Here is a 46,578-nt window from a genome sequence, read left to right on the forward strand (position 1 = left end):
AACCGTAAAATTCGTAATGACCTGGTAAGAACGAAAGTATCATTGCCAGCAGATGTAAAAGTAGTCCAAGGGCAATTGCGATAAGTGAGAAAATAAACGGTTTATCAAGCTTTTTCTTTAATCGAACCTTTATGATTGTAAACATGTGATAGGCGAATAATCCAAAACCGAAAAACAGGATCCCCATACCGGCTTGGAACAGCGCTGTTACATCACTACTAAAACTAGCAATAGTAGTGATTAGTCCAAGTCCGTAGACAATAAACACCCATTTCGCAAGCTTCATTGAAAAGCCGTGTGCCAACGAAAACATCGGTACCATTTTATAAGAAAAACCGAAGATTAAGAAAGTAAACCACCCGGCAACGCCTAACAAGATATGGCTCTTTAACACAGCTAGATGGTTAAAGTTCGCTAACCCCATTCCCATGTTTGTGATCATGAGTATACCTAGCGTAATTGTGATGAACAAGCACAACAGAGCACTTCCAACGAAAAGTGTTAATACATTTTTCGTTGCTTGTTTCTTCATTGTCATGAACATTTGGAAGACGAAAAGCAGAATCCCTAAAACAGCAAGAGCCCCTGTAAAAATGGACACGGTTGGTGAAAAAGATAGAGTAATGGCAAATCCACCAAATCCAACTGCTGTTACCCAAAACTGTAAAAAGCCGAATTTTTCACTCCAAATTGGTGTTAGAAATGCAACTGGAACAAGCTGATACATAGCACCCATGGCAACCATTAGTGCCCAACCAAGAATTAATAAATGAGCTGCTGATAGAACAGAAGGGGTTCTAAAATTCCCTTCGATTACCATATGTCCATTGAACAGTAGGATCACTTGAGAAGTGATAAAAGCAATAACACTAAAAATAATAAATGAAAGTGGCAACCTTATATCTGTTTCATTCGATAATTGAGGTATCATATTACATGCAGCTCCTTACTTTGTAATCGTAATGGTAAAGCTGCCATCGTCATTTGGTGAAGTTGTATGTGCATAGCCTAATTCCTCAAGCTGCTCATACAAAAACATTGGACGTCTATCATTAATTATGGTTAATGTGTCACCTTTATTTAACTTCTCAAGTGCTGTTAATGTTCTCATCATCGGTTGGGGAGGTTCAAGCCCACGATTATCTAGTTTCATAACTGAACACCACTTTTTGTAAAGGTAACCTTCCAATGCTTTTTGTCAATTTGCTCAGCTTCATTAGTAAATCCTTTGGCCTTTAAAACCGTAAATAATGGAGTTGGTTTAAAAGGTGCATGTAAAATAAATACATCACCGGATTCTAATGTTTTTATTGCCTCCATAATTTTTTGGAAGGGCTCCAGTTTGTTTTTTATATCTTCTCTAACATCCAACTCAACAACCTTATATTCTAAATGTCCCATCATATAACCTCCTAATGAACTTTTTATAACTTAATGATAATCATTTTCATCGGTAAAGAATGTGACATGAATCACAAGTGTTAAAAAATCTCATCATGAAGTCGCATATGATCTAGCAAATAGTAGCCATCTTCGGTTAGTTCTACAATATCTTTTTTCTTTAAAACACTAATTGTTCGGCTAACAGATTCACGTGTAGTGCCAATCATGTTCGCTAATTCTCGATTTGTAAATTGTGTTGTTAGCTTAAATCGATTATTTATCTTTTCACCATTTGAGCGACATAAACGTAGCAATAACATAATGATTTGTTCTTGGGTATTAAGTAATATTTGCTCTTCAAGTCTCTTTTGAAGGTCAATAATTTTTTCTCCAAGTACCCGGAAAATTTTTATACTTAACTCAGGATTAGAGATTAAGATTTCTTCAAATTTATCAATAGGAGTTACAATTAGTGTAGTCTCCTCCATAACCTCAGCATGTGCAGGATATCCGCCTTTTCTGAAAAAACCTGCATGAGGAAACATTTCGCCAGCCTCTAAAACAGACACAATTTGCTCCTTACCGTGCATATCCGATTTATAAATTTTAATTTTTCCTGATTGAATGAAAAACACTCGATCAAGGGGATCATCCTGCATAAAAACAAACATCTTCGATTTATATGAACGTGGTTGTGAAATTTCAACAATTGGTTCGAGTTCTTCAGGAGTTAATTCTCTAAAAATAGGTACTTCCTTTAGTTGTGTTCGGATTGCATGTACTCCCATATCTATCACTCCTCGTAATATTCAAAGCTATTCAAAACATCATTTAAACTATGTAAATTGTAACAATCTGAGATTTTGAGACTGTGATTTATATCATAAGTAGGGAGAAATGAACTTATTGTTCATGAATTAGACAAATTTGTCTATCTGTCTTTAAAATTTGTTAAACCTCAAATATGATAAAAATATATAAAATTCACAACTTTTATTTGTTTCATCCGTCTAAATAGAGAATTTATTTTATTTGTAGGAGGATTATACAGTTTGTCTAATTACAGAGAGAATGAGATAGAGGAATGGTATACCTTGTACCATCAAACGATTTTTAAATTTGTCATATTAATGGTAAAAGATTATCAACAAGCAGAAGATCTAACCCATGAAACTTTTGTAAGAGCTTATAAATTTCATCATACCTTTAAGCGGGATTCCAGTCCGAAAACCTGGCTGTTTAGTGTTGCTCATAATGTGACGGTAGATTATATGAGAAAGCATAAGCCCATTCGCCTTTTTAAAGAAGTATTTACTCTGAAAAAGGAAATCGTACCATCACCAGAGCATTTTTTACGAATAAAAGAGAACTCGAACGAACTATATAGCGCCTTAGGGAGGTTAAAGGAAACGTATCGTGAAGTAATTATATTGAGAAAAATAAAAGGCTTTTCAATCGCCGAAACCTCAGTAATACTCAATTGGTCAGAGAGTAAAGTCAAGTCTACACTTAATCGTGCAATGCCAGCTCTTGAAGAAGAGTTATTGAAGGAGGGGTACATACATGAGCAAACAAAATAATAGTTCATTAGATCGTTCACTTCAAAAATTAGAATTTGAAATGGAATGGAGTACGATAAGATCACAGGTTATCCGCGAAAAAGTTAAGCGAGATATAGAAATATCTAATAGAAGACAAAAGGTTCAAAAGGCTTTTATATACTCTGCTAGTTCTTTTTTATTGGCTGGTTTCTTATTTTTTCTAGCTGTTCAAACTAATGTAATAGAATATACCTCTTTAAGTGAACTTATTAAATCAACAGATGGAAAGGAAGCAGTTGGGGATTTAATTCAGTATAAGCAGCTTGAGACGGGCATTGAAATACCAGTATTAACAGAAAAAGGTGAGAAGTATATCGTTTTCCCTACCGAGCCAGAAAAAAGTATAGATTCATTATTAGGGAAAACAGAAGGAATTTATGTGAGCCATTATGATAATACCCATTTAAATATGTCTGTCACCTATGCAACAACTACTCCCGGAAGATTTGTATCAATAGATACTCAAAGTAACGAGAGTGGTTCCATTGAGGAAGCAATTAGGTTGCAACTGAATCATGATAAATACCCTACTGAAACATATAAAACAAAAGAAATAAGAATTGGAAACAAACGAGCTGTTCTACAAGAACCTGCAACTGAAAAAGAATACGGGGGAGTTAAACTTTCAATAGTAACTGAAAAATATATATATAGACTTTATAGCAATCAAATGGAGTGGGTTACTTTTAATGATAATGAAGCTATTAAAAAAGAAATTATCGAACTAGCAAAGCTGTTTAATTTCGATGCCGAATATTAAAAATAAGTAGGAGAAATCCTACTTATTTTTGGTTTCACTATCTGCGCACACAAAGCACCGAAGCTCTTTTTTATCATCAGAAACAACACCGTTAATAAAGCCTTCTAAACAATAAATCTCCTTTCCACAATCAGAACAGTTTCCCACTAGTTCTTTCAATAGATCCACCTCGATTTATGATTTACTAACATTATCTCATAGATTTTTAAGCGTATGATAAAAAACATATGTACATAGTGATAAGTTTCACAACAAATTGAATTAAACCTTTGTACAATTAACACATAAAACATTAGGAGGAATGCAAAATGGTATTTGCAGCAAAAGTAAACGCACCTGATTTCGCACCAAAGGATAAGCACCCAACAATCTTTAGAACATTCGATAGCCTTCAATCAGGTGAAATAATGGAATTAACAAATGACCATGATCCAAGACCATTACAATATCAATTTATGATGGAGCGTAGTGACTCATTCACTTGGGAGTACCTTGAAGAAGGACCTGAGGTATGGCGAGTTGCAATTGGTAAGAAATAATAATGCATTCTAAGAGGCTACCGATTTGGTAGTCTCTTTTTTTACGTGCTACTATAGAGAAAAAACTAAAGGATGTTTGAGATTGGAACAAAAACGAATTGGTATCATTCTCGCTGGTGGAGAGTCGAGAAGATTTGGTACTCACAAGGCATTTGCTCAACTTAAAAATAAGTACTTTTTTGAACATGCACAAGGGGCTCTGGAAGGAATTGTGGAAGACATTATTATTGTAAGTCACCCAGCCACAATCGAAAAGTTTAAAGAAAACACTTCTTTTACTATTATAGAGGATTTGCCTGAATATAAGGGGAATGGACCTTTGGCTGGTATTCTCACTGCTATGTCACAAAAAAAGGGAAACTGGTATGTTGTTTTACCATGTGATACACCTTTTGTAACTAATCAACTTATTGAACAAATGCTTTCTTTTACATTAGAGAAAAATATAGATGCAGTAATACCAGTAATTGACGGAAGAACACAACCATTAATTGGACTCTACCATTATCGGGTAAAAGAAAAAATTGAAAAATTATTAAACCAGGGGCAGTATAAAATGGGTTTCTTATTAGATTCTTGTAGTGTCCGGTATGTTACAAATAGCGATCTAAGTATGAATGGAAAAGAATTCGATAATATTAATCATCAAAGTGAGTACGAAAAAGCAAAACAAAATGAAATGTGATATCCCTCACAACATGAAAATACGACACCGAATATAATAAAGCTACAACCAAGTTAGAGGGGAGGATAGCCTTTTCCGTTTCTATCCTCATTTTACTCGAATAAGGTTGGAAACGTTTCCTCACTATCTAAACGTATGCACATGCATACACGCCTGTAGATTTGTTCTACAGGTTTTTTCTTTATAAGTAATACCTAATTAAACCAAGCTAATTGCTCATAATTTGCTGAAAAAACCTATAGAATAACAATACACGATACTTTTGGAGGGAGGGATGTCATCTGAGGGTAGGCTTCGTAGTAGGGATTTTTATTGCTGGGGCTTTGCTCATCATGGGATTTACCACTCAAGAATTTGAACCGTATTCCGTTATTTCTGGGACAATTGGAATCATTTGCTTCCTACTCGCAGGTATCGTATCTGATTCATTTGTCAGTAGGGACCGAATGAGAACTAACTTTTATAGTGAAAATAAAATAGAAAGAACAAAACGTAATCGCTATGCGTTTGCTCTTTTCCTCTTAGGAGCTCCTAATCTTTTTGTAGCATTAGTGCTAACCTTCATTCATGTGTAGTTTCTTCTAGCAACATACCCTTGCAAATTTGAACAATTTTTGAATTCCTCCTATACCTGTGATATGCCTCACATTTCTCACTCAGTAATAGTGTTAAAATGTGGACATTATCAAAGGAGGTTTGCCTCATGTTTGAAAGAGACTTTCATAAAGATCCATTTATAGTAATTTGGGAACTTACAAGAGCTTGCCAATTAAAATGTTTACATTGCCGTGCAGAAGCTCAATATACAAGGGATCCAAGAGAATTATCATTTGAAGAAGGCAAGAACTTAATAGATCAAATTTACGAAATGAACAATCCAATGCTCGTATTCACAGGTGGAGATCCACTGATGAGACCTGATGTATATGATATTGCAGACTATGCAATTAAAAAAGGCGTTCGTGTATCTATGACGCCAAGTGCAACACCAAACGTTACTAAAGAAGCAATTGAAAAAGCGAAGGAAGTTGGGTTAGCACGTTGGGCATTCAGTTTAGATGGTCCGACTGCAGAAATACATGACCACTTCCGTGGAACAAAAGGCTCATTTGAACTAACAATGAATGCAATTAGATATTTACACGAGCTTGAAATTCCTATTCAAATCAATACTGTTATTTCACGCTATAATATTCATGTATTAGAAGAAATGGAAAAATTAGTTGAAGACTTAGATTGTGTGTTATGGAGTGTATTTTTCCTAGTACCAACAGGTAGAGGAAAAGACTCTGATATGATTTCACCAGTGGAACATGAGCAAGTATTCCGTTGGTTATACGACTTAAGTAAACGTGTGAAATTTGATATAAAAACAACGGCTGCTCAACATTACCGCCGAGTTGTTATTCAATCAAAAATGCGTGAAACAAAAGAGAAAGAAAAACAAATTCAATATCAAGATGCTCTAATGCAAGGGAAGACTGGCCAATTTGATGGTTTAGGAAGAGCACCAAAAGGTGTTAATGATGGCAACGGGTTTGTGTTCATCTCTCATATCGGTGACGTGTATCCAAGTGGATTACTGCCTATCAAGGCTGGGAATGTAAGAGACACTCCATTAGCAGAAATATACCGAGAGTCACCTATTTTTAAAGACCTTCGTAATCCCGATAAATATAAAGGGAAATGCGGAGTTTGTGAGTTCAGACATGTTTGTGGTGGATCACGTTCACGTGCATATGCAATGACTGGAGACTATATGGAGAGTGAACCATTCTGTGTTTACATTCCGGAGGCGCTTCGTAAAAAAGAAAAGACATTATCATAAAAGAAAGGAGCTACCAGAATGATTGGTAGCTCCTTTTACTTGAGACAGAAATATGAATTTATTCAATACTACAGTATTTTACCGGGCAATCTTCGCAATGAATCTCATTTTTAATATATTGGAGGTCATGAATCGTAATATATCCTCTTGAGACGGAAAGTATTTTTTTGCTTCTAAGTTCATTCAACATCCTATTTACACTTTCTCTGGTGGTCGCACAAAAGTTAGCAAGCTCTTGATTTGTTAAATGAAGGTTAATCAAGATTCCATTGTCTGTATTTACACCGTAGCTATTCGTCATTCGAACAAGTGTTGAATACAATGCACCTTTTTTCCCTAAAAGTACGAGGTCGCGAAACTTCGTTTGTGTTTTTCTAAAATGATCACTCATCCACTTCATAAATTCAAAAGCAAGCTTTGTATTTTCAAAAAGCTTTTTCTCCAGTGCATCTTTTTGAATAACAGCAACCTCACTATCTTCTAAAACAGAACAATTAAACAAGTATTTTGGGCTATCAGTAAATAACGTAAGTTCCCCGACAATTTCACTTTGGCTACAAATACGTAGAGACAACTCATTACCGTCAGATGTTACCTTACTTACCCGTACCTTACCAGATAAAATAAGATAGAGCTCTGTCGCTTCCATACCCTCTTGAAATAAATAAGAACCTTTTTTTATCTTAATGACTTGATTGGCCGATTTCAAAAGTTCATTCAATTCAGTAGAAAGAGTTGGCTTTTGATATGTTTTAACCTGGTTCATAAGTACCACCCTTCTGAGCAGTTCATGCTATACTTTGATTTAAATTGATAATATAATGTTAGTCAATGAACTGAAAATGAGAAAAATCACTGCGAATCTAGTAGAAACTGAATTTTCCTTTGGTACATAAGGTCTGAAGGGTATTTTGAACAATTTCTAACAATTGAGGTCTATATATGGAACAATTATTCTGGTCACCTATAAAACTTTCAATAACCGTCGCAATTTCTGCAGGCATCATTGTTTTATTACTTGGCCTTGTAGTAGGAAGATGGATGTCACGTAAAAGGTTCAACGGAAAACTATTCGTTGAAACAATTCTAATGCTGCCACTTGTATTGCCACCATCCGTTGTAGGCTTCTTCTTAATCGTGTTTTTTGGTAGAAACAGCGCAGTTGGTAAAGGGATAGAAGCAATATTTGGGCAACCAATTATGTTCACCTGGTGGGCGGCTGTAATCGCATCAACCGTCGTTGCATTCCCTCTTATGTATCAATCAGTAAAAACAGGATTTCAATCAGTCGACATAGACATCGAAGGAGCAGCAAGAGTAGACGGAGCCAATGAGTGGAAAGTGTTTTTACTCATATCCATACCACTTTCAATAAAAGCAATAATTACCGGATTTATCCTAAGCTTTACGCGTGCACTAGGGGAATTTGGCGCAACCCTCATGTTCGCCGGAAACATACCAGGAAAAACTCAAACCCTGCCTACCGCTATCTACGTAGCCATCGACAGCGGCAACATGAATCTTGCATGGATGTGGGTAATTACAACAGTTGTTATCTCGTTTTTAATGCTGGCGAGTACTTATTTGATAAAATAGCTTGGAGTTTGTTTTTACTTGTGGCACCCTTTGGGGTGTTTTTTTGCAGATAGGAAAGCATAAAATAGTGAAAACTGGCCTCTGCTGAGCCTATAGGCTCGGCAAATCGCCGAGTTTTTCTAATTTTGGTGACGTCAAAAATGGGAGAAAAAATAAATGTTATTTTAGTGATTGTAATTAAAGTCATATAGGAATAAAATAAAGTTCAGTTATTATTAAAGTTTTCAGTTGGGTGGAATTTTTATGGGTAACCTAGGCATGGGAGAGATAATATTAATCGTATTTTTTGCATTACTTATTTTTGGTCCAAAAAAACTTCCTGAGCTTGGTAAAGCTGCTGGAAATACACTTCGAGAGTTTAAACGTGCTACAAAAGGCATCATGGAAGATGATGAAATAGAGAAGAAAGCAAACGATATAAAGTAATGAGGGTGAGGGTATGATATACCCTCTTCTTTATATCCTAAAATATATTGCAAAATCTAGTCTACATCCTTTTTCGCAGTAAGATTATTCCTTGCATATTTTACAACACCTGGGTAAAAGAATACCCCAGTCAAAAGAAGTCCCATACCCAACGTAAAAGTAATTATGTCTGCCGTTCCTGCAATAATGACGCATATTGAATAAATCGTTGAAATAAAAGCGATTACCCCATCAGTTTTTCTACCACTATTATTAAGGTCGTATGTTTCGCCAGTAATAACTAATTTAATTTGAAAAATTGAAGAAATGAAATAAGGTATTAAGTATGCCAAAGTTGCAATATATATGACAAAATCAAAGGCTGCAGAGATGGTGCTAAAGATTGTTGAAAAAATAAAAATTTGACCTAATATGTTGGACAATAGCAAGGAAAAAGTCGGGATACCATTTTTATTTTCTTTTAAAAAGGCCGGCAAAAACAAGCCTTGTTTTGCAGCTTGATAGGGTACCTCTGCACTAAGCATAATCCACCCAATTGTCGAACCAAGAAGACTAATTAGTCCTAATCCCGCAAGTAGCTTAGCTCCTATTGGACCGAGAACTGCCTCAAACGCATCAATTAAAGGCTTTTCGGAGGAAATGAGCTGTTCCTGGCTCAACATTCCCATAACTAAAAGACTAATTGCAAGATAAATTGCAAGGGCCAGTAAAAGTCCAAGTATCGTAGCTTTTTTTACATCAATTTCCCGTTTAGCCCTTGATGCAAAGACCATAGCAGATTCGACCCCGATAAATGCCCATAATGTACTAACTGCAGCATTATTAACTTGGCTTAGAAACCCAATAGGTTGACCTGCTTCATTAAACCTAGGTGCAACAAATGGACCAATATTACTTCTTTCAAAGGCAAACAAACCAATAATAATAAATAGTAAAAACCCAATAACTTTTGCTGCCGTTGCTATAAAGTTTAGTTTTCCCGCACTCCCAATTCCTTGAAGTATAATGTAATGAGTCCCCCAGAGTAAAAGAGTACAGACAATGAAAATCAGGGTGTTACCCACTTTTAAGGAAAAATTTCCTACAGTAAACAGATTTCTTTGACTTGTTAGGATAGGGAAGAAAGTCGACAAATAACTTGCAAATGTTGTGACGATTGCAACATTACCCGAAAAGTTCCCGATCCAATATCCCCAAGAAGAAATAAAACCAGAAAAAATAGAAGCATGTGACCCTGTTTTAAAAAGCTCTTTTGCATAGATTTGTGGTCCCCCTGTTAAATTAGGTTTCCGAATAATTAAATTTCCAAATACTAAGGCAGTTGCCAAAACACCTGCCCCGGTTAATCCCCATGCAAGTAAAACCCCTGCAGGGCTTGCAACTTCTGCTAATGTACGTGGGAGCATAAAGATCCCTGACCCCACCATATTTCCAACTACTAACGCAGTCAATAACCATATACCTAAACTTTTTGTTTGATTCATGTAAATAGTCCTCTCTAAAAAACACTGTACCTTATGTGTTCCTTTGAAAATTCTAAGGTGCCAAAGTTTGCCATAGCTTTATTATGCTAGGAGAGAATTGGGGTTATTCATCTATAGAACAGAATAGTGTAGGTAGCTTAGTACATCGAGTAGATACGGGTGGCGCTCGAGGGAATAATAGACACGAAGCATCACCCGAAAGAGGAGGATGCGAGTGGTGCTCTAAGGAAAATTAGTGGAAGCACCACCCGAAAGAGAGAGAAGCGGGTGGTGCTCTAGGCAAATACAGTGGAAGCACCGCCCGGAAGAGCAAGATACGAGAGGTGCTCCAGGTAAAAGAAGACTATGCACCACCCGAAAGAGTAAGAATCGAGTGGTGCTCAAGGCAAAAGTAGTTGAAGCGCCACCTGAAAGAGCAGACCCGAGTTTTTATAAATACTTTAATCTGCAAACCTCACAAAATAGGATTTTTTGCCTTCTTGTTTAAGGTGATAGTTTTTTGAAAGTACCTTTAAAATAGTTCTTTTATAATCAAAAACCCTACAAAACACAAATACATCAGTTGTTGTTATTTTCCTACCTGGAAATAGTAGGCGCAACTCTTCCACGGTTCTCAAAAGATAAGATTCATTACTTTCGAAAGCCCCACACTTCCTACACACCAATTTATATTGATTATATTTCTCCATAAATCCCCCACACCCACACAAAATGCCTTTTTCTAACGCCTCAAACGTATACTCAGGCAATTGTAAAAAAGGTGATTTTCAATATGCAAAGGCAGTAGTTGCTCGGCCAACCGTTGGTGCTTACCTGATAGTTTCGAAGGCCGCATATTTAGATTGTCCAAAAAGCGTTTTATTTGAGATGGAAAAATAACTGGAAGGTCTAATGGTGCTTGATAGAGATAGAAATCGGGATTTACGAAAACGAGCGATCCATCGACTTGAAAGTTCACATTAAGCTGCTGTAGTAGTTGTCTAAAAAGGGATTGACTATGCTGTAACTGAAGCAAGGGGTTCTAAATTTCTGTACCGGAACTGGTAAAAAGCTTGTCACCTTCTAAGTAATAGTCGCCTTCAAAATTCTTTACATCGTAGAGGTGAATTTTATTTTGTCTAATGAGAAGGGAGTCAATCTGAAAGTGAGTGTTGCCGACTTCGAGTAATAGGTCATTTAAAATGAGGTGTTCAATTGAGAGGCTTTGCATCATTTGATCAAACAGCACTTCACCTTGATAGCCTTTTTCAGCAGTCACATATTTTCTTGGGTATTTCTCAGATAATACCATTCGAGAACGAAGAGAGCGAAGTAGCACTTATTCTGGAGGTTCAAATCGGGGTTTAATAATCAAAACAACACATCCTTTGTGAAATTAAAATTGGTCATGCAAACTGCCAACCTTTGGAACTTTCAAAACAACACATCCTTTGTCAAATTAATTGGTCATGCAAACTGCAACCTTTGGAACTTTCAAAATATCACATCCTTATTCCAACTCAAATTACTAATCTTTTATTCACATAAACAGAAACTTCCTTTCCACCATAACATAAAAAAGCAACCCCAATTTCCGAACTTTTTATAAAAATGTGACCAACTTAACAGATTTGATTTCCAGGAATATGACAAGCTTAGAGAGGAAATATTTCATTGTTATTTAGGAGGGATTTCTTTGTACCAAACAGCTGCTTGGTATGTGTCATTGATATTAATGGTATTTATTTTATTTGTTTTTCTATTTGTTGTTTTGAATACAGGGAGAAGGAAGGAATATGAAGGGATTCAGAAGAAATGGTACCGTTTTCGAAATGTTTATTTTGCGGTACTTTTGCTATCAATGGGGACAGTTACTTATTTTACATTGTCTGATCTACCATTTGAGAGACCGGTATATGGTGAGGATGAAAATCCAGTTATCGTTGATGTTTCAGCGATTCAGTTTGGTTGGAATATGAGTCAAAGAGAGTTCAAGGTTGGAGAGCCGGTAGAATTTCATATTACGAGTAATGACGTGAATCATGGATTTGGCATTTATGACAAGGATATGAATCTATTAGCTCAAACACAAGCGATGCCTGAGTATACAAATAATGTTTATTATACATTTACAGAGCCAGGTACCTATCAGATTCTTTGCATGGAATACTGCGGGTTAGGCCATCATTTAATGATTGGTGAAATAACGGTGACTAATTAAGTGAGGGGGAATTTTTAAATGTCTGTAATTAATTCAAAGGGAGCAATTAATTCCTCCCAAAATCGGACGATTGTGCTGTATCTTTTAACAGGAAGTCTTTTCATTTTATTGATGATGGTGTTCGGAGTACTCATGCTGCTGGCACAAGGTAAGATGATTAATATTGATCCAGGTCTATTTTATGAAGTGTTAACTGTCCACGGAACAGGGATGGTAGGTGCCTCAGCGTTGGCAGCTGCGGCAGTTATGTGGTACTTCCTAAGTAAGTATGTTCAGTTAAGTAAGAGCATCTTTATTGCTAACTTTCTCTTTTTCATTGTTGGCGTAATATTGGTATTAATCGGGATATTTGTTTTTGGTTTCGCTGGAGGATGGACTTTCCTATATCCATTACCTGCTATCTCTGCTGGTGGGTGGGCAGTTGAAGGTGCTGTTCTTTATTTATTCGGAATGCTATTAATAGGTGTTGGCTTTTTATTACTATATTTAGATGTTGCTAGAGCTATTATTAAACAATATGGCAGTTTAGGCGGAGGTTTAGGTTGGTCGATTGTTTTTGGAAAGGAAAAAGGCTATGGGCCGCCAGCTGCAGTTGTTGCAAGTACAATGGTGTCAATTGTTAATATTACAGCATTATTAGCTGGAGCAACTGTTCTAGTGATGAGTTTAATTAATATCTTTATTCCAACGATTACGATAGATCCCTTGTTGGCAAAAAACCTAACATATGCATTTGGACATATATTTGCTAATTCAATTATATATATGGGAGTTATCGCAGTTTACGAGATTCTATCCAAATATACAAATCGTCCTTGGAAAGCCAATCGTCCATTCTTAATTGCATGGAATTGTTCTACGTTATTTACAATTATAATCTATCCTCATCATTTATTAATGGACTTTGCAATGCCTAAGTGGATGATCATTTTGGGACAGGCATTATCATATGCAAATGGATTACCGGTATTAGTGGTAACTGCATACGGCGCACTTATGATTGTTTACCGTTCAGGTATTAAATGGGATATCGCTTCATCATTTATCTTTCTATCAATGTTTGGTTGGGTTCTTGGAGTTGTACCGGCAATTGTTGATGCAACCATTGTAATCAACCATGTTATGCACAATACAAAATGGGTACCGGGTCATTTTCATATGTATATGGGGCTGGGGGCAACAGCGATGTTATTTGGATTTATGTATTACTTAGCTAAAGAAAGCGGTAAGGAAAAAGAAACAGCATTAGATGGAATTAGCTTCTGGGTTTATGTCATGTTCTTCTTAGGACTATGTGGATCATTCCTTTTCTCAGGAAAAGTAAGTGCACCGCGAAGGTGGGCGGAGCATTTCCCCGAGTGGATTCAATATGACCGTATGGGTGCTGTATTTGGTATCTTCGTAATTTTAGCAGTTACAACATTTGTGGTTCGTTTTTGGAATTATTCAAGATCATTAGGTAGTCGGTTCGAAGAGAAGATTGGTCCGAGTCACCGTGCGTAATATCATTGGAATCATTTCTGCAATTGTGGCAGGTGTTAGTTTGCTTTGGGGAGGGACGGATGGTTTTCGTGCATTTACAGCAGAGGCTGCACGTATACTTGAGTTGGAGGATGAACAGCCTCAACTTCCGCAAGCAACTCTTATAGATTCAAATGGTGAAAGTTTAAATTTGAACGATTTCAAGGGAAAATACTTACTTTTAACCTTTATGTATACGTCCTGTGGAGATGTATGTCCGGTCTTGGAAAGTAATTTTGCACAAATCTATGAGGCTTTGCCTAAAAATGTACTAGGGAAAGAGGTAGTTTTGCTAAGTATTAGTTTTGATCCTGAAAAAGACACTCCGACAACATTAAAGACATATTCAAATCACTTTGGAGCAGATGGTGAACTGTGGAGAATGACAACAATCCAAGACCAGATTGAACTCGAAAAAGTGTTAGATGCACTCGAAGTGATTGTGATTCCTAATGAATTTGGTGGATATGAACACAATTCTGCTTTTTATGTAATTAACCCTGACGGAAAACTTACTAATATTTTCGACTATCAAACACCTCAGAAGGTAGTTGAATATCTTGATTCTTTCTTATTCTAAGTAGGTGACTTTCATGTATCAACTTCGACATCTCATAATAGGTATTGTGGTCATTCTTATTGTTATATTTCCGTATACGAAATCACTTTTAGAGTCGAGTATGATTGGAACAATGTTGGTTCAAATCCCACTTTTAGTTTGTAGTGGATATTTCATAGGTAAGGGACTTCCAAGTAAATGGAAAAATACTGTCCTCTATTTTAATGAAAATGGTATTGCCGGGATACTAGTTACTTTATCTGTAGTAACGTTCTGGATCCTTCCCAGGTCGATTGATGCAGCAGTCAATTCACCTTTCATGGAAGTTTTGAAATATACCACTCTACCATTAATTGCTGGTGTAACTTTGTTTTATAGCTGGAAGTTGCTTGGCTCCATAAGCAAAGCGTTTATATGGGGGAATGGTATTTCCATGATTTTTGTGATGAGCTGGCTCTATACAGCTTCTCCTGTAAGACTATGTAACAATTATTTAGTAACTGCTCAGCAACAATTGGGAAGTGCTTTGTTCATTGTGGGATTGGTGCTATGTTTATCTCTAGTAGTGCGTGTTTTCATACCGTTGCAAACCGTACCTGTAATAAAAAATAAATCATCTTGAGACAAAATTTACTGACCTTACAATCAAATTAAGTTTGACGTCAAGTGAAATCTGATAACGTAAATATTCAGTCAAAAAGTTTTGACGAAAATTTGAAATGAAGAAAAAGTGTGATAAACATCACAAAATTTAATCTGGCCACCTCCTAATATAGTGATAACAAATTAAACTTCACTATGAGGTGGAACATATGAATAAACAAAAATTAGTGTTACCTATTACAACATTTGGGATGGCTTTTGCGTTTGCGGTTTGGTCGGTTATTTCTCCGCTTGCAAGTACCTTTCAAGAATTGTATGGACTAACTTCAACGCAAAAAAGTATTTTAGTAGCGATTCCAGTATTATTGGGATCTGTCATGCGAATTCCGCTTGGAATCCTTACGGATCGTTACGGTGGAAGAAAGATGTTTACGATGCTTTTCGCATTTTTAATTATTCCGTTAATAGGTGCAGGCTTTGCTAACAGTATTGGATCGTTAATGTTTTGGGCATTCTTTATCGGAATGGCGGGAACTTCATTTGCAATATCAATTGCATTTGTTTCAAAGTTAACACCTCCTGAAAAGCAGGGGACAGCACTAGGAATTAACGGAATGGGTAATATCGGAACAGCCATTGCAGGTTTTTCAATCCCGACGATTGCAGCTTCATTTGGTGTACAATGGGCATTCTGGGGATTAATAATTCCAGTTGTCATTATGATGGTAATGATTTGGTTCTTTACACCGGAAACACCAAAACCAACTGAGCAAAAAACAATGTTAAGTGCGCTATCAGTTTTAAAATACAAAAATACGTGGACACTCTCACTGTTTTACTTTTTAACATTTGGATCATTTGTAGCATTAGGTATTTATTTACCTTCTTTATTAACTGACTTATATGGTCTTACACCAGTTGATGCTGGACTGCGTGCAGCTGGATTTGTTGTAGTCGCAACTTTCATACGACCAGTTGGCGGTATTTTAGCTGATAAAATCGGTGCTGGGAAAATCCTAACCTTTGTCTATATCGGCTTTGCAATTGGTGCAACTACTATTGTCATCGGTATGAACAGTATAATCATTATGACAATTGCCTGTCTGTTTATTGCGGTGATGGCTGGTTTAGGTAATGGTTCGGTTTTCAAGCTTGTTCCGCAGTTATTTCCAAAAGAAACTGGTGCTGTGACTGGTATAGTTGGAGCATGGGGTGGCCTGGGTGGTTTCTTCCCACCGATCCTAATGGGAATTGTAAAAGACATGACTGGCAACTATATTTTAGGATTTATCTTATTAGCAGTGTTGGCTGTTGTATGCCTATTAATAAACAAGGTAATCTTTGATAATAAGCAAAAACAAAAAGCATATGAATTGGACCTTGCGTAAGAAAATAGAGGAGAGTTTTCTCCACTAATTTTGGTTTCTCACAAATAAAGAGCTGAATCCAATTCAGCTCTTTTTCAGCATTCATTAATTTCCAGCAGCTGCTCGAGGGAACAGGATGTTGTTTTCTAAATGTATGTGTTGGAATAGGTCTGCTTCTAATGCTTCTAAACGTTGGTATACTAAGCGATACGTTCCACATGCTCCTAGTGGTGGTTGGAAGTCATTTGTAATTTCTCTGATTTCTTTAATGATTGCTCCAGCTCCATCATGGTCATCTTCTAATTCTGAAACGTGTTTTTTTACTAGGTCATGATTTTCTTCAGACGGATCTTTTTCAAACTGAAGAATCAATGGAAATGAATCTGTTTCTTCCTTGATTGTATGTTGTTCAAGCTCTGTTCGTAATTGGCTAAATAATGAATGAACTCTTACTAAATGAGGATGCTGTGCACCGTGAACACGTAAAACCTTTGTTACATACGGGCTAAGTTGTGGTAATTCCTCATTTAAATAACGGTGATGCTTATTAATAATATGGTCGATTAACTCTGAATAGCTAGCAGCTTTCCAGTCAATGCCTGTTTCATTTAATGCCTTCATTTCATCATAAAGGGTATTAAGCTTTGAAAGTATCTCATCCTTTGAAAGGTTTCTTTCTTCAATAGCTTCTAGTAAAGGACGATTTCCTCCGCAACAGAAATCAATACGATATGATTTGAAAAGGTCACCAGCTTTAGGGAATTCAGTAACAATTTCACCAATTATATGTTCTTCAGTAAATGTTTGTACCATTTTTTCTACCTCCTAAAATTGCTTAAATATCACTATACGTAAAGGATATCTTGTTCCAGTCTAAAATGTGGTGATTCGTATCACACATAACAAGAAAATTACTGTTGCAATAGTGATATTGTTCACACTGTCTATTAATCGTTGTTTGGTACCATTACATTATGAACAGGTCAGACAAGTTGGGGTTATATGTTTGGTAATACAAGACTTGGTTTATAAAGGCTAATAAAAGATAGATTCAAGTTTCAAAAGTAGAAAATATAGTACAGATTCGAAGGGTTGTTAAAGATCATATTAGTAGAATGAATTATTCAAATTGAATGGGATGTCAGCAAGAAAGTAGTCCTTTTATGGCAAATATACTACAATAGGAAAAAAGTAGATAAAGTGAGTTGAATAGTATGGTTGAAAGACGAACGCCGATTCCAGTTTCAGAGGCAGTTTCGAGAGTAATGAAATATGCAAGTCATGGAGAAAAGGAAATAATCTCGATAGATGACTGTTTTGGCAGGTTTTTAGCAGAAGATTTAATTGCTGATCATGATGTACCTCATTTTAACCGTTCTCCATATGATGGTTTTGCCGTTCGAGCTATTGACACCGAGCAGGCAGGTCTGGATAATTCAGTTGAATTTGAAGTGATAGAAGGAATTGGTGCAGGGGCAGTGGCCACCAAAAAGGTAGAAGCTTTCCAGACAGTCAGAATTATGACTGGAGCTCAAATGCCTACTGAGTGTGATGCTGTGGTTATGTTAGAATTAACAACAGAATATGAGCGAGATGGAAAAAAATATATGTCAATCAAGCGTCCGTTTAAATCGGGAGATAATGTTTCGTTTCAAGGTGAAGACACTGCAAAAGGTACTGTTTTAGTGAAAAAAGGTACTCATATTAATCCCGGTGTAAAAGCCTTACTTGCCACTTTTGGCTATCATCAGGTACCTGTTGCAAGAAAACCTGTAATCGGTATTTATGCAACGGGAACGGAGCTACTGGATGTAAGTGAGGAGCTTGTTCCCGGTAAAATTAGAAATAGCAATGCATATATGGTAAGTGCACAAATAGAAAGAGCGGGTGGAGAACCAAAATATCTTGGCAAGCTCACAGATGATTTTGATTTGTGCTTTGAAGCGATTAAAAGCGCAATTGACCAGGTTGATATACTAATTACGACAGGTGGAGTATCTGTTGGGGATTATGATTATCTCCCGGCAATTTATGAAAAGTTAGGTGCAGAAGTACTTTTTAATAAAATCGCAATGAGACCGGGCAGTGTTACAACCGTTGCACAATTAAATGGCAAGCTTCTATTTGGTTTATCTGGTAATCCTTCTGCATGCTATGTAGGTTTTGAGTTGCTAGTAAGACCAGTAGTTCGGACAAGCTTATTTGCAACGAATCCACATTTATTAAAAGTAAAGGCAACTCTCAATGCTGACTTTCCAAAACCAAATCCATTCTCACGTTTTGTTAGAAGTAAACTTGGATTTGAGGCAGGTAAGGTTACGGTAACACCTAGTGGATTGGATAAATCAAATGTCGTGTCCTCTCTTGCTGGTGCGAACGCATTGATGATTTTACCAGGGGGCACACGAGGGTTTGAAAAAGGTATGGAAGTTGATGCGCTATTTTTAGAGGATCAGGAAGGAAGTACATGGCCTTGGACATAATGTATCCGATTTTACAAATAGTCGGTTTTCAAAACAGCGGGAAAACCACACTTGTAGAAAAGTTAGTCCAAACAGGTACTGCAAATGGGTTAAAGGTTGCAACTCTAAAGCATCATGGTCACAATACAGGGCTTGATTCATTACATATAATGAAAGATTCAGTTCGACATAGAAAAGCTGGCGCTGTGTTGTCAGGTGTTGAAGGTGGAGGATCTCTTCAAATTGAAGCGATAACGACTGATTGGAGACTTGATAAGCTTATAAAGCTGTATAGCTTCTTCGAACATGATATGATACTTGTTGAAGGTTATAAAAATGAAGACTATCCAAAAGTCATAATGATTCGAGAAGAAAAGGATGTAGAATTACTTTCTTCATTGAAAAACATCGTGGCAGTCATCTCTTGGATCCAAATCGAGAGTCAATATCCTTTATTTAACATAAAAGATGAAAAAACGTATCTAAATTGGTTAGTTAGAAGTAGTGAGGTAAATGAATGAACAAGAATGAATTTTTTAAGATTACAAAAGAACCTATTAACATAGAAGAGGTAACGAATAAGGTTATTAGAAGGGAAGCCGGTGCGGTTACAACTTTTACAGGAACTGTACGTGAATTTACAAAAGGTAAGAAGACTCTCTATCTCGAGTATGATGCGTATGTCCCGATGGCGGAAAAAAAACTTGCCCAAATAGGTGATGAGATTTCCGAAAAATGGCCAGATGCCAGAACTGCGATTACGCATCGAATTGGTAGACTTGATATCTCAGAAATAGCTGTAGTAATTGCTGTATCCACGCCACACCGGAAAGATGCATACGAAGCAAATGAATATGCAATTGAAAGAATCAAACAAATTGTACCGATTTGGAAAAAAGAGCACTGGGAAGATGGGGAAATGTGGATTGGTGATCAGCTAGAAACGAAGCAATATCCAACCGGCCAACCGGAAAAGGAGGACTTGGTATGATTACAGTACTGTTTTTCGCTCATTTACAGGAAATGGCGGGTACGGAACGAATAACAATCGAGGCTAATGAAATGACAATTTCTACATTGAAGAAGAAACTTGCCGAGGAGTACCAGTTAAAAAACCTTGACCAAATTATGTTTGCAATTAATGAAGAATATGCGAATGAAGACGATGCAATAAAAGCAGGAGATATCGTTGCCCTCATTCCTCCGGTAAGTGGAGGATAAACGGGGAATTATTAGCCACCTATATAGGTGGTTTTTTTATGTCTAGTTCCAGCGCCTAGCCAGTTTTTCAACCTGAATTAGCTTCTTCGAGTATCTTGCGCAAAAGCTCTGCTTTTAAGCAGCTCGAGGTCGCTTCACCCCTCCTGCGGCGGCAACACTAAGGAATGCTTCGTGAGGTTAATCCTCACAGGAAAAAAGCTTTGCTTTTTTTCGAGCCTCCTCACTGAAATGCTGAAGCGGCTTGGTCAGAAACGAGGAAATTGGAGACTCCGACAAAAGAGGCGTCTTTTGCCTCTGACGGAGGAGTTGAAATTTCTCGAGTTTCTAGCCGCTGAAGCTGGACAAGTCAGGGTTCCGACGCACAGGACGTGTTAGTGCCGGCGAAGACATAAGGACGTGGCGACATTAGCCGGCCAGCGCTTGTCGGACTTGCACAGGACAAGGAAGACTACGACAGCATAGACATCGCACGAAGAAAATGCGTAGCATTTTCGAGGATGTGCTGACATCGACGTTCGCCACAGGACGTGGCGGATTTTAGTCGATGTCCCTTTTTTCAAGGCGCTTGCACTTTTCTTGTTTTTGACTATTTTTTGACGAAAGTGTGACATAGTTGTGATATCTATCACAGTGTGAAGATTCTTCAAACATTACAATATAAATATCGGTTAAGGATTTAATTCCTACTTAAAATATCTGTAATGAATAAGGGTGAACAATAATGAAGTTAATTGATATGATACTTTGGATGATAATTCCATATACAGTAGTGCTGCTCATTATAATGGGAATGATTTGGAGAGATAGAAGTAAAGATAAAAATCGTTCAAAACGAATAAATCATCTCTTCTTATTCTTTTTATTATTATTTGCAGGGACTGGAACGGTCATACTGCTTACATTACACAATGACTTGACAGTTATCCTTTCGTGGACGAAAGGACTTCTTACCATGAATCCTCAGATTGAGATGATGTATACTATATCACCTTTAGCACTACTTCATATCCTTTCATTATTTGCTATTCTACTATTGCTACCATTTACGGGATTTCCCTTCAATAAGCAAGTCGTATTAGAAATAGAAGAAAATGAGGAGAACCTTGTTGTAAGATGGTAAGGTAACAAAAAGTACATTGGCAGTTAAGAAAGACTAAAGAATACATTTTTTAAAAAAGAGAACCCCAAATAAATACAATTAGAAAACTCCTTGGATAAACATCCTGGAGTTTTTCGGTATAAAAGGAATTTTGTCTACCCTAACTATAACTCTCGTAATCTCCCATCACACAAGCGTTTGTCCAACTAAACACTTGATATTTTTATAAAAATGCAATTGATTTTATTTTTATACGGACTTATAATGATACATATTTCTAAAATTAATTTACAAGGAGGCCGCAATGAAGGCAGCTATTATTGGAGTAACCGGCTACAGTGGAATTGAATTACTACGATTATTGGCTAATCATCCCAATATACACGTTCACTCTGTGCATTCTTCATCTCAGACAGGTATGAAGCTTTCAGAGGTCTATCCACATATAACTAGTCTAGCAAACTATTCATTAGAAAGCATTGATATTCCGAAACTCGCTAGCGAGGTTGACATCGTATTTATCGCAACTCCCTCAGGGGTTTCAACAACGATTGTACCAGAGTTACTTAAGCATGATGTGAAAATTGTTGACTTGTCTGGTGATTATCGAATCAAGGATCCTGCTACTTTTGAAGAGTGGTATAAGCATCCTGCGCCAAAGCAAGTGGATATAAACCAGGCTATATATGGCTTATCTGAATGGAATAAAGAAGATATTAAGAATAGCAAATTTATCTCGAACCCGGGTTGCTATCCGACAGCTACCCTATTGGGTCTAGCACCGTTGGTTCAAAATAAACTAATTGATGAGAAATCAATCGTCATTGATGCAAAATCTGGTATCTCCGGGGCTGGCAAAAGCCCATCAAGAACTACACATTATGCAGAATCGAATGACAACTTTTCCATTTACAAAGTGAATCGTCATCAGCATATACCCGAAATTGAACAGGCGTTGAAAGGATGGGATGATGAAGTTCCTTTTGTTACCTTCAGCACACATCTTGTTCCGATGACTAGAGGTATCATGTCAACTATTTATGTAAATAGTAATTCAGCAAATACTACTACATTAGAAAGTTTGCATGAATTATATAAAACAAGTTATGAAGATTCACCATTTGTTCGAATCAGGGAAATAGGAAACTTTCCATCCACAAAAGAAGTGTACGGAACGAATTTCTGTGATATAGGTCTAGCGTTCGACCCTCGAACGCAACGAATTACGATTGTTTCTGTTATTGATAATCTTGTAAAAGGAGCAGCAGGTCAGGCAATTCAAAATGCGAACCTGATGTTTGGATTAGATGAAATGACAGGATTACAACTAGTCCCGCTATTTCCATAAGGTGAGATTATGTTATAAATCTTGTTCTTAGATCGCTTTTCTATTAAAAAGGAGTGACTTTGCTTGTTAGATACGAAAGATATTGAAATTGTAAAAATAGAAGAAGGTTCAATTATTACTCCAAAGGGATTCAAGACGGCTGGTGTTCATGCGGGGTTACGTTATGCAAAGAAAGATTTAGGTGTAGTTATTTGTGATGTTCCGGCAAGCTGTGCGGCAGTGTATACGCAAAGTCACTTTCAAGCACCACCTATTAAGGTAACAAAGGCAAGTATTGCGGTGGAGAATAAATTACAAGCCGTTGTTATTAATAGTGCATGCGCGAATGCTTGTACAGGTGAACAAGGCTTGTTGGATGCCTATGAAATGAGGTCTGAAACTGCAGCGCATTTCGGAATCGAGGATCATCTGGTGGCGGTTTCTTCAACTGGAGTAATTGGTGAACTATTACAAATGGATAAAATAAAAAGCGGGATTAAAATGCTTCAACCTACTTCTAGCAATGAAGCAGCAGAGGCATTCCAAACGGCTATTTTAACCACAGATCTTGTTATGAAGAAGACATGTTATCAAACAGAGATTGATGGGAAAACAATAACTGTTGCTGGAGCTGCAAAGGGTTCAGGTATGATCCATCCGAATATGGCGACAATGCTTGGATTTGTAACTACAGATGCAAATATTGATTCAGAAACATTACAAACTGCTATGAAATCTGTTACTGATGTAACATTTAATCAAATAACGGTAGATGGTGAAACATCTACGAATGATATGGTGTTAGTGATGGCAAGTGGCTTAGCTGGAAATGAAACACTCACACCTGAGCATCCAGAATGGGACCAATTTATAACTGCTCTGCAATCAACCTTTGAAGACTTAGCAAAGCAAATTGCGAGAGATGGTGAAGGTGCTACTAAACTAGTAGAAGTGAATGTTGCTGGTGCTGCTTCAAATGACGAGGCAAGGATTATTGCAAAGAAAATTGTTGGATCCAGCCTTGTGAAAACAGCGATTTACGGTGCAGATGCAAACTGGGGAAGAATTATAGGAGCAATCGGACATAGTTCCGCTACTGTAAATCCAGATAGTGTTGATATTTCAATCGGATCGATTCAAATGCTAAAAGGAAGTCAGCCAGTTGCATTTTCGGAAGAGCTTGCAAAGGAGTATCTACAAAGTCCTGATATCGTCATATCTGTTGACCTTCATTTGGGAGAAGGCTTCGGAACTGCATGGGGCTGTGACTTAACCTATGATTATGTCAAAATCAATGCAAGCTATCGTACGTAAGGAGGATCTTATGGACACCATAGTAATTAAATGTGGAGGCAGCATCCTCTCAGAGCTTTCAGATTCCTTTTTCACAAGTATTAAAGAGTTGAAGAATAATGGTTATAAAGTAGTTATCGTTCATGGCGGAGGCCCTGAAATTGGTCAAATGCTTGCTTCTCTTTCTATTGAAAGTGAATTTGTAAATGGATTGCGGAAGACAACGTCTGAAGTGCTGGATGTTGCTGAGATGAAATTATCCGGGACAGTTAATAAAAAGCTTGTTTCCCTACTTGGAAAGGCGGGAATTCAAGCTGTTGGGCTCTCAGGCTGCGATGGATCACTATTACAGGTGAAACCAATTGACCTTGAATCCCTCGGATATGTTGGGGAAGTAACAAAGGTAAATACACAGTTTTTACAACAAATGTTAGAGTTGGATTATGTTCCGGTTATTTCTCCAATTGGGATTGATGAGAACTTTTCAAAGTTTAATATAAATGCAGACACAGCAGCGGCCAGCGTTGCAATTGCATTGGAAGCCAAACACTTACTGTTTGTTACAGATGTAGACGGAATTATGAAAAATGGTGAAGTGTTACCTGCCCTTTCGACAACTACTGTTCGTGAATTAATAGAAGAAGGCACGATATATGGGGGCATGATTCCAAAGGTCAAAGCAGCACTCTCAGCCCTTGAGACCGGAAGTCTACACGAAATTACAATTATCAATGGAAAAGATTCCTTAGTAGCAATGGACGGTAGCTTAAAAGGAACAAAAATTGTTAAGGAACTTGAGGTGGTATAATGGATGCGCTTTTTCCAACCTATGCTAGATGGGATGTTACTGTTGAATCTGCAGAGGGTGCAATCATTATTGATAAGAACGGAAAATCATATTTAGATTTTGTATCAGGGATTGCTGTGTGTAATCTTGGACATCGACATCCTGCTGTTGTTGAATCAGTTCAGAAACAGTTAGAAAAATTTTGGCATGTGTCCAATTTGTTTCACACAGATATTCAGCAGGAAGTTGCACAGAAGTTAGTAAGTAACTCTGATTTAGATGCTGTTTTTTTCTGCAATAGTGGGGCTGAGGCAAATGAAGCTGCTTTAAAACTAGCGCGAAAGTATACACAAAAATCGAAGGTGATTACCTTTAAGCAATCATTCCATGGGAGAACCTTTGGAACAATGGCTGCAACTGGTCAAGAAAAAATTCACAAGGGGTTTGGCCCTCTTTTACATGAGTTTGTCTACCTTCCTTTTAATGATTGTGAAACCTTAGAACAAACAATGGATGATTCAGTTGCTGCAATTATGGTTGAGGTTGTGCAAGGTGAGGGTGGAGTTGTTCCAGCGACTGCTGGTTTTCTAAAAACAATTGAAAAGCTTTGCCAGGATTATGAGGCATTATTCATCATTGATGAAGTTCAAACAGGTATTGGTAGAACAGGGAAAGCCTTTGGATATCAGCATTTTGAAGTATCACCTGATATTGTAACGGTTGCAAAAGGGTTAGGTAGTGGCTTGCCTGTTGGAGCAATGTTGGGCAAGGCAAAACTTAAGGAAACTTTTGGACCGGGTTCCCATGGATCAACCTTCGGAGGAAATCCTATTTCACTTGCTGCAGCTAAAGCAACATTAGCAACCATTTTTACAGATAGCTTTTTAGAAGAAGTAGTAGAAAAAGGTGCATACCTGAAACAAGAACTAAGTAAGGCATTAGAAAATCAAGAATGGGTAACAGAGATCCGAGGTATGGGATTAATGCTGGGAATTGTCTGTAAAACTGATGCAGGAGAGGCAATTGCTGCCCTAAGAAACGATGGACTACTCGTTTTACCGGCAGGACCAAATGTTATTCGATTATTACCTCCATTGACTGTTTCTTATGAACAGTTAGATCAGGCAGTCAATATAATAAAAAGTACACTTGTTACTGAGTATATTGTATAAAACTCAGTTATGAGTGTTGAATGCTGGCAGGTTTATTAATATAGACCTGCCAGGAAAAATGAATTTTTTTTACTTATTAATGCATAAAAATACATTTGTGTAAATAAAAATACGAGGTGGAGCAATGAAAGGCTACTTACATTTAGAAAATGGTGAAAGCTTTGAAGGGACACTATTTACGACAAATCAAACGACTTTTATAAATGGAGAGGTCGTGTTTTTTACAGGAATGACGGGGTATCAAGAGGTATTAACCGACCCTTCCTATAAAAATCAAATAATAGTGTTTACGTATCCACTCATAGGAAACTATGGAATAAATGAATTTGATTTTGAAAGTAAAAAACCACATGTTGCGGGTGTTATTGTGTATGAAACAAAAGATACCTTCTCACATTATAAAGCAAAATATTCTTTGAAGCAGTATCTTGAAAAATGGAATATCCCTTTACTTACACATATCGACACCCGTGGCGTTGTGAAAAGAATTCGCACTGAAGGAACTATGCAAGCCGTTATTTCGCAACAAACCGAAACTAATGAGGAACTATATAGTCCTTTTACTAATCCAGTTAGTGAAGTAACAAGTCAACAAATTCAAACGTTTGGTACTGGTGAAAATCACATCGTGCTTGTTGATTTTGGTTTTAAAAAATCAATCTTGGATGCTTTCTTAAACAGAGGCTGTAAAGTAACTGTTGTCCCGTATGGAACTTCATACGAAGTAATTAAAGAGCTTTCTCCCGATGGAATCGTTCTATCAAATGGACCAGGGGATCCTAAAACTCTACAAAATTATATACCTACGATTAAAAAAGTGATTGAGAAATACCCTACACTTGCGATTTGTTTAGGTCATCAATTAGTAGCGTTAAGCTTAGGGGGAGATACGAAAAAGCTGAAATTTGGTCATAGAGGTGCAAATCAACCTGTTTCCGATTTGTTAAATAAGAAAGTTTACATTACTTCACAAAACCATAGTTATGTGGTAGATGAAGAAAGCTTGAAAAACACAGGTTTAAAAGCACGTTTTAAAAATTGCAATGATGGTTCCATTGAAGGAATGTCTCATATAAGTCTTCCAATATTAACAGTCCAATTCCATCCCGAAGCTCACCCAGGTCCTGTAGAAAGCAGCTGGATTTTTGACGAATTTATACAAAATCACTGTGAAATTAGGAGAGAAAAATTATATGCCTAAAGATTCTACAATACAATCAATACTAGTCATTGGATCAGGACCCATTGTTATCGGGCAGGCTGCGGAATTTGATTATTCAGGTACTCAGGGCTGTCGTGCACTGCGAGAAGAAGGGTATAAGGTTATTTTAGTAAACAATAATCCAGCAACCATAATGACAGATGAAGTAAATGCAGATCTGGTTTATTTTGAGCCATTAACAATAGAAAGTCTTGAGAAAATAATTGAAAAAGAACGTCCAGATGGAATACTCGCTACACTTGGCGGCCAAACAGGATTAAACTTAGCCTTTGGCCTTTATGAAAAGGGAATTTTAGATAAATACAATGTAAAGGTATTAGGGACTCCGATTGCTTCTATTAAAAAAGGAGAGGACAGAGAGGCTTTCCGAAGCTTAATGAATGAGCTGAAAGAACCAGTTCCTGATAGTGAAATTGTTACAACAGTTGAGGAAGCAGTATCATTTGTAAAACAAGTAGGTTTTCCAGTCATTATTCGACCTGCATACACATTGGGGGGAACAGGAGGAGGCATTGCTCACGATACACAGCAGCTACTTCAGTTAACAACGAATGGTTTGTCCGAAAGCCCGATTACTCAATGTTTAATTGAAAAGAGTATTGCAGGATATAAGGAAATAGAATACGAGGTTATGAGAGACAAAAAGGGTACGTGTATTACGATCTGTAACATGGAAAATATAGATCCGGTAGGTATTCATACTGGTGATTCAATTGTAGTTGCGCCATCTCAAACGCTTACGGATGAAGAATACCAAATGCTACGTACAGCTTCTATTACAATCATTTCAGCATTAGGAATTGTGGGCGGGTGTAATATCCAATTTGCATTAGATCCAAATAGTAAACAGTATTATTTAATTGAAGTTAATCCACGTGTAAGTCGTTCATCGGCGTTAGCATCAAAAGCAACAGGATATCCAATTGCTAAAATGGCAGCAAAGCTTGCAGTGGGGTATACGCTTGATGAGTTGATTAATCCAGTTACAGGTAAAACATTTGCGAGTTTTGAACCAGCGTTAGACTATGTGGTTGTAAAGTTCCCGCGCTTTCCATTTGATAAATTTAGTGACGTTCCTAATGTATTAGGTACACAAATGAAAGCAACTGGTGAGGTCATGGCTATTGATCGAAACTTAGAAAGCGCCATACAAAAAGCTGTACATTCTTTAGAAGGCGAGAATGAAAGCTTATATCTACAGACTATTGTTGGCAAAAAGACCGAAGAGTTAGTTGAATTAGTTCAAGTAGGACACCAAGAGAGGTTCTTTGCTATTTTAGAACTTTTAAGAAGAGGAGTTAACACTACAGAAATTCATTCCCTATCAAACATCGATTACTATTTTCTACAAGCCTTTGAAAATTTAATACAAACTGAAAAAGAAATTCGAAATAAGACATTAGATGAAATGACAGTTGACTTTTTAAAGGAAGTAAAAGAAGTAGGATTTTCCGATGAATATATAGGGTTTTTATGCGATATCGAAGAGAAGGAGATTCGTCAAAAACGTAAAGAAATGGGAGTTCTCCCAAGCTATAAATGTGTTGATACCTGTGCTGGTGAGTTTACAGCACAAACTGCTTATTATTATTCCAGCTACTATGGAGAAAGTGAACTTGATGTTTCGGATAAACCAAAGGTACTGATTTTAGGTTCAGGGCCAATTCGAATCGGTCAGGGCATTGAATTTGATTATAGCTCAGTTCATGGGATACTTGCGCTTCAGGATGAAGGCTATGAAACATTGTTGATGAATAATAATCCTGAAACCGTAAGTACTGATTTTGAAATTGCAGATAAGTTATTTTTTGAGCCTCTAACAATTGAGTATGTGTTAAATGTTATTGATGCGGAAAATGTAGACAAAGTAATTGTCCAGTACGGTGGTCAGACAGCGATTAATTTAGCAAAAGGGCTAGAAGAGGCTGGCGTTTCGATTGTTGGAATTAGCCATGATGTGATAGATCAATTAGAAGACAGAGATCGCTTTTATCAGTTACTAGAAAAAGCAAACATACCCCATTTGCCAGGTGAAATTGCTTCCAATGGAGCTGAATTAGTGCAAAAAGCTGCCCTATTAGGTTACCCACTATTACTAAGACCGTCCTATGTAATTGGAGGCAAAGGAATGCATGTGATGAACAATGAAGAGCAACTGACAGCCTTTGTTAAAAATATACCGACTCATTCGTTTCCACTTTTACTAGACGCTTATGTCCCGGGGTTAGAGATTGAAATAGATTTACTATCTGATGGAGAAGAAGTTCTTATCCCAGTTATTATTGAACATGTTGAAAAAGCGGGTGTGCATTCTGGAGATAGCCATGCGATCATCCCAGCTATTTCGTTAGCTGAAAAAGATAAACAATCGATTTATTTTTATGCAAAAACAATCGCACAGGAACTACAGTTTAAAGGAATTATGAATATCCAATTTGTAGTAGATAACAACAATATCTATGTGCTAGAGGTAAATCCACGTGCAAGTCGTACAGTTCCAGTAGTAAGTAAGATAACAGGAATCCAGATGATACAAATTGCAACAAAGCTTATATTAGGAAAAAAACTAACAGACTTCTCAGCAAAATTTGGGTTGATGACAGACTTGCCGTACTTTACTGTTAAATACCCTGTGTTTTCAACCTACAAACTAATGGGGGACCCAACAGTTGGGCCAGAAATGAAATCTACAGGAGAAGGAATATGCATTGCTGAAACTATTGATGAGGCGTTAACAAAGGTCTTTCATAGTTATCTTTTATCAAAGCCCAAAGCAACTGAGATATTTATTGATGTAGACGTAGTACCTGAAGGCCTCCAAGCTTCCATAGAGGAGGTTGGCTTATCTTTACAACATAGAGCTACCTTTTCCGAATGGGTAAAAAGTGAAAGTGCACTGGCACTTGTTAGCCTGAAAAATGATTCCCAAGCAAAAAGAGACAAAATACAAGCTAATCAAAAAAGAATTCAAGTATTTACGCAATTAGAGACTTTATATGCATTTATAAGGGCGTATCGAAACTCATCATTTTCGGTCATGTCTATTCAAGAACGAAGAAGTACTTATACCCAAAAGAAAGAAGTGGTTACCAAATGACAGCAGTTTGGAAACAGAGCAAAAAGAATACGTTAAAGGGGAAGGATTTTATAACACTCATAGATTTGTCTCAGGATGAAATCTTTGACCTATTAGACCTAGCATTGGAATTAAAGCAAGCCCATCAAAAAAGGGAAGAAACCTCTTGTTTAAAAGGGAAAACACTTGCCATGATTTTTGAAAAGCCTTCAACACGTACAAGAGTTTCTTTTGAAGCCGGTATGCTTCAACTTGGAGGCAATGCTTTATTTTTAAATAGCAATGACCTTCAGTTAGGAAGAGGAGAGACGATTGCCGATACAGCAAAGGTGCTATCCCAGTATGTGGATGCAATCATGATCCGTACTTTTGAACATGAAAAAATAGAAGAATTGGCTAAACATGCAAGTATTCCTGTTATAAACGGATTAACAGAGGATTATCATCCTTGCCAAGCACTAGCGGATTTGCTAACAATATATGAGCTGAAGAAAACCTTTAAAGGTAATAAGCTTGTATACATCGGGGATGGAAATAATGTTGCTCACTCACTTTTAATTGGTGCTGCAAAAGTAGGGCTAAATTGTACAGTTGTTTGTCCAGAGCAGTATGAACCAAAGATGGAAATCGTTCAAACAGCTAAAGAAATAGCCAAAAAAACAAGTGCGAAAATCGAGGTTAGTCATAACCCGGAGATTGCCATGAAAGATGCTGACTTTATTTATACCGATGTATGGGCAAGTATGGGGCAAGAAAAGGAACAACAAGAGAGAGTTAAGGTATTTATGCAGTATCAAGTTAACGCAGAGCTTGTCTCAATAGCAAAAAATTCATATACTTTTATGCATTGTTTACCTGCACATCGTGGAGAAGAGGTAACCGAAGAAATTATCGACGGATCTCATTCAGTTGTTTTTGAGCAAGCTGCAAACCGTTTACATGTTCAAAAAGCAGTATTAAAGACATTATTAGCTTAAAAAGAGCAAAGTATGTGCGAACCGATTCTCTAATGTCCCAATTAGCCTCTCATGTTTTGAATCAATAGTGGGAATAGTAAGGATGTACTATTAACCAAAAGGAGGCTAATCATGGGGCAAAGTCATGAATTTCGCTCAGGTCATAAAGCACCTAATAACGGGATTTATGTGGAAATTGGAGAGCAAGGCGATATGGTGAAGAATCCAAAGAGTGTTAAGTTAAATGCTGGTGATCCATTTCCAGAGACTTCGAATCATAACCGCAAATGGACATACAAAAGAAAACCTTAATATGAAGTGAAAAAAAGACCCAAATCGGGTCTTTTTTGATTTTTAATGATGTGGATCCTCTACAGGTTCGTTTGGAATAACTGCACCTAAAATGATAATAAGTGCTGTAACAATCACAGCTACTACTGAAGCAGTAGCAAAACTATATGTAGCCCCCTGCATCGCTCCAATAACATAAGATGCCATTTGGATTAAGAGGAATGTCCAAAAGAATGTCCAAAAATAGCGCATTATTTTCACCTCGTTAAACACAATCTGTAATTAGTTTACCACAATTGTAAGCGATAAGAAAAGATATTTCGTAGGCGTTCCTCCCTTTCATCTTACTTTATAAAACATACAGTATTAATGAAGCAATGAATCAGTTATAGGAGAGAGGATTATGAGTCGAAACCAGCGTTTTTTTAAGATAGGTACACAATGGTCAGTCGTTCATTTGCCTGAACGGCCAAATGGCTTTGGTGTATTAATAATTGGCGATAAAAACAATTTTGTTGAAGAGGACTCAAGCTTCTGGATACAAAACTATGCAAGAGCGCAAATGCTGAAATTACTAATGGATAAAGGGTATACGGTTTTCTATTCTAATTTATACGGAACTAACTGGGGAAACCCAGACTCCCTAACAATGAGTACCCAGTTATATCATATTATTATGAAACAAGAAATTCTAAATCATAAAATCCATGTCTTAGCTGAAGGAATGGGTGCTCTAGCCGCCATTCAACTAATGAATAAGATGGATGATAAAATAAGATCTGTTGCATTATTAAACCCTTGTATTGATTTAATTGGCCATATAGAGAATGAAAGAAATAATAAGTTCTTTTATAAGAAGCTTATTAAGGAATTAGCTAATGCGTATAAAATAACAGATAAGGAAGTAGAAGCACATTATAAGGAACTTGTACCTAAAGTCAACTTATATTCTCCGAGTAAGTCAATTAAAATATGGCAAAGTACAAATGAAAAAACATACCTTCCAAGTATTCATGGAAGAAAATATCAAAATGAAAAAATTACCCTAAGTTACCATATTGGTGAAAATGCGAAAGTTTATGGTCAATCAATTACTCAATTTTTATCTGAAAATGAAGATGAACTGTAATAGTCCCTTGTTTCTGTGAAGAATAGGGACTATTACACTGTTTGCATGCATACGATACTGTAACAATAAATAGGGGAGTTGTGAATATGAAGAAGGCAATTATTTATGGAGCTTTCTCGTTTGTAGGTTATCAGTTATGCCGGCATATGCTGAATCAGGAAATTGAGGTCGTTGGAATTGATTTTGAACCAAGAGAGGGTAGTCCTGAGGAGAATAACATGCTACGAATTGGGCGCAATGCCTATTTCACGTTTGTTAACTATGATACGAATCTGTTGAGGGATGGTCAATTACAAGTGGATGACACAGATCTGTTTGTTTATTCTTGGATCGGATGTTATGAGAATAAAGACGAAGAGATACGAGAATTACTAGAGCATTGTAGTAGAAACAATTCAAAGTTCATACTTGTTTCTACTCATAAATGTTCGTTTGGAAATGAAGATGAGTTGGATGAACAATGGTACAACAAACTTAATATAAAGAATAGCTTTATGGAGCATAGATTAATGAAAGAGCCAAAGGGTACATTTTTATTTACCTTTATCAATTTCTCAGGTACTAGTGTACAAGAGGGATTAGATAAGGTATATGAACATAAAGAATGGCTTACAAAATATAATAATTTATAAGTACTTCCAAACATGTCCAAAATAAACTAAAATAGGGTATAGAGTATATAGAAGGATTGTTGTGTCGTAGGTTTAAAAGGAGTTGTAGAAATGCAGAAAATGATAAAATGGGTACTACTTTCGATGCTACTGGTAAGTCTAACAGCATGTGGACAACCTGCAACTGAGAGCGGAATTAAGAAAGTAGGGTTACTTGTTCCTGATACGATAAATGATCAGGTATGGGGAACGAAAGGCTATAAAGGGTTGTTACAAATACAGTCCCAGCTTGAAGTAGACGTATTTTATAAAGAAGGCATCGCAACCGAAGCGGCTGCTAAACAAGCTGTTGAGGATTTTGTTAATAAAGGTGTTAACTTCATCTTTGGGCATGGTAGCGAATATGCAGCCTACTTTAATTCTTTTGCAGATGAGTACCCAGATGTTCATTTTATCTGCTTTAACGGAAATACAAGAAAGCCGAATGTGACAAGCCTAAACTTTGAAGCACATGCGATGGGCTTTTTCGGAGGAATGGTTGCAGGAGAAGCAACAAATACCAATAAGGTCGGGATTATTGCTGCTTACGAGTGGCAACCTGAAATTAGTGGGTTTTATGAAGGAGCTTACTTTCAAAATAATGAAGTAGACGTAGAAATTGATTATGTACAAAGCTGGGATGAAGTGGATAGGGCATTACTTATTGCGGATGAGATGATTGCTCAAGGTATTGATGTAATCTACCCGGCAGGTGATGGGTACAATGTTCCTGTTATTGAGAAGTTGAAGGAAGCAGGCCTTTATGCAATTGGTTTTGTCTCTGATCAATCAGACCTGGGTCAAGAAACGGTGTTAACTAGCACAGTACAACACGTAGACCAGCTCTATTTATTGGTAGCGAACCAATACAACAAAGGAGAACTTGATTCTGGAACTCTATACTTCGATTTCCAAGATGATGTAATCTCAATGGGAAAATTTAGCCCAAAAGTTGATAAAGCTTTTCAAGAGGAATTAAATAATTACATAGAAGAATATAAAGAGACTGGTAATTTACCTTCTCAATAAAAGAAAAAGGAAAGCTATCACTATTACGGTGATAGCTTTCTACTTTTTTCGAAAATAATCAAGTAATGGAGAAAGATCTTTAAAAACAGGTTTAATCTTGTTTATCGAAGTCATAATATCATCTGCTTGTTTCATAAGTTGGGCAAAATCTACTTGATCTCCTAACATCTCAGTTGAATCTGCAACTTCCTCCTGTTTGTTTGAACGTGAAGAAGAGCGGGAGCGGTTACGGTTACCATTACCGAACATTAAGCGATCAAAAGGGTCAGTTGAATGGGTAGACTCCTCGCTATTAATGGAATCAATAGGTTCCTTATCTTCTTGATGCTGTGTCAATCCTATCACCAACTTTTAATTAGTTTACAACTTTCTATTTTCTTCTATATAAATATGAAACAAATGTAATATTGAGATAGACATGTATCACAAAAGTGTTAGATATATGCGGATTCTGACAAAAAAATTTCTTCATGGTTGATAAGAAAACAAAAATGAATTAAAATTAGTACCAAGTCATAATAATTGATAATAAAAGTAAGTGGTTATTAAAAGTAAAATTTATCAACTTAATTTTCTATGTCTAGCTCCAGCGCCAATAACGCTTGTCTGACTTGTACACGGATGTGCTGGCGTCACGTTTCCACAGGACGTGGCGGAAATTAGTGGACGCACAATATTAGGCGCTTGCGCTTTTCATTATTAAAGGGAGATGTATATATGAGCGTTGGAATTATTGGTATAAGTAGATTCATTCCTGAGCGGGTTGTAACAAATAAAGACCTTGAAAAGGTGATGGATACATCAGATGAATGGATCCGCACGAGAACTGGTATAGAGGAAAGAAGAATTGCAGATGACGATACAGATACTTCTGACATGGCATACGAAGCAGCAAGAAAGGCAATTGATAATGCTGGGATAACAGCAGAGCAACTAGATATGATTATTGTTGCAACCGTTACTCCAGACAGACCATTTCCTTCTGTATCTTGTATGATACAAGAAAGATTAGGAGCCAAAAATGCGGCGGCTATGGATATTAGTGCTGCATGTGCTGGATTTATGTATGGGATTGTGACTGGAAAACAGTTTATTGAAAATGGAACATATAAGCATATTTTAGTAGTTGGTGTTGAAAAGCTATCAAAAATTACAGACTGGGATGACCGTAACACAGCAGTTCTTTTTGGTGATGGTGCTGGGGCAGCGGTCCTTGGTACTGTATCAGAAGGAAGAGGAATTCTGTCCTTTGAGCTTGGAGCAGATGGAACTGGCGGAAAACACTTATATCAGGATGAATACATCATTATGAATGGACGCGAGGTTTTTAAATTCGCTGTTAGACAAATGGGTGAATCAAGTGTAAATGTCTTAACAAAAGCTGGATTAACTAAAGATGACGTGGATTATTTAATCCCTCACCAAGCTAATATTCGAATTATGGAAGCATCAAGACAACGTCTTGAATTACCTGTTGAAAAAATGTCAAAAACAGTTGATAAATTTGGAAATACATCAGCAGCTTCTATTCCAATTTCAATTGTGGAGGATTTAGAAGCAGGAAAAATAAAAGAAGATGACGTAATTGTAATGGTAGGTTTTGGTGGTGGTTTAACTTGGGGTGCTATCGCAATGAGATGGGGCCGCTAAATCTAAGGTGTAATTTACAGAATAAGAACAAACGAATAGAATCTATATGATTGGAAGGAGAAGAAGAAATGGTAAAAAAACGTGTAGTTGTCACAGGACTAGGTACTGTCTCACCTTTAGGTAATGATACAAAAACAACATGGGAAAATGCTAAAAATGGAGTTTCGGGTATTGGACCACTAACTCGAATTTCAATAGAAGGTTTACCTGTAAAAGTTGCTGCAGAGTTAAAGGACTTTAATTCTGAGGACTTTATGGATAAAAAGGAAGCTAGACGTATGGACCGATTTACGCAATACGCATTAGCTGCTTCGTATATGGCGGTAAAAGATGCAAATCTAACAATTAATGATGAAAATGCAGAACGTGTAGGCGTATGGATTGGTTCTGGAATTGGTGGAATGGAAACACATGAGGAACAGCATAAAATCTTTCTAGAAAAAGGCTATCGTCGTGTAAGTCCATTTTATGTCCCAATGATGATACCTGATATGGCAGCAGGACAAGTATCCATTGCACTTGGAGCAAAAGGAATTAACACATGTACAGTAACTGCATGTGCGACTGGAACAAACTCAATCGGAGATGCCTTCAAGGTCATTCAACGTGGTGATGCAGATGTAATGATTACTGGTGGTACCGAAGCACCGTTAACAAATATGTCATTTGCAGGCTTTGTTTCCGCAAGAGCAGTTTCCTTAAATCCAGACCCTAAAACTGCGAGCCGTCCTTTTGATATGAACCGTGATGGGTTTGTAATGGGTGAAGGAGCAGGGATCTTAGTTATTGAAGAATTAGAACATGCATTGGCACGAGGTGCTCATATCTATGCTGAAATTGTAGGATATGGTGCAACTGCGGATGCCTATCATATTACAGCTCCAGCCCCAGGTGGAGAAGGTGGAGCACGTGCAATGCGCCAAGCAATTGCAGATGCAGGTTTACAACCATCTGATATTGATTATATCAACGCGCACGGCACTAGCACTGATTATAATGATAAATATGAAACAGCAGCTATTAAAGAAGTATTTGGAGAACATGCATACAAGCTTGCTGTTAGCTCTACAAAATCAATGACAGGACATTTACTTGGTGCTGCTGGTGGAGTAGAAGCAATCTTTTCTATCTTAGCAATTGAAGAAGGCATTATCCCGCCGACAATCAACTATGAAACACCAGACCCAGAATGTGATCTAGACTATGTACCAAACGAATCTAGAAAGCAGGAAGTAAAAGCTGCACTAAGTAACTCGCTTGGATTTGGTGGACATAACGCAACATTAATCTTTAAAAAATATGAATAATTAATTTGAAGCAGTCACTTTGAGGATATCATGGTGACTGTTTTGTTGTTTATTAGTAACTGGTTTTTACTAAGCAGTTTAAATAGGTATCTAGTAAGAGTTGGGTATCTATGGGAAAGTGGGTGATATAATTGGCCGAATGGTACATTTGTGGGCTTAGGTGGGACATACTTTTCTGTAAATGGGACATACATACTCGATACTTGAATACGCTTAAAAAGCACGAATTCTGTAACGTTCTCGACTCGGTAACCACCAAGCGTCCATAAAGCCCGAAAACAGTAATGAACAACAAACGGTAATTATAAAGCGTTTATAGAGCCCGAAAACTGATATGATCGTTAAACTTGGTAACTTAAAGCTCTCATAGAATCCGTAATCCATATTACACCCAAACTCAGTATCACACCCAGACTCAGTAACTATAAATCAACTATTGAATACAATTCCTAATAAAATCTTTTAGGGTTAGAAGTTAGAATCAATATGTTTTTTTTTAAATAATAGTATCGATTATAATCTCCTACGATGCCACAATCCCTCCATCCTACAAATACCTAGCGCCAAATTTCCTTCAATGAATACCCTATGAATAGGTTAAAGGAAGGAAGTGTGAGAATGGGAGTCGTTCAGACAAATCAATGGTTACAAGAGTTATATACTAATCCAATTGAACTCTGTAAAAACGTAAGATCGTATTTTCCAAGAGGAACCTCAGCACGTGAAATATATGCGTATTTAAGGTCACATGGTATGTATCGACCAATTGAGGAAAGAAAGAAGTCTCCTTTGGACAGCCTACCAAAAGATGTGTGGGCGGTAGCGAAAAAGGAGTATAACCTATTACAAAAAGAATGGGGAGGACCATCAGTACCTATTTTTATTTTCCCTGCAGACGAAACAAATCCGAAAATAAAAACAGAGTTCAATGGAAAGTCTGGACTTGCTTTTAATGATAAATTATTCTTGTTTTTCTCAAATTACAATTCATCAGGTGAAATCAAGGCAGTATTAACCCACGAATACAACCATGTATGCCGCCTTTCTAAATATAAAAAAACCGAGTCGAAATATAATTTGCTGGATACAGTCATCTTAGAAGGAATTGCAGAGAATGCTGTTAAAGAACGGTTTGGTGAAAAAAATGTTGCTGAATGGACCAAGTATTATTCAGAAGAACGGATAAAGGAAATAGTACAACGAATGATCATTCCGAATAAAAATATAGAAGTTTCTGATCGGAAGCATCATGCAATTTTATACGGAAAAGGCTTTTATCCAAAGATGGCTGGTTACTGCGCGGGCTATTACCTAGTAAAACAATACTTAAATAATAACAATCTAAGAACTAAGGATGTTATAGGAATGAATTCGAAAGAGTTTCTATATGAGTAAAAACACTGATCATTTTGGTCAGTGTTTTTATTTCTTGAAATACTACTTTCAATAAAAACGGGACAGAGTTGTTAGAATATTTTAATTTAATATAACTTTAAAAATATATTGAAATAACTTAATATAGAATATTAACAAAAACTTTAGTGTGTTAAAGCCTTGATACATAAGGATTTCGACAAAAACTGTCGAGGAATATAAAAAATTGTCTTGCAATTATAATATTATTCTAATAAACTTTTACTTACATATTAATTTTGTCATCAATTTTAAATATTTGAGGTGTTTTTATGAAGCGGACTAATAATGAAGCACCTTTACTAGAAGTGAAGGGGTTAAAAACAGGTTTCAACATAGATGGACAAGTATATCACGCTGTTGATGATGTGTCCTTTAAAGTCAATCCACGCCAAATTGTCGGAATTGTTGGTGAATCGGGTTGTGGAAAAAGTGTAATGTCAATGTCTGTTATGCAACTTTTACCTGTAGGTATTGGGAAGATCACAGATGGTGAGGTGATTTTCCAAGGGCAGAATATTGAAGGTTATTCACAATCTGAAATGAACAAGATCCGTGGTAAAGATATGTCAATGATCTTCCAAGAACCAATGACTGCTCTGAATCCTGTCTTTACAATAGGTTTCCAATTACAAGAGGTTCTTTTAAATCACCAAAAAATCACGAAACAAAGAGCTCGGGAAATTAGTATCGATTTATTGAAACAAGTTGGTATTTCTCGTCCTGATAGTATTGTAGACGAATATCCGCATCAACTATCTGGGGGTATGAGACAACGTGTCATGATTGCTATGGCTATTGCTTGTCAGCCGAAACTATTAATTGCGGATGAGCCGACAACAGCACTTGACGTTACCGTTCAAGCTCAAATTCTAGAACTATTAAAAAGCATTCAAGAAAAGAACGACATGTCAGTTATCTTAATTACACACGATCTTGGTGTAGTAGCTGAAATGTGTGATGAAGTAATCGTAATGTACGCAGGTAAGATCGTAGAAAGAACAGATGTTGATACGCTCTTCTACAATCCAAAACATCCATATACAAAGCTCCTAATGGAATCTATTCCTAAGTTAAATGAAGAAGTTGATGAATTAGGATCAATTGATGGAATTGTACCATCCTTGAAGAATATGCCACGAGTTGGCTGCCGATTCGCTGATCGTTGTCCTATGGCAATGCCGGAATGTAAGACTGTTACTCCAGTATTAGCAGAGGTAGAGGAAGGTCACGAAGTTTCCTGTCTATTGTATAAGAGTAGTCAACCTGTTGTAGAAGAGGTGAGATAAGAAATGGCTAATCAAACTATAGAAAAGAAAGATAATCTACTATTAGAAGTTAAAAATCTTAAAACCTATTATCCTATCAAGGGTGGTTTTGCTAGAAAGACGATCGGTTATGTAAAAGCAGTAGATGATGTTTCCTTTGAAATTAAAGAAGGTGAAACACTAGGACTTGTTGGAGAATCAGGTTGTGGTAAATCAACTACTGGAAGAACGATCCTGCGTTTGCTTGATGCAACTGAAGGACAAATCATATTAGATGGCAAAGATATTACAAAATTAAAAGGAAAATCATTAAGAGAAATCAGAAAAGACTTCCAAATGGTCTTCCAAGATCCCTATGCTTCATTAAATCCTATGCAAATGGTTGGAGATATCGTTGCTGAACCAATCATCAACTACACTGGAAAATCACTAAAAGATTTAAAAGATGAAGTAATTGAGTTACTAAGAAAAGTTGGACTTCCTGAAGATGCGTTTTATAAATATGCGCATGAATTTTCAGGCGGACAACGTCAACGTATTGGAATTGCGCGTGCGTTAGCGCTAAGACCAAAACTAATCATTGCGGATGAACCAGTATCTGCGTTAGACGTATCTGTTCAATCGCAAGTACTTAATCTGTTAAATGAGCTTCAAGAAGAATTCGGTTTAACTTTCCTATTTATTGCGCATGATCTAAGCGTAGTAAAACACATGAGTGACCGTATTGGAGTTATGTACTTAGGTGGAATTGTTGAAATAGCTGATAAGGATAGTATGTACGCAGAACCATTACATCCTTATACACAGGCGCTAATATCAGCAATCCCAGAACCAGACCCAAGATTGAAAAAGGAACGTATTGTTTTACAAGGGGATGTACCAAGTCCCGCAAATCCACCAACAGGTTGTCCATTCCATCCAAGATGCCCTATGGCTATGGAAGAGTGTTCGAAGGCTAAACCTCAATTAAAGGAGGTGAAGCCAGGACATAAGGTGGCTTGTCATTTATATAAGTAATTTTGACAGGTAAAATTTCAAAAACATACATTAACTAATCGGGGGGAAAACCAACATGAAAAAGTCAGCATTGTGGACTATCGTGCTTATGCTAGTTATGTCTTTATTCCTAGCAGCGTGCGGTGGTAAAGATGAAACAGCTGAAAAAGAAGATGCAAACACTGGTTCTGAAACAACTGAACCAAAAGAAGGCGGTAAAATCACTTTAGCAGTAGACGCTGCACCTGAAGGTGTTTTCGAATCTGCATATTATGGTAGTGCAATTGATGCACAAATCTTAGGTTTCACAGGCGGAAGCATTTTCAAGGTTACTGAAGATCTTGAATATGTTCCTAACTTCGCGTCATGGGAAATCAGCGAAGACAAATTAACGTATACTTTCAAATTTAAAGAAGGCGTTAAATGGCACAATGGCGAAGAATTAACTGTTGAAGACTGGGCATTCGCTCTAGAAACAATTGCAGACCCAGATTATACTGGTGAACGTTACAACTATGTATCAGAAATTAAAGGTGCAGAAGCGAAGAAAAATGGGGAAGCTGAAACAATCGAAGGTATTGAAATCATCGATCCATATACAATCGCAATTACTTTTAACGAAGTTAAAATCAACAACTTAGAAAACTTATGGCCAGATCCAATGCCTAAAAAACACTACGAAGGTGTTCCTGTAGCTGAATTAGGTGAGTCAGAGCAAGTACGTACTAATCCTGTAGGTCTTGGACCATTTAAAGTGAAAAAAGTTGTTCCTGGTGAATATGTTGAATTAGAACGTTTTGATGAGTATTGGGAAGGTAAACCACTTCTTGATGGTGTAGTTATTAAAGTTATTGATCCATCATTAGCAAACGGTGCATTCCAAAACCAAGAAATTGACATTATGAACATTGCTCCAGCTTCTGTTAAAGAACTAGAAAATATGGACCACGTTTCAGTTGAAGAAGCAAGTGGTACTGTTTACTCTTATATCGGTTTACGTTTTGGTCACCGTGATACAGAAACTCGTACAAACGTAGCTGACTATGGTAAGTTCGAATCTAAAGAATTACGTCAGGCTTTATTATATGCAATTGATCGTCAAGCAATGATTGATGCATTCTTATTTGGACATGGTAAAGTATTTAATACTGTTATTCCTTCAGCATTCTGGATTGCTGCTGATGAGTCAGAATTAAATCAATACGAATTCAACCAAGATAAAGCTAAAGAATTACTAGCATCTGCTGGTTATAAAGATACTGATGGCGACGGATTTGTAGAAGATCCAGAAGGTAAGCCATTCTCTATTAAATTTGGACATTATGCAGGTAATGCAACATTCGAAGGTCGTTCACAAGCGATTATGCAAAGCTGGAATGATATCGGTGTAAAAACTGAATTATCAACTGGTGGTTTAGTTGAATTCAACCTTTACAATGAAATGAAAGCTAACGACGATGTTGAATTAGAAGCATTCTTCGGTTCTTGGGGAACTGGAACTGACCCAGATCCATCAGGACTATGGGCTAATGATGCAGAGTGGAACTATGGTCGTTGGGTAAATGAAGAAAATCAAAGATTGCTTGACGAAGGTTTAAGTGAAGCATCATTTGATAAAGACTACCGTAAGCAAGTATATGTTGAGTGGCAAAAACTATTCAACGAAGAAATGCCAGCACTACCATTATGGGAAAACGTAGATTTATATGGAATTAACAAGCGTTTACAAGGTGTACAAGTTAACGCAGTTGGATTCCAATCAGATGTTCACAAATGGTACGTAACTGACTGATTTGACAATAATCATTGGGGTATTTTATACCCCAATGATTATGTTTTCTTTTTACACTTGTTATTGAATTAAGTTTGTTTTGAATCGAGAATTTTTAAGGATAAGGAGCAAAAAACATGCTACAATACGCACTTCGAAGAATACTAGGCATGATTCCATTGTTACTCCTTACCTCCATAGTGGTATTTACCTTAGCTAAGATGATGCCAGGTGACCCATTTGGAGGAGAAATTGACCCGTCAAATACAGACCCTCGTTATATTGAAGAAATGAGGGAAAAGTTAGGTTATAATGATCCAATATATGTACAATATTGGAGATGGGTTACTGACTTTGTTCAGGGGGACTTTGGAAAGTCTACAGCACATAAAATTGAGGTTTCAGAGTTAATCGCCGAGAAAATACCCAATACATTATTTTTAGCTGTTGTATCATTATTTTTCACCTACATTTTTGCATTTTTCATGGGAATGTACGCTGGACGAAAACCGTACACTCTTGGAGATAATTTGATTGCCGGCTATAACTATGTGGGTCTAGCAATTCCTTCGTTTGTTGCGGGGATTGTGGCTATTTATTTCTTCTCATTCCAGCTCGGGTGGTTTCCATTTAGTGGTTCCGTAGAAGTAGGACTAGATGAAGGAACTTGGGGATATTTCGTTAGTAAATTGCACCATGTTATGTTACCTGCTCTTGTTTTAGGTCTAATGGGTACGGCATCTTATACTCAGTTTTTACGTAATGATATAATTGAAAACAGTCGAAGAGACTTTGTTAGAACTGCAAGAGCAAAAGGAACAAAAGAATCAACTATATATAATAAGCACATTTTAAGAAATTCAATTATTCCATTAGTAACATTTTTAGGATTTGACATTGCAACTTTAATTGGTGGGGCAGTAATTACTGAAACCATCTTCACATACCCAGGTATCGGACAACTATTCTTAGATTCCGTTACAAGAAGAGATTATGCTGTTATGATGACGATCACAATGTTACTTTCATTTCTAACACTATTCGGAAATCTTATAGCTGATTTGCTTTATGGTATAGTAGATCCGCGTATTCGATTGGATTAAGGAGGAGTAAAAATGGAAGTAGTTACAAATACAGGTGTTGGATCACCAAAAAAAGCTGCAAAGAGTCTTTCTCCTTGGGCGCTTGCTAGAAAAAAGTTTCTTAAAAATAAATTAGCAATGATTAGTTTAGTATTTTTACTTCTAGTAATTTTAACAGCTATTTTTGGCCCGTTGATCAATAAACAAGATATCGTTCGTGTAGACTTCATGAATATTAGTAAAGAACCATCAGCGGAAAATTGGTTAGGTACAGATACAAACGGTCGTGATGTATTTGCAAGGATGCTATATGGAGGTAGAACCTCATTAATGATAGGAATTTCTTGTACTATTTTCATTACGCTATTAGGTACAATGGTTGGTTCGATTGCTGGCTACAACGGTGGAAAGATTGATCAATTGCTTATGCGTTTTACTGACTTTGTATTAGTTTTCCCATTCATGGTGTTTGTTATTGTCTTAAATACAATACTAGTTGGTAAAGTTTCAGGTGCTTGGACACTTGTTATCGTGATGAGTTTACTTAGCTGGGGTGGTGTTGCGCGTATTGTACGTAGTAGAATACTTGCTGAAAAAGAGAATGAATATATCCTTGCTGCAAAATCAATAGGTACAAGACCATCAAAAATTATTATTAAGCACTTAATACCAAATGTATCATCAACAATTATTGTACAAGCTACGTTAATTTTAGCAGTTATGATTGTTGCTGAGTCAGGTCTTAGTTTCTTAGGTTTTGGAGTACCTGCAAACCAGCCGAGCTGGGGTAATATGCTGGCCGAAGCTAGAGACTCAGATGTACTACGTAATAAAACATGGATGTGGGTTCCGCCTGCAGCTATGATTACCTTAACAATTTTGTCTATTAATTTTATCGGTGAAGGTTTAAAGGATGCTCTAAATCCTAAATCTAATCGTTAACCAGATCTATCACTAAATGTGATGGATCTTTTTTTATCCTCCAAACTCTACTTTTATAAAAAACTAAAAGTTGATTACTTTAACGTTTAAAAGTGAAAAATAATAGTAAGCTACAATAGGATTATTTCAAAAATTGTTTTAGTAATGTAGTAATTCCGAAAGAGCTACAATTATATTAATAAAGTAAAAAAGTAGAATAATATAAAAATTAAAAATAAGAAAATGCTGATAAATCAATAAATAAAGCGCTTTACCAAGAAAAAGTAATAAAAATAATAAAAATTATCTTGCAATTTCGACATAGTTTTAATAAAATTCTAAGTAGATTAAGAGAATAGTTATTATTCAGTTAATAAATTAAATTAATACAATTTTAAAAATTAACTTGAATTTGTAACCTAACTGTAATAAAATTTAGTTAATTCTATTGTCAGATAATTTAGTTTGTTTTTAGAATAATAGCTTTAAGTTAATAAATATAGAAGTTTACTAGAAATAGTGGAAAATAGAGAGAAAATGAAACCTCTGTAGAAACTAAATTCTGAAAAAAAAAGCAATTTTGAATCGAAAGTGAATATAGTTGTCTTAGTGCGATAAGGAAGGTGAACAGGTTTATGGCTGCATTATTAGAAGTGAAAGGGTTAAAAACTCATTTCTTTAAAAAGAAAACAGTAATACCTGCTGTAGATGGTGTTGATTTATCAATAAATAAAGGTGAAACTGTTGCCATCGTAGGAGAGTCAGGATCTGGTAAAAGTATTACTTCATTATCAATTATGAAGCTTGTACCAAGTCCAGCTGGGAAAATTGTTGAGGGCGAGATTATCCTTGACGGAAGAAACTTAGTTGATTTATCAGAAGCAGATATGTGTAAGGTACGCGGAAATGAAATCTCGATGATTTTCCAAGAACCGATGACATCTCTAAATCCTGTACTTACAGTAGGAGAACAAATTACTGAAGTACTTATGTATCACCAAAAGATGTCTAAAGTAGAAGCTACTAAAAAGGCAATAGAAATGTTAGAAATGGTTGGTTTCTCACGTGCTGCTGAATTAGTAAATGACTACCCGCATCGTCTCTCAGGAGGTATGCGTCAGAGGGTTATGATCGCTATAGCGATGAGTTGTAATCCGAAACTTTTAATTGCAGATGAGCCTACAACTGCATTGGATGTTACAATCCAAGCTCAAATATTAGACTTGATGAAAGATTTAAGTCGTAAATTCGATACTTCAATTCTTTTAATCACTCACGACCTTGGAGTGGTATCAGAAATAGCTGATAAGATTGTCGTAATGTATGGAGGCCAAGTTGTTGAGCAATCACCAGTTGATGACCTTTTCGACGAACCGTTACATCCTTACACAGTCGGATTAATGAACTCAGTTCCAGCAATTGAAGGAGAGATTGAAAGACTTCAATCAATCGAAGGAAACGTTCCATCTCCAGAAAATATGCCAAAGGGTTGCAGATTTGCTCCAAGATGTTCAAAAGCGTTTGATCGTTGTTTTGCAGAACAACCACAGCTTAAGCAAATGGGTCCTGGACGATCAGTACGCTGTTTTCTATATGACGACGAGGGGGCAAAAGCATGATTTCAACAAATGTAGAAAATAAAGTTGATTCTACACAAGAACAAGAAAACACAATCCTTGAACTTCAAGATGTAAAAAAGTACTTTCCAATCAAAGCTGGACTTTTACAACGAACTGTTGGAAATGTAAAAGCAGTTGATGGAATTAACTTAAAGATTAAAAAAGGTGAAACAATTGGACTTGTTGGTGAGTCAGGATGTGGAAAATCGGTTCTATAATATTTGTTGGGGTTCCTACACAATTAAAGGCATAAAAAATGCACGACATCAGCCAGTCTTTTATACT

49 protein-coding genes and 1 pseudogene (1 of these 50 cut by a window edge) are annotated in these 46,578 nt (G+C 36.7%); 39 read left to right on the plus strand and 11 right to left on the minus strand.

The genetic code is table 11. The annotated features are described in order from the left end of the window. From AB3M96_RS15990 to AB3M96_RS16005, 4 genes are all read right to left on the minus strand, one after another. Positions 1 to 931 carry the 5' portion of a hypothetical protein gene (locus AB3M96_RS15990; protein WP_412968633.1) on the minus strand. The gene continues 311 nt to the left of window position 1, outside the view, so the window shows 931 of its 1,242 coding nt (coding positions 1-931); it begins with the start codon at positions 929 to 931; the stop codon falls past the left edge of the window. Between the two features lie 15 nt (positions 932 to 946). Continuing rightward, on the minus strand, positions 947 to 1,153 hold the full coding sequence (locus AB3M96_RS15995; protein WP_412968634.1) for a DUF2249 domain-containing protein: 207 nt from the start codon (positions 1,151 to 1,153) through the stop codon (positions 947 to 949). Further along, the gene (locus AB3M96_RS16000; RefSeq protein ID WP_412968635.1) at positions 1,150 to 1,401 is read right to left on the minus strand and encodes a DUF2249 domain-containing protein; all 252 of its coding nucleotides are present in this window, start codon (positions 1,399 to 1,401) and stop codon (positions 1,150 to 1,152) included. The genes AB3M96_RS15995 and AB3M96_RS16000 overlap by 4 nt, the downstream gene beginning before the upstream one ends. Positions 1,402 to 1,481: 80 nt before the next feature. Then, positions 1,482 to 2,171 (minus strand): Crp/Fnr family transcriptional regulator, encoded by a 690-nt coding sequence (locus AB3M96_RS16005; protein ID WP_412968636.1) that lies wholly within the window; start codon positions 2,169 to 2,171, stop codon positions 1,482 to 1,484. Positions 2,172 to 2,435: 264 nt separating this feature from the next. On the opposite strand from AB3M96_RS16005, the gene AB3M96_RS16010 reads away from it, so the two are divergent. Beyond that, complete coding sequence (locus AB3M96_RS16010; RefSeq protein WP_412968637.1) at positions 2,436 to 2,963, plus strand: RNA polymerase sigma factor; 528 nt, start codon at positions 2,436 to 2,438, stop codon at positions 2,961 to 2,963. Further along, positions 2,947 to 3,744 carry a hypothetical protein gene (locus AB3M96_RS16015; RefSeq protein ID WP_412968638.1) on the plus strand — a complete coding sequence of 266 codons (798 nt, stop codon included), beginning with the start codon at positions 2,947 to 2,949 and terminating at the stop codon, positions 3,742 to 3,744. Before AB3M96_RS16010 ends, AB3M96_RS16015 begins: the two co-directional genes overlap by 17 nt. A gap of 18 nt (positions 3,745 to 3,762) precedes the next feature. On the opposite strand, the gene AB3M96_RS16020 is transcribed toward AB3M96_RS16015, so the two are convergent. Next, a complete protein-coding gene (locus AB3M96_RS16020; RefSeq protein ID WP_412968685.1) occupies positions 3,763 to 3,903 on the minus strand; it encodes a hypothetical protein in 141 nt (46 codons plus the stop codon). A 149-nt stretch (positions 3,904 to 4,052) separates the two neighbouring features. Between AB3M96_RS16020 and AB3M96_RS16025 the strand changes: the two genes are divergently transcribed. The 4 genes from AB3M96_RS16025 (at position 4,053) to AB3M96_RS16040 (ending at position 6,796) form a co-directional block, all read left to right on the plus strand. Then, complete coding sequence (locus AB3M96_RS16025) at positions 4,053 to 4,283, plus strand: DUF2249 domain-containing protein (protein WP_412968639.1); 231 nt, start codon at positions 4,053 to 4,055, stop codon at positions 4,281 to 4,283. Between the two features lie 82 nt (positions 4,284 to 4,365). Further along, positions 4,366 to 4,968, plus strand: a complete 603-nt coding sequence (locus tag AB3M96_RS16030; RefSeq protein ID WP_412968640.1) for a molybdenum cofactor guanylyltransferase — start codon at positions 4,366 to 4,368, stop codon at positions 4,966 to 4,968. Between the two features lie 332 nt (positions 4,969 to 5,300). Next, positions 5,301 to 5,543, plus strand: a complete 243-nt coding sequence (locus AB3M96_RS16035) for a DUF5316 domain-containing protein (RefSeq protein WP_412968641.1) — start codon at positions 5,301 to 5,303, stop codon at positions 5,541 to 5,543. Between the two features lie 128 nt (positions 5,544 to 5,671). Next, the gene (locus tag AB3M96_RS16040; protein WP_412968642.1) at positions 5,672 to 6,796 is read left to right on the plus strand and encodes a TIGR04053 family radical SAM/SPASM domain-containing protein; all 1,125 of its coding nucleotides are present in this window, start codon (positions 5,672 to 5,674) and stop codon (positions 6,794 to 6,796) included. 58 nt (positions 6,797 to 6,854) lie between these two features. On the opposite strand, the gene AB3M96_RS16045 is transcribed toward AB3M96_RS16040, so the two are convergent. Beyond that, on the minus strand, positions 6,855 to 7,562 hold the full coding sequence (locus AB3M96_RS16045) for a Crp/Fnr family transcriptional regulator (RefSeq protein WP_412968643.1): 708 nt from the start codon (positions 7,560 to 7,562) through the stop codon (positions 6,855 to 6,857). Positions 7,563 to 7,738: 176 nt separating this feature from the next. On the opposite strand from AB3M96_RS16045, the gene modB reads away from it, so the two are divergent. Together modB and AB3M96_RS16055 are read left to right on the plus strand one after the other, a co-directional pair. Beyond that, positions 7,739 to 8,392, plus strand: a complete 654-nt coding sequence (modB, locus tag AB3M96_RS16050; RefSeq protein ID WP_412968644.1) for a molybdate ABC transporter permease subunit — start codon at positions 7,739 to 7,741, stop codon at positions 8,390 to 8,392. A gap of 243 nt (positions 8,393 to 8,635) precedes the next feature. Continuing rightward, positions 8,636 to 8,818 (plus strand): twin-arginine translocase TatA/TatE family subunit, encoded by a 183-nt coding sequence (locus tag AB3M96_RS16055; RefSeq protein WP_412968645.1) that lies wholly within the window; start codon positions 8,636 to 8,638, stop codon positions 8,816 to 8,818. A 56-nt stretch (positions 8,819 to 8,874) separates the two neighbouring features. Here AB3M96_RS16055 and AB3M96_RS16060 read toward each other — a convergent pair whose 3' ends face one another. Beyond that, positions 8,875 to 10,302, minus strand: coding sequence for an amino acid permease (locus AB3M96_RS16060; protein ID WP_412968646.1), 1,428 nt, complete (start codon positions 10,300 to 10,302; stop codon positions 8,875 to 8,877). 1,021 nt (positions 10,303 to 11,323) lie between these two features. Next, complete coding sequence (locus AB3M96_RS16065; protein ID WP_412968647.1) at positions 11,324 to 11,593, minus strand: nuclease-related domain-containing protein; 270 nt, start codon at positions 11,591 to 11,593, stop codon at positions 11,324 to 11,326. Positions 11,594 to 11,977: 384 nt separating this feature from the next. Between AB3M96_RS16065 and AB3M96_RS16070 the strand changes: the two genes are divergently transcribed. From AB3M96_RS16070 to AB3M96_RS16090, 5 genes are all read left to right on the plus strand, one after another. Further along, the gene (locus AB3M96_RS16070) at positions 11,978 to 12,502 is read left to right on the plus strand and encodes a cupredoxin domain-containing protein (RefSeq protein ID WP_412968648.1); all 525 of its coding nucleotides are present in this window, start codon (positions 11,978 to 11,980) and stop codon (positions 12,500 to 12,502) included. An 18-nt stretch (positions 12,503 to 12,520) separates the two neighbouring features. Next, positions 12,521 to 14,005 (plus strand): cbb3-type cytochrome c oxidase subunit I, encoded by a 1,485-nt coding sequence (locus AB3M96_RS16075; protein ID WP_412968649.1) that lies wholly within the window; start codon positions 12,521 to 12,523, stop codon positions 14,003 to 14,005. Beyond that, a complete protein-coding gene (locus AB3M96_RS16080) occupies positions 13,998 to 14,603 on the plus strand; it encodes an SCO family protein (protein WP_412968650.1) in 606 nt (201 codons plus the stop codon). The genes AB3M96_RS16075 and AB3M96_RS16080 overlap by 8 nt, the downstream gene beginning before the upstream one ends. 13 nt (positions 14,604 to 14,616) lie before the next feature. Beyond that, a complete protein-coding gene (locus AB3M96_RS16085) occupies positions 14,617 to 15,204 on the plus strand; it encodes a DUF1404 family protein (RefSeq protein WP_412968651.1) in 588 nt (195 codons plus the stop codon). Positions 15,205 to 15,394: 190 nt separating this feature from the next. Next, positions 15,395 to 16,573, plus strand: coding sequence for an MFS transporter (locus AB3M96_RS16090; protein WP_412968652.1), 1,179 nt, complete (start codon positions 15,395 to 15,397; stop codon positions 16,571 to 16,573). An 84-nt stretch (positions 16,574 to 16,657) separates the two neighbouring features. Here AB3M96_RS16090 and ric read toward each other — a convergent pair whose 3' ends face one another. Further along, positions 16,658 to 17,365: an iron-sulfur cluster repair di-iron protein gene (gene ric / locus AB3M96_RS16095; protein WP_412968653.1), complete on the minus strand. Its 708-nt coding sequence runs from the start codon at positions 17,363 to 17,365 to the stop codon at positions 16,658 to 16,660. Between the two features lie 401 nt (positions 17,366 to 17,766). On the opposite strand from ric, the gene AB3M96_RS16100 reads away from it, so the two are divergent. The 13 genes from AB3M96_RS16100 (at position 17,767) to AB3M96_RS16160 (ending at position 31,479) form a co-directional block, all read left to right on the plus strand. Next, positions 17,767 to 19,035: a molybdopterin molybdotransferase MoeA gene (locus AB3M96_RS16100; protein ID WP_412968654.1), complete on the plus strand. Its 1,269-nt coding sequence runs from the start codon at positions 17,767 to 17,769 to the stop codon at positions 19,033 to 19,035. Then, entirely contained in the window at positions 19,020 to 19,535 is a 516-nt protein-coding gene (gene mobB, locus AB3M96_RS16105; RefSeq protein WP_412968655.1) for a molybdopterin-guanine dinucleotide biosynthesis protein B, read from the plus strand. Before AB3M96_RS16100 ends, mobB begins: the two co-directional genes overlap by 16 nt. Further along, a complete protein-coding gene (locus AB3M96_RS16110; protein WP_412968656.1) occupies positions 19,532 to 20,005 on the plus strand; it encodes a molybdenum cofactor biosynthesis protein MoaE in 474 nt (157 codons plus the stop codon). Before mobB ends, AB3M96_RS16110 begins: the two co-directional genes overlap by 4 nt. Continuing rightward, the gene (moaD, locus tag AB3M96_RS16115) at positions 20,002 to 20,235 is read left to right on the plus strand and encodes a molybdopterin converting factor subunit 1 (protein WP_412968657.1); all 234 of its coding nucleotides are present in this window, start codon (positions 20,002 to 20,004) and stop codon (positions 20,233 to 20,235) included. The genes AB3M96_RS16110 and moaD overlap by 4 nt, the downstream gene beginning before the upstream one ends. 721 nt (positions 20,236 to 20,956) lie before the next feature. After that, positions 20,957 to 21,355 carry a respiratory nitrate reductase subunit gamma gene (locus AB3M96_RS16120; RefSeq protein ID WP_412968658.1) on the plus strand — a complete coding sequence of 133 codons (399 nt, stop codon included), beginning with the start codon at positions 20,957 to 20,959 and terminating at the stop codon, positions 21,353 to 21,355. Between the two features lie 283 nt (positions 21,356 to 21,638). Beyond that, the gene (argC, locus tag AB3M96_RS16125) at positions 21,639 to 22,682 is read left to right on the plus strand and encodes an N-acetyl-gamma-glutamyl-phosphate reductase (RefSeq protein WP_412968659.1); all 1,044 of its coding nucleotides are present in this window, start codon (positions 21,639 to 21,641) and stop codon (positions 22,680 to 22,682) included. Positions 22,683 to 22,745: 63 nt separating this feature from the next. After that, a complete protein-coding gene (argJ, locus tag AB3M96_RS16130) occupies positions 22,746 to 23,975 on the plus strand; it encodes a bifunctional ornithine acetyltransferase/N-acetylglutamate synthase (RefSeq protein ID WP_412968660.1) in 1,230 nt (409 codons plus the stop codon). A 10-nt stretch (positions 23,976 to 23,985) separates the two neighbouring features. Beyond that, positions 23,986 to 24,762 carry an acetylglutamate kinase gene (argB, locus tag AB3M96_RS16135; protein ID WP_412968661.1) on the plus strand — a complete coding sequence of 259 codons (777 nt, stop codon included), beginning with the start codon at positions 23,986 to 23,988 and terminating at the stop codon, positions 24,760 to 24,762. Continuing rightward, a complete protein-coding gene (argD, locus tag AB3M96_RS16140) occupies positions 24,762 to 25,913 on the plus strand; it encodes an acetylornithine transaminase (RefSeq protein WP_412968662.1) in 1,152 nt (383 codons plus the stop codon). The genes argB and argD overlap by 1 nt, the downstream gene beginning before the upstream one ends. Positions 25,914 to 26,037: 124 nt before the next feature. Continuing rightward, complete coding sequence (locus tag AB3M96_RS16145; protein WP_412968663.1) at positions 26,038 to 27,114, plus strand: carbamoyl phosphate synthase small subunit; 1,077 nt, start codon at positions 26,038 to 26,040, stop codon at positions 27,112 to 27,114. Next, on the plus strand, positions 27,107 to 30,232 hold the full coding sequence (carB, locus tag AB3M96_RS16150) for a carbamoyl-phosphate synthase (glutamine-hydrolyzing) large subunit (RefSeq protein ID WP_412968664.1): 3,126 nt from the start codon (positions 27,107 to 27,109) through the stop codon (positions 30,230 to 30,232). Before AB3M96_RS16145 ends, carB begins: the two co-directional genes overlap by 8 nt. Next, complete coding sequence (argF, locus tag AB3M96_RS16155) at positions 30,229 to 31,188, plus strand: ornithine carbamoyltransferase (protein ID WP_412968665.1); 960 nt, start codon at positions 30,229 to 30,231, stop codon at positions 31,186 to 31,188. The genes carB and argF overlap by 4 nt, the downstream gene beginning before the upstream one ends. Positions 31,189 to 31,299: 111 nt before the next feature. Beyond that, positions 31,300 to 31,479 (plus strand): YjzC family protein, encoded by a 180-nt coding sequence (locus tag AB3M96_RS16160; protein ID WP_412968666.1) that lies wholly within the window; start codon positions 31,300 to 31,302, stop codon positions 31,477 to 31,479. A 42-nt stretch (positions 31,480 to 31,521) separates the two neighbouring features. Here AB3M96_RS16160 and AB3M96_RS16165 read toward each other — a convergent pair whose 3' ends face one another. Next, positions 31,522 to 31,710 (minus strand): YjzD family protein, encoded by a 189-nt coding sequence (locus AB3M96_RS16165; RefSeq protein WP_412968667.1) that lies wholly within the window; start codon positions 31,708 to 31,710, stop codon positions 31,522 to 31,524. Positions 31,711 to 31,861: 151 nt separating this feature from the next. Here AB3M96_RS16165 and AB3M96_RS16170 point away from each other — a divergent pair, with 151 nt between their 5' ends. From AB3M96_RS16170 to AB3M96_RS16180, 3 genes are all read left to right on the plus strand, one after another. Then, positions 31,862 to 32,587 (plus strand): hypothetical protein, encoded by a 726-nt coding sequence (locus AB3M96_RS16170; protein ID WP_412968668.1) that lies wholly within the window; start codon positions 31,862 to 31,864, stop codon positions 32,585 to 32,587. An 86-nt stretch (positions 32,588 to 32,673) separates the two neighbouring features. Next, entirely contained in the window at positions 32,674 to 33,219 is a 546-nt protein-coding gene (locus AB3M96_RS16175) for a hypothetical protein (protein WP_412968669.1), read from the plus strand. A gap of 90 nt (positions 33,220 to 33,309) precedes the next feature. Next, positions 33,310 to 34,266 carry a BMP family ABC transporter substrate-binding protein gene (locus AB3M96_RS16180; RefSeq protein ID WP_412968670.1) on the plus strand — a complete coding sequence of 319 codons (957 nt, stop codon included), beginning with the start codon at positions 33,310 to 33,312 and terminating at the stop codon, positions 34,264 to 34,266. Between the two features lie 39 nt (positions 34,267 to 34,305). On the opposite strand, the gene AB3M96_RS16185 is transcribed toward AB3M96_RS16180, so the two are convergent. Beyond that, positions 34,306 to 34,602 (minus strand): hypothetical protein, encoded by a 297-nt coding sequence (locus AB3M96_RS16185; protein WP_412968671.1) that lies wholly within the window; start codon positions 34,600 to 34,602, stop codon positions 34,306 to 34,308. A 381-nt stretch (positions 34,603 to 34,983) separates the two neighbouring features. Between AB3M96_RS16185 and AB3M96_RS16190 the strand changes: the two genes are divergently transcribed. From AB3M96_RS16190 to AB3M96_RS16235, 10 genes and pseudogenes are all read left to right on the plus strand, one after another. Next, positions 34,984 to 35,916: a beta-ketoacyl-ACP synthase III gene (locus tag AB3M96_RS16190; protein ID WP_412968672.1), complete on the plus strand. Its 933-nt coding sequence runs from the start codon at positions 34,984 to 34,986 to the stop codon at positions 35,914 to 35,916. A 68-nt stretch (positions 35,917 to 35,984) separates the two neighbouring features. Further along, positions 35,985 to 37,223, plus strand: a complete 1,239-nt coding sequence (fabF, locus tag AB3M96_RS16195; RefSeq protein WP_412968673.1) for a beta-ketoacyl-ACP synthase II — start codon at positions 35,985 to 35,987, stop codon at positions 37,221 to 37,223. Positions 37,224 to 37,841: 618 nt separating this feature from the next. Then, positions 37,842 to 38,618: a DUF2268 domain-containing putative Zn-dependent protease gene (locus AB3M96_RS16200; protein ID WP_412968674.1), complete on the plus strand. Its 777-nt coding sequence runs from the start codon at positions 37,842 to 37,844 to the stop codon at positions 38,616 to 38,618. Between the two features lie 290 nt (positions 38,619 to 38,908). Next, positions 38,909 to 39,925: an ABC transporter ATP-binding protein gene (locus tag AB3M96_RS16205; protein ID WP_412968675.1), complete on the plus strand. Its 1,017-nt coding sequence runs from the start codon at positions 38,909 to 38,911 to the stop codon at positions 39,923 to 39,925. A 3-nt stretch (positions 39,926 to 39,928) separates the two neighbouring features. Next, on the plus strand, positions 39,929 to 40,921 hold the full coding sequence (locus tag AB3M96_RS16210) for an ABC transporter ATP-binding protein (protein ID WP_412968676.1): 993 nt from the start codon (positions 39,929 to 39,931) through the stop codon (positions 40,919 to 40,921). A 55-nt stretch (positions 40,922 to 40,976) separates the two neighbouring features. Continuing rightward, entirely contained in the window at positions 40,977 to 42,692 is a 1,716-nt protein-coding gene (opp4A, locus tag AB3M96_RS16215; protein WP_412968677.1) for an oligopeptide ABC transporter substrate-binding protein, read from the plus strand. A gap of 116 nt (positions 42,693 to 42,808) precedes the next feature. Next, complete coding sequence (gene opp4B, locus AB3M96_RS16220; RefSeq protein ID WP_412968678.1) at positions 42,809 to 43,774, plus strand: oligopeptide ABC transporter permease; 966 nt, start codon at positions 42,809 to 42,811, stop codon at positions 43,772 to 43,774. Between the two features lie 12 nt (positions 43,775 to 43,786). Then, positions 43,787 to 44,695, plus strand: a complete 909-nt coding sequence (gene opp4C / locus AB3M96_RS16225; protein WP_412968679.1) for an oligopeptide ABC transporter permease — start codon at positions 43,787 to 43,789, stop codon at positions 44,693 to 44,695. Between the two features lie 614 nt (positions 44,696 to 45,309). Then, the gene (locus tag AB3M96_RS16230; protein WP_412968680.1) at positions 45,310 to 46,293 is read left to right on the plus strand and encodes an ABC transporter ATP-binding protein; all 984 of its coding nucleotides are present in this window, start codon (positions 45,310 to 45,312) and stop codon (positions 46,291 to 46,293) included. Next, a pseudogene (locus tag AB3M96_RS16235) lies at positions 46,290 to 46,502 on the plus strand (ATP-binding cassette domain-containing protein); the annotation flags it as partial. The gene AB3M96_RS16230 and the pseudogene AB3M96_RS16235, both read left to right, overlap by 4 nt. Positions 46,503 to 46,578 lie beyond the last annotated feature (76 nt).

This window comes from Ferdinandcohnia jepli (genome assembly GCF_047246645.1).
Taxonomy (GTDB): Bacteria; Bacillota; Bacilli; order Bacillales; family Bacillaceae_L; genus Ferdinandcohnia.

Bases quoted from the DNA above. Each gene is read 5' to 3' on its own strand.
- moaD (WP_412968657.1), top strand. From the start codon at position 20,002: ATGATTACAGTACTGTTTTTCGCTCATTTACAGGAAATGGCGGGTACG.
- AB3M96_RS16000 (WP_412968635.1), bottom strand. From the start codon at position 1,401: ATGGGACATTTAGAATATAAGGTTGTTGAGTTGGATGTTAGAGAAGAT.
- AB3M96_RS16120 (WP_412968658.1), top strand. From the start codon at position 20,957: ATGAAGTTAATTGATATGATACTTTGGATGATAATTCCATATACAGTA.
- opp4B (WP_412968678.1), top strand. From the start codon at position 42,809: ATGCTACAATACGCACTTCGAAGAATACTAGGCATGATTCCATTGTTA.
- AB3M96_RS16045 (WP_412968643.1), bottom strand. From the start codon at position 7,562: ATGAACCAGGTTAAAACATATCAAAAGCCAACTCTTTCTACTGAATTG.
- AB3M96_RS16060 (WP_412968646.1), bottom strand. From the start codon at position 10,302: ATGAATCAAACAAAAAGTTTAGGTATATGGTTATTGACTGCGTTAGTA.
- AB3M96_RS16110 (WP_412968656.1), top strand. From the start codon at position 19,532: ATGAACAAGAATGAATTTTTTAAGATTACAAAAGAACCTATTAACATA.
- AB3M96_RS16075 (WP_412968649.1), top strand. From the start codon at position 12,521: ATGTCTGTAATTAATTCAAAGGGAGCAATTAATTCCTCCCAAAATCGG.
- AB3M96_RS16190 (WP_412968672.1), top strand. From the start codon at position 34,984: ATGAGCGTTGGAATTATTGGTATAAGTAGATTCATTCCTGAGCGGGTT.
- AB3M96_RS16200 (WP_412968674.1), top strand. From the start codon at position 37,842: ATGGGAGTCGTTCAGACAAATCAATGGTTACAAGAGTTATATACTAAT.
- AB3M96_RS16005 (WP_412968636.1), bottom strand. From the start codon at position 2,171: ATGGGAGTACATGCAATCCGAACACAACTAAAGGAAGTACCTATTTTT.
- AB3M96_RS16035 (WP_412968641.1), top strand. From the start codon at position 5,301: ATGGGATTTACCACTCAAGAATTTGAACCGTATTCCGTTATTTCTGGG.
- AB3M96_RS16230 (WP_412968680.1), top strand. From the start codon at position 45,310: ATGGCTGCATTATTAGAAGTGAAAGGGTTAAAAACTCATTTCTTTAAA.
- modB (WP_412968644.1), top strand. From the start codon at position 7,739: ATGGAACAATTATTCTGGTCACCTATAAAACTTTCAATAACCGTCGCA.
- opp4A (WP_412968677.1), top strand. From the start codon at position 40,977: ATGAAAAAGTCAGCATTGTGGACTATCGTGCTTATGCTAGTTATGTCT.
- AB3M96_RS16025 (WP_412968639.1), top strand. From the start codon at position 4,053: ATGGTATTTGCAGCAAAAGTAAACGCACCTGATTTCGCACCAAAGGAT.
- AB3M96_RS16180 (WP_412968670.1), top strand. From the start codon at position 33,310: ATGCAGAAAATGATAAAATGGGTACTACTTTCGATGCTACTGGTAAGT.
- AB3M96_RS15995 (WP_412968634.1), bottom strand. From the start codon at position 1,153: ATGAAACTAGATAATCGTGGGCTTGAACCTCCCCAACCGATGATGAGA.
- AB3M96_RS16210 (WP_412968676.1), top strand. From the start codon at position 39,929: ATGGCTAATCAAACTATAGAAAAGAAAGATAATCTACTATTAGAAGTT.
- AB3M96_RS16165 (WP_412968667.1), bottom strand. From the start codon at position 31,710: ATGCGCTATTTTTGGACATTCTTTTGGACATTCCTCTTAATCCAAATG.
- argC (WP_412968659.1), top strand. From the start codon at position 21,639: ATGAAGGCAGCTATTATTGGAGTAACCGGCTACAGTGGAATTGAATTA.
- AB3M96_RS16160 (WP_412968666.1), top strand. From the start codon at position 31,300: ATGGGGCAAAGTCATGAATTTCGCTCAGGTCATAAAGCACCTAATAAC.
- argD (WP_412968662.1), top strand. From the start codon at position 24,762: ATGGATGCGCTTTTTCCAACCTATGCTAGATGGGATGTTACTGTTGAA.
- mobB (WP_412968655.1), top strand. From the start codon at position 19,020: ATGGCCTTGGACATAATGTATCCGATTTTACAAATAGTCGGTTTTCAA.
- opp4C (WP_412968679.1), top strand. From the start codon at position 43,787: ATGGAAGTAGTTACAAATACAGGTGTTGGATCACCAAAAAAAGCTGCA.
- AB3M96_RS16015 (WP_412968638.1), top strand. From the start codon at position 2,947: ATGAGCAAACAAAATAATAGTTCATTAGATCGTTCACTTCAAAAATTA.
- fabF (WP_412968673.1), top strand. From the start codon at position 35,985: ATGGTAAAAAAACGTGTAGTTGTCACAGGACTAGGTACTGTCTCACCT.
- AB3M96_RS16085 (WP_412968651.1), top strand. From the start codon at position 14,617: ATGTATCAACTTCGACATCTCATAATAGGTATTGTGGTCATTCTTATT.
- AB3M96_RS16055 (WP_412968645.1), top strand. From the start codon at position 8,636: ATGGGTAACCTAGGCATGGGAGAGATAATATTAATCGTATTTTTTGCA.
- AB3M96_RS16170 (WP_412968668.1), top strand. From the start codon at position 31,862: ATGAGTCGAAACCAGCGTTTTTTTAAGATAGGTACACAATGGTCAGTC.
- AB3M96_RS16205 (WP_412968675.1), top strand. From the start codon at position 38,909: ATGAAGCGGACTAATAATGAAGCACCTTTACTAGAAGTGAAGGGGTTA.
- AB3M96_RS16175 (WP_412968669.1), top strand. From the start codon at position 32,674: ATGAAGAAGGCAATTATTTATGGAGCTTTCTCGTTTGTAGGTTATCAG.
- AB3M96_RS16145 (WP_412968663.1), top strand. From the start codon at position 26,038: ATGAAAGGCTACTTACATTTAGAAAATGGTGAAAGCTTTGAAGGGACA.
- argB (WP_412968661.1), top strand. From the start codon at position 23,986: ATGGACACCATAGTAATTAAATGTGGAGGCAGCATCCTCTCAGAGCTT.
- carB (WP_412968664.1), top strand. From the start codon at position 27,107: ATGCCTAAAGATTCTACAATACAATCAATACTAGTCATTGGATCAGGA.
- argF (WP_412968665.1), top strand. From the start codon at position 30,229: ATGACAGCAGTTTGGAAACAGAGCAAAAAGAATACGTTAAAGGGGAAG.
- AB3M96_RS16065 (WP_412968647.1), bottom strand. From the start codon at position 11,593: ATGGTATTATCTGAGAAATACCCAAGAAAATATGTGACTGCTGAAAAA.
- AB3M96_RS16090 (WP_412968652.1), top strand. From the start codon at position 15,395: ATGAATAAACAAAAATTAGTGTTACCTATTACAACATTTGGGATGGCT.
- AB3M96_RS16100 (WP_412968654.1), top strand. From the start codon at position 17,767: ATGGTTGAAAGACGAACGCCGATTCCAGTTTCAGAGGCAGTTTCGAGA.
- AB3M96_RS16040 (WP_412968642.1), top strand. From the start codon at position 5,672: ATGTTTGAAAGAGACTTTCATAAAGATCCATTTATAGTAATTTGGGAA.
- ric (WP_412968653.1), bottom strand. From the start codon at position 17,365: ATGGTACAAACATTTACTGAAGAACATATAATTGGTGAAATTGTTACT.